Source organism: Dyella japonica DSM 16301 (assembly GCF_001010355.1).
In the GTDB taxonomy this organism is placed as follows: domain Bacteria; phylum Pseudomonadota; class Gammaproteobacteria; order Xanthomonadales; family Rhodanobacteraceae; genus Dyella; species Dyella japonica.
This window is the reverse complement of the sequence record NZ_JPLA01000004.1, coordinates 57,444-101,861: the sequence shown is the minus strand read 5'-3', so window position 1 is coordinate 101,861 and position 44,418 is coordinate 57,444. Positions and strand designations below refer to the sequence as shown.

Annotated in this window: 34 protein-coding genes (1 of these 34 cut by a window edge); 11 read left to right on the top strand and 23 right to left on the bottom strand. The window is 65.5% G+C overall.

Annotated elements, in window-relative coordinates; all coding sequences use genetic code 11:
- Positions 1-426 precede the first annotated feature (426 nt).
- Both Y882_RS02320 and Y882_RS02315 read right to left on the bottom strand, forming a co-directional pair.
- Positions 427-846 (bottom strand): hypothetical protein, encoded by a 420-nt coding sequence (locus Y882_RS02320; protein WP_046970252.1) that lies wholly within the window; start codon positions 844-846, stop codon positions 427-429.
- Between the two features lie 52 nt (positions 847-898).
- Positions 899-1,381 (bottom strand): YiiD C-terminal domain-containing protein, encoded by a 483-nt coding sequence (locus tag Y882_RS02315; protein WP_046970251.1) that lies wholly within the window; start codon positions 1,379-1,381, stop codon positions 899-901.
- Positions 1,382-1,485: 104 nt separating this feature from the next.
- Here Y882_RS02315 and Y882_RS02310 point away from each other — a divergent pair, with 104 nt between their 5' ends.
- The 3 genes from Y882_RS02310 (at position 1,486) to Y882_RS02300 (ending at position 4,686) form a co-directional block, all read left to right on the top strand.
- Positions 1,486-2,256 carry a uroporphyrinogen-III synthase gene (locus tag Y882_RS02310; RefSeq protein ID WP_046970250.1) on the top strand — a complete coding sequence of 257 codons (771 nt, stop codon included), beginning with the start codon at positions 1,486-1,488 and terminating at the stop codon, positions 2,254-2,256.
- A 76-nt stretch (positions 2,257-2,332) separates the two neighbouring features.
- Positions 2,333-3,433 (top strand): uroporphyrinogen-III C-methyltransferase, encoded by a 1,101-nt coding sequence (locus Y882_RS02305; RefSeq protein WP_046970269.1) that lies wholly within the window; start codon positions 2,333-2,335, stop codon positions 3,431-3,433.
- Positions 3,430-4,686, top strand: coding sequence for a heme biosynthesis HemY N-terminal domain-containing protein (locus tag Y882_RS02300; protein ID WP_046970249.1), 1,257 nt, complete (start codon positions 3,430-3,432; stop codon positions 4,684-4,686). The genes Y882_RS02305 and Y882_RS02300 overlap by 4 nt, the downstream gene beginning before the upstream one ends.
- A gap of 42 nt (positions 4,687-4,728) precedes the next feature.
- On the opposite strand, the gene Y882_RS02295 is transcribed toward Y882_RS02300, so the two are convergent.
- From Y882_RS02295 to Y882_RS02265, 7 genes are all read right to left on the bottom strand, one after another.
- Entirely contained in the window at positions 4,729-5,082 is a 354-nt protein-coding gene (locus Y882_RS02295) for a hypothetical protein (RefSeq protein ID WP_046970248.1), read from the bottom strand.
- A 100-nt stretch (positions 5,083-5,182) separates the two neighbouring features.
- A complete protein-coding gene (locus Y882_RS02290; RefSeq protein ID WP_046970247.1) occupies positions 5,183-5,752 on the bottom strand; it encodes an FUSC family protein in 570 nt (189 codons plus the stop codon).
- Positions 5,753-5,760: 8 nt separating this feature from the next.
- Positions 5,761-7,956 (bottom strand): DNA helicase II, encoded by a 2,196-nt coding sequence (gene uvrD, locus Y882_RS02285; protein ID WP_046970246.1) that lies wholly within the window; start codon positions 7,954-7,956, stop codon positions 5,761-5,763.
- A 173-nt stretch (positions 7,957-8,129) separates the two neighbouring features.
- On the bottom strand, positions 8,130-10,082 hold the full coding sequence (locus Y882_RS02280; RefSeq protein ID WP_052949603.1) for a serine hydrolase domain-containing protein: 1,953 nt from the start codon (positions 10,080-10,082) through the stop codon (positions 8,130-8,132).
- A gap of 118 nt (positions 10,083-10,200) precedes the next feature.
- Positions 10,201-11,373, bottom strand: a complete 1,173-nt coding sequence (locus Y882_RS02275) for an FAD-dependent oxidoreductase (RefSeq protein ID WP_046970245.1) — start codon at positions 11,371-11,373, stop codon at positions 10,201-10,203.
- 81 nt (positions 11,374-11,454) lie between these two features.
- Entirely contained in the window at positions 11,455-11,673 is a 219-nt protein-coding gene (locus Y882_RS02270) for a hypothetical protein (protein ID WP_046970244.1), read from the bottom strand.
- Between the two features lie 167 nt (positions 11,674-11,840).
- A complete protein-coding gene (locus Y882_RS02265) occupies positions 11,841-13,457 on the bottom strand; it encodes an alpha-glucosidase family protein (RefSeq protein ID WP_046970243.1) in 1,617 nt (538 codons plus the stop codon).
- A 512-nt stretch (positions 13,458-13,969) separates the two neighbouring features.
- Between Y882_RS02265 and Y882_RS02260 the strand changes: the two genes are divergently transcribed.
- From Y882_RS02260 to Y882_RS02240, 5 genes are all read left to right on the top strand, one after another.
- Positions 13,970-16,855 carry a TonB-dependent receptor gene (locus tag Y882_RS02260; protein ID WP_046970242.1) on the top strand — a complete coding sequence of 962 codons (2,886 nt, stop codon included), beginning with the start codon at positions 13,970-13,972 and terminating at the stop codon, positions 16,853-16,855.
- Positions 16,856-17,033: 178 nt separating this feature from the next.
- Entirely contained in the window at positions 17,034-18,611 is a 1,578-nt protein-coding gene (locus tag Y882_RS02255) for an alpha-amylase family glycosyl hydrolase (RefSeq protein WP_082120899.1), read from the top strand.
- Complete coding sequence (locus Y882_RS02250; protein WP_046970241.1) at positions 18,611-20,944, top strand: TIM-barrel domain-containing protein; 2,334 nt, start codon at positions 18,611-18,613, stop codon at positions 20,942-20,944. Before Y882_RS02255 ends, Y882_RS02250 begins: the two co-directional genes overlap by 1 nt.
- 11 nt (positions 20,945-20,955) lie before the next feature.
- Positions 20,956-23,160: an alpha-L-rhamnosidase-related protein gene (locus Y882_RS02245; protein ID WP_046970266.1), complete on the top strand. Its 2,205-nt coding sequence runs from the start codon at positions 20,956-20,958 to the stop codon at positions 23,158-23,160.
- Entirely contained in the window at positions 23,157-24,644 is a 1,488-nt protein-coding gene (locus Y882_RS02240; RefSeq protein WP_046970240.1) for an MFS transporter, read from the top strand. The genes Y882_RS02245 and Y882_RS02240 overlap by 4 nt, the downstream gene beginning before the upstream one ends.
- A 58-nt stretch (positions 24,645-24,702) precedes the next feature.
- Here the strand turns inward: Y882_RS02240 and Y882_RS02235 are convergent, their stop codons facing one another.
- Positions 24,703-25,728, bottom strand: coding sequence for a LacI family DNA-binding transcriptional regulator (locus Y882_RS02235; protein ID WP_046970265.1), 1,026 nt, complete (start codon positions 25,726-25,728; stop codon positions 24,703-24,705).
- Between the two features lie 458 nt (positions 25,729-26,186).
- A complete protein-coding gene (polA, locus tag Y882_RS02230) occupies positions 26,187-28,973 on the bottom strand; it encodes a DNA polymerase I (RefSeq protein WP_046970239.1) in 2,787 nt (928 codons plus the stop codon).
- A 131-nt stretch (positions 28,974-29,104) separates the two neighbouring features.
- Between polA and Y882_RS02225 the strand changes: the two genes are divergently transcribed.
- Together Y882_RS02225 and Y882_RS02220 are read left to right on the top strand one after the other, a co-directional pair.
- Positions 29,105-29,635 carry a DUF2782 domain-containing protein gene (locus Y882_RS02225; protein ID WP_046970264.1) on the top strand — a complete coding sequence of 177 codons (531 nt, stop codon included), beginning with the start codon at positions 29,105-29,107 and terminating at the stop codon, positions 29,633-29,635.
- Positions 29,636-29,665: 30 nt separating this feature from the next.
- Complete coding sequence (locus Y882_RS02220; RefSeq protein WP_046970238.1) at positions 29,666-30,097, top strand: EamA family transporter; 432 nt, start codon at positions 29,666-29,668, stop codon at positions 30,095-30,097.
- On the opposite strand, the gene Y882_RS02215 is transcribed toward Y882_RS02220, so the two are convergent.
- Together Y882_RS02215 and Y882_RS02210 are read right to left on the bottom strand one after the other, a co-directional pair.
- On the bottom strand, positions 30,094-30,804 hold the full coding sequence (locus Y882_RS02215) for a glutathione S-transferase (protein ID WP_046970237.1): 711 nt from the start codon (positions 30,802-30,804) through the stop codon (positions 30,094-30,096). The two genes, Y882_RS02220 and Y882_RS02215, sit on opposite strands and share 4 nt — an antisense overlap.
- A 207-nt stretch (positions 30,805-31,011) precedes the next feature.
- Positions 31,012-31,893: a LysR family transcriptional regulator gene (locus Y882_RS02210; RefSeq protein WP_046970236.1), complete on the bottom strand. Its 882-nt coding sequence runs from the start codon at positions 31,891-31,893 to the stop codon at positions 31,012-31,014.
- Positions 31,894-31,988: 95 nt separating this feature from the next.
- Between Y882_RS02210 and Y882_RS02205 the strand changes: the two genes are divergently transcribed.
- Complete coding sequence (locus Y882_RS02205) at positions 31,989-32,990, top strand: bile acid:sodium symporter family protein (RefSeq protein ID WP_046970235.1); 1,002 nt, start codon at positions 31,989-31,991, stop codon at positions 32,988-32,990.
- A gap of 85 nt (positions 32,991-33,075) precedes the next feature.
- Here the strand turns inward: Y882_RS02205 and Y882_RS20535 are convergent, their stop codons facing one another.
- The 10 genes from Y882_RS20535 to Y882_RS02155 all read right to left on the bottom strand — a co-directional run.
- The gene (locus Y882_RS20535; RefSeq protein WP_052949597.1) at positions 33,076-36,450 is read right to left on the bottom strand and encodes an ESPR-type extended signal peptide-containing protein; all 3,375 of its coding nucleotides are present in this window, start codon (positions 36,448-36,450) and stop codon (positions 33,076-33,078) included.
- Positions 36,451-36,663: 213 nt separating this feature from the next.
- Positions 36,664-38,274, bottom strand: coding sequence for a bifunctional phosphoribosylaminoimidazolecarboxamide formyltransferase/IMP cyclohydrolase (gene purH / locus Y882_RS02195; protein WP_046970234.1), 1,611 nt, complete (start codon positions 38,272-38,274; stop codon positions 36,664-36,666).
- Between the two features lie 136 nt (positions 38,275-38,410).
- A complete protein-coding gene (locus Y882_RS02190; RefSeq protein ID WP_046970233.1) occupies positions 38,411-38,698 on the bottom strand; it encodes a helix-turn-helix domain-containing protein in 288 nt (95 codons plus the stop codon).
- 291 nt (positions 38,699-38,989) lie between these two features.
- Positions 38,990-39,775, bottom strand: coding sequence for a zinc-ribbon and DUF3426 domain-containing protein (locus Y882_RS02185; RefSeq protein ID WP_046970232.1), 786 nt, complete (start codon positions 39,773-39,775; stop codon positions 38,990-38,992).
- A gap of 103 nt (positions 39,776-39,878) precedes the next feature.
- Positions 39,879-40,784, bottom strand: a complete 906-nt coding sequence (gene prmA / locus Y882_RS02180; protein WP_046970231.1) for a 50S ribosomal protein L11 methyltransferase — start codon at positions 40,782-40,784, stop codon at positions 39,879-39,881.
- Positions 40,785-40,994: 210 nt separating this feature from the next.
- On the bottom strand, positions 40,995-41,351 hold the full coding sequence (locus tag Y882_RS02175; protein WP_156171302.1) for a DUF7716 domain-containing protein: 357 nt from the start codon (positions 41,349-41,351) through the stop codon (positions 40,995-40,997).
- A gap of 49 nt (positions 41,352-41,400) precedes the next feature.
- Complete coding sequence (gene accC / locus Y882_RS02170) at positions 41,401-42,768, bottom strand: acetyl-CoA carboxylase biotin carboxylase subunit (protein ID WP_046970229.1); 1,368 nt, start codon at positions 42,766-42,768, stop codon at positions 41,401-41,403.
- Positions 42,769-42,789: 21 nt separating this feature from the next.
- On the bottom strand, positions 42,790-43,242 hold the full coding sequence (gene accB / locus Y882_RS02165) for an acetyl-CoA carboxylase biotin carboxyl carrier protein (protein WP_046970228.1): 453 nt from the start codon (positions 43,240-43,242) through the stop codon (positions 42,790-42,792).
- 69 nt (positions 43,243-43,311) lie between these two features.
- Complete coding sequence (aroQ, locus tag Y882_RS02160; RefSeq protein ID WP_046970227.1) at positions 43,312-43,770, bottom strand: type II 3-dehydroquinate dehydratase; 459 nt, start codon at positions 43,768-43,770, stop codon at positions 43,312-43,314.
- A 150-nt stretch (positions 43,771-43,920) separates the two neighbouring features.
- Positions 43,921-44,418, bottom strand: the 3' portion of a protein-coding gene (locus Y882_RS02155) for a TlpA family protein disulfide reductase (RefSeq protein WP_046970226.1). The gene runs 45 nt beyond the window's last position; the window shows 498 of its 543 coding nt (coding positions 46-543); its start codon lies beyond the right edge, outside the window — the gene reads right to left on this strand; the stop codon is at positions 43,921-43,923.

Sequence of the window (44,418 nt, the reverse complement as noted above, 5' to 3'; positions counted from 1 at the left end):
TGTCCTGTCGAAAAACTGGCCGCATCCATGCGGCCACCCTGCGGGCTTTCCTCCACCCGCCCGCCGCGTCATACGGGGACCCCGGGGGTAGAGCCACATCAAGAGCCCAAAGCCCGTTGCGCCGGGCCGCTACTTGTAGGAGCGCACCCTGTGCGCGAACGCCGCCCGCAGGGCGGCCTGTTAGGCCGCGGTCGCGCACAAGGTGCGCTCCTACAAGGGAGGACGCAGGCGTGTGGTGGCGCATCAACGCTGCCGATCGGCTCTTTGTGGGAGCGCACCCTGTGCGCGACAAACCTACGGAGCGATACACCCATGCGTGGCGTCGCGCACAGGGTGCGCTCCCACAGACAGGCGGCTGGATGTTGAACTCAGTGCGCGGGTGGATTGAGGGTCAAGGCCAAAGCGAAGCGAAGCCCCAAACCAAAACTACAACTGCTTCCCACTGATATCCGGCAACCCCGTCTCCAGATACCAGTGCTTGCTCTCGGCGTCATAACTCCACGTCTGGTGATCCGTCACCGTGCGCTCGGCCTGGGTATTCACGTTGACCAGGTTGATCTTCACCGTCTGCTTCACTTCGAGCTGGCCATTGGGCACGACGCCGTTGCCATCGTCGTAACCGCTGACCTTGTATTGCTGGTAGCGGGACATCTCCAGCGGCGAGATCGGATGGGCCTCGCGCACCTTCGGGTCCACGAATACCAGGGCCGCGTTGAAGTCGCCCCAGCGCACCGCGCTGGCGTAGGCGTTGAGCGTGGTGGTGAGGTCATCGTTGCGCTTGTTGGTGGCACAGCCACCGAGCGCAAGCATGGACAGGGTGACGAGCGGGATCAGGACGCGGCGCATCTGGCATTCCCCTTGGACTAGGGCTGCATTGTGCCCAAGGCGGATGACTTTTTCATACGGCGTCGGGGGAGCGCCGCTTGGCCACGAAACGGGCCTCCAGCGTGGCGGCGGGCTTGCTGCCGATGCCCGGGACCTGGCAGGTCACCTCGATGCGGGCGCGGCCACGCGAGGCCAGCGTGTCGAAAAAGGTGACCCAGTCCGCACCTTCGGCCAGGCGCGCCTCGCTGACGAAGCCCTCCCACACCGGTTCGAGGTAGCGCACGGTGGATTCGCCGACGAAAAGGTCGCATTCGAGTCCGCGCATGCGCAGTTCCAGTTCGACCAGGCCCCAGCCATTGAGCGTCATCACGCTGACCAGGCTGCCGCCGAACGCGCAGCCCTTGTCGTTGATGTTCGGCCCGAGCGGGGCGGCGAGGGAGAATTGCTGCTCGTCGCAGCCGTGCAGGTTGACGTCCATGGTCTGCGCGAGGGGAATTTCATCGCGCATGAAGCTGACCAGCTTGCGTGCAAGTGTGTGTCGTTCGGTGCTGCTCATCGTCGCGGGGTAGGCGTGGGGGAACGCGTAGTTTACGCACCCTGAGGAGTCAGCACCGCTACTGCCCGGGGCCGCTACACTCGCGGGCAACCCCGGAGAGGCCCATGAGCACGCGATCCCTGACCCCTGCCGAGCCCTCGCTGGACGGACGCACCGTGGTCATCACGCGGCCGGCCGGGACGGGCTCGCCGTTGGCGCGACGGGTGCGCCGGATGGGTGGGGTGCCGCTGCTGTTGCCGGGCTTGTCGCTGCGTGCGGTCGATGGCGCGGCGGCGGTGGCCGTCGATCTGCGTGCCGCACTGAACGATCAGCTGCTGATCTTCACCAGCCCGGCCGCCGTCCGCTTCGCTGCCCACCTGGCGCCGTTGCGCACCGACGCTACGGTGCTTGCGGTGGGCCAGGGCACGGCTCGGGCCTTGGCGCGTCATGGTGTCGACGCGCTTGCTCCGCTGGTGCGCCAGGACAGCGAGGGGCTGCTGGAGCAACCGGCGCTTGCTCACGTGCAGGGCCGTCGGGTGGCGCTCATTGGTGCGCCGGGCGGCCGTGGCGTGCTGCGCGCGGAGCTGCTGGCGCGTGGCGCCCAGCTGCGCGAGGTGCACGTCTATCGTCGCGGCACGCCGCGCTGGCAGCGTCGTCAGCTCGATGCCGTCCGGCAGTTGCCGGCCGATGCGCGCGTGCTGCTGTCCAGCGCCGAGGCGTTGGACAACCTGCAGCAGGGCTTGCCTGCCGATGCGTTCGCGCAACTGATCCAGGCTGTCGCCATCGCCAGCAGCGAGCGGCTGGCCGAGGCCGCGCATGCCGCCGGCTTCGAGCGCGTCGCGGTGGCGGCCTCGGCGCTTTCGGACAACCTGCTCACGGCTGCAGCCCGTCCCTAGCTGTTTTGCCGCGAGCCCCAGGCCTTCACGCCCGTTTGATGCGAGCCCCCCGGCGTGGGCTGTTAGCATGTCGCGCATGAGCCAAGACGACTCCTTCCTCGATCGCGGTGCGCCTGCGGGCGCACGTTCAGACACTTCCCCTCGCGCAGCGCGCGCGACGCCGCCGGCCAAACGCGGCAGCGGCACGCTGGCGGTGGCGCTGCTGATTTCCCTGCTTGCCCTGGGCGGCGCCGGCTATGTGGGCTGGCGGCAGTGGCGGCAGGAGCAGGGCAATGCCGCCGGCAATGCGGCGCTGAGCGGACTCAAACAGCGCGTCGATACGCTGGAGAGTGCCTTCGGCGCCAGCGACAGCGAGCGCAACCTGCTGCGCCAGCGCCTGGGCGACGCCGATCAGGTGAACCGCTCGCTGCGCGAGGAACTGCTGAGCCAGTCCGAGCGCACGCGCAATCTCGAAGACGCCGTGACCAAGCTGTCCGAAAAGACCTTGTCCGGTCACGACGCCATGCTGCTGGATGAAACCGAATCGCTGCTGCGCATGGCCAAGGAGCGTTACGACCTGTTCCATGACGCGCAGGGCGCACTGGCCGCCTATGCGCTCGCCGATCAGGCCCTCGCCGCGGTCAACGACGGCGCCTTCTCCGGTCTGCGGCAGAGTGTGGGCGCGGAACGCGAAGCGCTGAGCAAGACGCAGACGGTGAACGTGGACACCGCGCTGACCACGCTGAGCAATCTGCGTGCGGCGACCATGGAGCTGCCCCTCAAGCCACTGGACAGCGCCGCGACCGACACCGCCCCGGGCGGCTGGTCGCGCATCATGGGCGCCCTCGATCAAGTGGTGAAGGTGCAGCGCACGAATGGCGCGCCGCTGTCGGTGGCCGATGCGCGTTTCGCACGCGAGCTCGCTTCGATCGATCTGGCGCAGGCGCAGGCTGCCTTGCTGGCGTCCGATCGTGACGCCTATATCGCGGCGCTCAAGCGTGCCGATGCCGGCATCGTGGCGCAGTTCGACACCCACGCCGCGCCGGTACAGCAAGCGCGCACGCAGCTGGCCAGCCTGCTGGCCCAGCCGCCCGGTGCGGCGGTGCAACTGGGTGCGGCGCTGGGCGAGCTGCGCAATCTGCGCGCCGTGCATGCACTCAAGCCCGCGGCCAGCAGCTCGGCCGGAGCCAAGTCATGACGTTGTGGCGCTGGATCCTGCTGCTGGTGATCGTGGCGGCACTGACTGCGTTCGGCTGGCACTGGGTGGCGGAAGACCCGGGTTACGTGCTGGTGCAGCTGCGCGGCTGGCAGGCGGAGACCACCGCAGTGGCCGCCATCGTCATCCTGTTGCTGGCGTGGGCCGTGCTGAGCGCACTTTGGTTTGCCGTGCGCTGGCCGTTTGGTGCGTTCACGCGCCGCCATCGCCGGCTCAGCCGCCGCAAGATGAGCGACGGCCTGCTTGCGCTGATGGAAGGTCGCCATGGCGACGCCGAGCGCGATCTGCATCGTGCCTCGCGTCTGGATGTGCTGCGCGGTCCTGCCTTGCTGGCGGCCGCCGAGGCCGCATCGCGTCGCGGCGAGAACAGTCGTGCGCTCACCACGCTGGATGACGCCGCGCAGGTCGCGCCGCGTGGCGCCCGCGTGCTGCGCGCCCGCGTGCTGCGCCGCGAGGGGCGTCCTGCGGAAGCTGTGAATCTGCTCGCTGCTGATGCGGATGCCGGCAGCCTCACGCCCGGCGGCTGGCGCGAACTTGCGCTGGCCGCACTCGCCAGCGGCGATACGCGGCGGGCGCGCCAGGCCTTGGAGCCGCTGCAGAAGAGCGGCTCGCTGAGCACCAAGACCTTCGCCGTATTGGAAGGCCAGGTGCTGGCCGCATCGTTGCGCGGCGCCTCCGACGCGGCCGCGCTCAACACGCTGTGGTCGCAACTGCCCAAGACGCAGCGTCGCGTACCGGCGGCGGTGGACGCTTATGCGCGCCAGGCGGCCTCGTTCGGCATGGTGTTGCCGGCGATGGACGAAGTCGAATCGGCGCTGCGCCGCGAGTGGTCGCCGCTGTTGATCGAAACCTATGGCGCGCTGGGCGGCGAAGATATCGAAGCGCGCCTGCGCCGCGCCGAATCCTGGCTCGATGCGCATCCCAATGATGCCGCGCTGCTGCTCACGCTGGGCCGCATGTGCGTGCGCCAGGGCCTGTGGGGCAAGGCGGCGCAGTATCTGGAACGATCACTGGCTCTCACGCCCAGCAGCGGTGCGTGGGAATCGCTGGGCGACGTCTACGCGGGCCAGGACGATGCCGCCCTGGCCCAGCGTTGTTACCGCAATGCGCTGGCGCTGGCGCGGGGCGAAGCGATCGCTCCGTTGCCACAGAGTGTGCGTGCGTCGCGTCTGGACACGCGCCCGATCGCGGTGGAAGAACGCAGCGAACACGGCGTGCCGCGCCTGCCTGAGTGATCCCGTTTGCCGCCTGCGCCTTCCAGGGCGCAAGGCGGCGCATCAACTTGCCGAAATGGCCCAGGTGATGAAGCCGGCATTGATCGCCGTGAACACCAGCGCCACCAGGAAAATGCTATCGGCCAGGCGTTCCAGGCGATGGTTGCGGCCCAGGCTGCGCGTGCGCAACGCCCAGTACGAAAGCAGGCACGAAGAAAGATAGAGCATCGAGTTGAAGGCCAGCAGGTCGTCGCCGAGCAGATCCTCTTTGCGCAGTGAAATCACCACGCGAAGAATGCCGATCACGGTGAGGCAGACGCCGACCATCGCGGCCGAAGCGGTGAAGATATGCACGCAGATATCGTGATCCAGGCGCGCGCGCTGGCTTTCGGAGCTGCTGTCGGAGATGTCGGTCATGGCCTGGCCTGGGTCGAATGCTTCGAAAGAGGGAGCCCCAGCGCCGGCCAGCGGTTCCCGTCGAACCTTCCTGCGTTCATCGGCCAGATCATAAGGCGACTCAGCCGCCCGGGCGCACCCACCAGCGCTGCACGCGCTCGGCCAGCATCACCACGGCCAGCGAACAGACGATGCCCAGCGCCACTTCACCCACGCGCGTGAGCGCGATCAGCCAGAACGAACCGGTGTGCGGCACCAGCATGATGATGGTGGTGGTGGTGCCGCTCAGCCGGCCCGCGCTGCCCACGCCCAGCAGCCAGCAGGCGGTGATGGCGACTACGATCGCCACGGCATAGGCGCTGAACTGTTCGCCCAGCAAGAGCGTGGCGCTGAAACCTACGATGCCGCCCACCAGCGCGCCGATCAGCTGGTCGCGCGAGGAGGAGCGGGTGTCCAGGTAGGTCTGCTGGGTCACCGCGATGGCGGTGATGGCCGCCCAGAAGGCCTGCTGGGTATGCAGCAGCAAGCCCAGGCCATAGGCACTGCTGGCAGCCAGCAGTGCCTGCAGGGCGAACCAGAGGCCCTGCACCAGCCGATGCGTCCATGGCTGGTGCCGGTACACATAAGCCAGTCCTTGCTGGACGTCGACCAGGCGTCGCAGGTTGTCGCGCAGGGAAGGCTGGTCGCTCATGGTCGTGGCTACAGCGGTGTCAGGTTGGCATAGGCGTAGACCAGCCACTTGCTGCCGCTGTTGGCGAAGTTGACCTGGATGCGCATATGCGCGCCGCTGCCCTCGGCCGTCACCACGATGCCTTCGCCGAAGCTGGGGTGGCTCACGCGCTGCCCCAGGGTGAGCGGCATGCTTTCTTCCAGCGACTTCGAGCCGCTGTTCGGGCGCGCGCCGTAGAGCGGACGGCTCACCTGCACGCGCGGACGCACTTCATCGATCAGTTCGGGCGGAATTTCCGCCAGGAAGCGTGACGGGCGCGCGAGCATTTCCACGCCGTGCATGCGGCGCGATTCGGCGTAGGTGATGAACAGGCGTTCGCGTGCACGGGTGATGCCCACGTAGGCGAGGCGGCGTTCTTCTTCCAGGCGGCCTTCGTCTTCCACCGAACGTTGGCTGGGGAACAGGCCTTCTTCCATGCCGACCAGGAATACCACCGGGAATTCCAGGCCCTTGGCCGAATGCAGCGTCATCAGCTGCACGCAGTCGTCCCAGGCTTCTCCCTGACCTTCGCCGGCTTCCAGCGCGGCGTGCGAGAGGAAGGCCGACAATTCGCTCAGGCCGGCTTCTTCGTCATCGGGCGTCAGCTCGAAACGGCTCGCCACGTTGACCAGTTCGTCCAGGTTTTCCACGCGCGATTCGGCGTTGCCGCGGCTGTCTTTCTCGTAGAAGTCGCGCAGGCCGGTGTGGGTGATGGCGTGGTCGATCTGTTCGGCCAGTGCGAGCGCGTCGCCCACGCCTGCGCCCGCGAACGCCCGCGCCATATCCTCGATCATGGTGAGGAAAGCCTTCACCGCGTTCTTGGCGCGGCCGGCGAGTTCGCTGCCGCCGCTGAGTTCGCTGAGCGCGGCTTCCCACATGGAGCTGCGTTCGGAGCGCGCTCGGCGGCGCAGCACGTCCAGCGTGCGGTCGCCGATGCCGCGTGGCGGCGTGTTCACCGCGCGTTCGAACGCGGCGTCATCCTGCCGGTTGGACGAGAGGCGCAGATAAGCCAAGGCATCCTTGATTTCCGCGCGATCGAAGAAGCGCTGCCCGCCGTAGACGCGGAAGCGGATATCCCGCTGCATCAGCTGTTCTTCGAAGTTGCGCGACTGCGCATTGGAGCGATAGAGGATCGCGCAATCGCGCGCTTCGCCATGCTCGCTGACGTATTCGCGGATGCGCTCGATCACGAAGCGCGCTTCGTCCTGCTCGTTGTACGCGGCGTACAGCGCGATGCGCTCGCCTTCGCCGCCATCCGTCCACAGCTGCTTGCCCAGGCGGCCGCCGTTGCGCGCGATCACGCTGTTGGCGGCCTTGAGGATGGTCGAGGTGGAGCGGTAGTTCTGTTCGAGCTTGATGGTCTTGGCGCCGGGGAAATCGCGCAGGAACTGCTGCACGTTCTCGACCTTCGCACCGCGCCAGCCGTAGATGGCCTGGTCGTCGTCACCCACCACGAACACCTGGCCAGTCGGACCGGCGAGCACGCGGATCCACGCGTACTGCAGCGTGTTGGTGTCCTGGAATTCGTCGATCAGCAGGTGGCGCCAGCGATCGCGGTAGTGATCGAGGATGGCCGGATTGTGCAGCCACAACTCGTGCGCGCGCAGCAGCAGTTCGGCGAAGTCCACCAGGCCGGCGCGGCGGCAGGCTTCCTCATACGCCTGATAGATCTGCACCAGGGTGCGCGTCATCGGATGGTCGCGATGCTCGATGGTGTCCGCGCGCTTGCCTTCGTCCTTCCACTGGTTGATCTGCCAGGTCGCCTGACGCGGCGGGAAGCGCGCCTCGTCCAGGCCCAGACCGGCGATCACCCGCTTGATGATGCGCTGCTGGTCATCCGCGTCGAGGATCTGGAAACCTTCTGGCAGGCCCGCCTCGCGCCAGTGACGGCGCAGCAGCCGGTGCGCGATGCCGTGGAAGGTGCCCACGGTCAGGCCTTGCGTGCCGCCCGGGATCAGCTGATCCAAGCGCGCGCGCATCTCGCCCGCGGCCTTGTTGGTGAAGGTGACGGCCAGTACCGACCACGGCGACACGCCCACCACCTGGGTGAGCCAGCCGATCCGGTGGGTGAGCACGCGCGTCTTGCCGGAGCCGGCGCCCGCGAGCACGAGATAGTGGCCGGGAGGCGCGCAAACGGCTTCGCGCTGCGCGTCGTTGAGCTTGTCGATCAGGTGGGAGACATCCATCCTGCCTATTGTACCGGGCAGGGCAACATCGGTCCCCCTCACCGTCATTCCCGCGAAAGCGGGAATCCAGTGCCTTTCTTACGTCACCTAAAGGCGCTGGATTCCCGCTTTCGCGGGAATGACGGTGAGGGGAATGAACCTCGACGGCGTGTTTTGAACTGAAGCTCAGGGCCTCAATAGTTGAGCCCCGGGCTCAGAAGGTGCCAGCAGGCCGCGAAGGCGATGGCGGCGATGCAGGCCAGCAGCAGGAGGAGGCCCGAAATGCGCCGCCACCAAGCGCCCCCATGCCACGCGCGCACATTTTCCACGACCACCGACACGCTGGTCAGCAAGGTGAGTACGCAGATGACGAACAGGAGAAGCAGGCGCAGCTCAAGGTGGGGTGAGCCGAGCCTCGGCAGCATTAGGTACCAGCCACCGGCGCAAAGCAGGTAGAGCACGGCCGTGAATCGGCTGAGGCGATACCAGGACCCTTCATTCTGCGGGAGGGCAAGCGAGGTGTGGCGCTGGCTCGCCCACGCCATGACTGGCCAGGACAATGCAATCAGTGCAAAGCACCCAAGGATGAGCAAAATCACCCCTCTGACGGTCTCCGGCGATGCACCCGTGGCAGGCAAATAGACCTGTGCCGGCGAAAGCGTATCAGTCGACAGCATGCGTACATTGCCATCGCGGACGACAGCGCCAAGGTGAAGGCCCGAGGCGTCATCCACCCAAAGATACGGTTTCACCTCGCGCCAATGCGCTGCTGCGAACATCGGCGTATTGAGCGATCCATCGGCGCCGATACTGATGGTGTTTTGTTGGAACAGGTCGCGCAGTGCGAGCACGTTGCTGTGCGATGAGATGCTGGATTCGTAGCGACCTGCCAGCTGCGCGGCGTGGGCTTTGTCTGTACCGATCGTGGCTGGTCTCAGTTCTGGAAGCGGTGGGAAATAGCGCGTCACGAAGCGTGACAGCAGTGGTCGCAGCAGCCGTGCCGCATCTCCCCCGGCAGTTGCAATGAAGATGCCCGTGTGATGTTCGGGTACCAGCGCCAGCAGGCTATGTGAGTCATCGAAATCGCCCTGGTGACCGAGTATGGTCGGTTCGCCGGTATCTAGTTGGGCGAATCCAATCGCCATGCCCGGCAGACCTGGAATGGCTGCTCGACGATAAGCCTGCATCTGCTGCACGCTCGCCTGTTCAAGCAGTTGTGCGTTGTCTGCTCGGCCATACTGCAAGTGCGCGATCATCAGCTTTGCGGCGTCCTCGCCGCTGATGGCCAAGCCTAGCGCAGGGGTTGGTACGACCAGCTTCACAGTGGATGTCGGCTCTCCCGCCACTCCTCCATCTGCGTTACCGGACCACAATGACCTCGACTGCCGAAACGTGCTGCGCCGCATTCCCAGCGGTTCGAACACGTGTCGCTCAGCATATTCATCGAAGCGCTGGCCCGATACACGCTGGACGATGTAGCCAGTCAGAGCCATGCCGTAGACGGAGTACGCAGGTACCTTGCCTGCAGGATAGACCCGAGCTGGGAGCCACCCGCCGTGATGGATGCCTAGCTCATCCCTGTCAACTCTCTTTGGGTCTGTGATGTAGAGCCCTTTGCGCATTTCTTCGAAGCCAGCTGTGTTCGTCAGCAGGTCGCGCAGTGTCACCGGCTTTCCGTCGAGTGCTGGGATGGTGAAGTCCAGGTAGCGGTTGACATCGGCATCGAGGTCGAGCTTATGTCGTTCGACTAATTGCATGACGGCGGTGGACGTAACGATGCCTGACACTGCGCCCACGCGGAACATCGTCGTGGCCGGATCGACCGGCTTCTTCGCCTCCGCATCCGCCTCACCGTAGCCCTTGGCATAAAGGATCTCGCCGTCCTTCACCACCACCGCCACGGCGCCGGTCACCGCGCCCTGCTGCATCACGTGGTTCATTTCGCCATCGAGCCAGGGCTGCAGGCTGCGGGCATCGAGTTCGGAGGCACCCAGTTGGGTGACGGTGGCGTGCTTGGCTTCCGGCAGCGGCGTGATCTGGATCGGCGCCTGCGCCCACGCACTCGCGGGAAGCAGCATCAGGACGAGCGCTGCAGCGTATGTCCGCGAACGGAGACGGCTCATCACGGTGGACGCGATGGCGGGCATGCGGGACTCCTTGAAGCGGACGCGGCGGGGACGATGGGCAAGTATGCACCGCCCCTTGTGGCGTGGCGTCTGCGCGGCGTCAACGCGCGTCAGGTGGTTTTCAGCTGGAAGCGTGCGCTCAGTCGCGTTTCATCTGGGCGACGAGATCGGCCAGTTCGCGCACCGCCGCTTCGGACACCTCGCGCTGCGGCGTGATATCCGGGTTGTTGTAGTTGCCCGCATCGCCGATCACCTGGACCATGATGCCGTCCGTGCGTGGCACCACGCTGAGATTTTGCGTACGCAATCCGTACGTGACTTCGGGCTGCGGGATCAGCCTTGCCGTCTGACCGCGCACGGGGATCACCGTATCGTCGTTGAACAGCGCGCGCGCACCGTAACCGGTGGCATTGACCAGGGTGTGCTCGGGCAGCTGTTGCAGCTGCTCGGCGTGTTCGAATTCGCGGATCTCGATCTTGCCGCCGGCCGCAAGATATTCGCTCATCAGATAGTTCGCATAGCTGCTGATGTTGAACATCAGCGTGGTGTAGCGGCGCACGTGGGGCTCGGGGAAGGGATGCTGGCCCGGCGACAACGCCACGGGGCGCGGGGTGAGATCGCGCACGCGGTCGGCGAACTCGCCGTACTCCGGTTCGTCCGCCACCTCGCCGTGAAACTTGCCGAACGGCGCGTCCGCCAGCGAATAGCCGTCGATCCATTCGATCGGCTGGCCCGGCAGGCCTAGCAGGCTCTGGTAACGCGCGTAGGAGAGCCGCGTCATCATTTCCCAGCGATCAGCCAGGGCCGGCGCATGTGCGGCGTCGCAGATGCGCGAGTCGGGTGTCCACAGGCCGGAGGCGCGCATGGAAAACACATCCGGCGGCAAGGCCTTCGCGTAGATGCGCGTGGCCAGGCCGGCGCGCTGGGCGAGCAGGGCAGTGGTCAGTCCAATCGCGCCGCAGCCGATCACACCCAGTTCGCGCGCGCCGCTCGCCTGCACCATCTGCAAGGCCAGCGTGCCCGAGCCCCACGACAACGACCAGCCGCTGCCGCCGTGGCCGTAGTTGTGCACCACCGTTTTCTTGCCGAACTTTTCCAGCTCGATGCGCGGACCGGCTGCGCGGAACGGACGCGTGCAGACATAGACGCCGGTGATGCGGTCGGTGCTGGCGCGGATGGGGGCCAGTGAAGGCGAGCACGCCGTGCTGCCCGGACGCGATTTCACCGCGGGCGTGGTGCACGCAGCCAGTCCTGCCGTCGAGGCCACGGCGAGCGTGGCGCTGGCCTGGCGCAGGAATTGGCGTCGTTCCATGGGCGTTCTCAGCCGGGGAGTAAAGGGCGAATGCTACATGGTCGTCATTCCGGCCTGCGCCGGAATGACGGGCAAAAGGCATCAGCCCTTCTTCATGAATCCGCCTAGCGCCAGCAGCGCACCTACCACGATGCCAGCCACACCCACCCACTGCGGCAGCGCCTTGTCATGCGTGGCGCTGACCTTGGCCGAGCCGATCTGTACGAGGGTGTCGGTGGTCTGATAGCTGCCATGGCCCATCAGGACATAGATGCCGCCGGCCAGCAGAAGAACGCCGAGAATGATCAGCACTGCACGCATGGAAAACTCCTAGCAAAGGTGGACGGGGCGAAGAATCGCTAGAGCGCGTCACGCCACTGTGAAACCGCGCCAAGTCATTGACGCACCACCATAGGAGCAGAGGAAAAGGGAAAAGTCGACGGCGGCGTGAAGACGTATTGCCGCCGTCGAGAGGGGTAAGCGGATCTTTATTCCACGCGGGCGAACAGCGCACCGTGGCCAGGCAGGCTCAGACCATCGACGGTCGCCGTGCCCTGGCTCAGCCCGTGGCCGTTGACGGCCGTGAGCTTGCCCAGGCCGGCCAGCGGCAGTGCCACCGCCGTCTTGGACAAGTTGAACGCGACCAGCAGCGTCTCCTCGCCGTGCTTGCGGGTGAAGGCGAGCACCGGTTCGGGTGTGTCGATGAACTCGATCTTGCCCCAGCGCAGCGCCGGCTGCGTCTTGCGCCAGGCCATGAAGTGGCGAAAGCCGTTGAGCGTGGAATCGGGCGTGGCGTCCTGCAGGGTCACCGCCAGCGCGCGATGCTCGGCCGGCACCGGCAGCCACGGGTCGCCGACGCTGAAGCCGGCGTTGATGCCGCCATTCCACGGCATCGGCGTGCGGCAGCCGTCGCGGCCCTTGAAGGTCGGCCAGAAGGTGATGCCGTAGGGATCCTGCAGCGATTCGAACGGCACCTCGGCCTCGGTCAGGCCCAGTTCCTCACCCTGATACACGCACACCGATCCGCGCAGCGAACACACCATCGCGCTCAGCAGGTTGGCCAGCTTCGGCGACGCGTTGCCATTGCCCCAACGGCTGAGCACGCGCGACACGTCGTGATTGGAGATGGCCCAGCACGGCCAGCCTTCCAGCATCTGCGCCTCGAGGTTGCGCACCGTGTCGCGGATGTAGCCTGCGCTGAAATCATCGGTAAGCAGCTCGAAGCTGTAACCCATGTGCAGGCGGTTGCCGCTGGTGTATTCGGCGGTGGTGGCGAGCGAGTCTTCCGAGGAGATTTCGCCGATCGCGGCGACGTCCTCGTACTGATCCATCAACGCGCGCAGTTCTTCCAGGAACGCGATGTTCTCCGGCTGCGTGTTGTTGTAGTAGTGGTATTGGAACGCGTACGGGTTGTCCGGGCTGAAGCCGCGGCCCACGCGTTTGTCCTCGGGCTTGGGCGGGTTGTCGCGCAGCTCGCGGTCGTGGAAGCAGAAGTTGATCGCATCCAGGCGCAGGCCGTTGACGCCCTTGTCCAGCCAGTACTTCACCTCCCCGAGCACGGCGCGGCGCACGTCGGGGTTGTGATAGTTGAGATCGGGCTGCGAGGTCAGGAAGTTGTGCAGGTAGTACTGGCCGCGGCGCGGTTCCCACTGCCAGGCGCAACCGCCGAACAGCGAGAGCCAGTTGTTCGGCGGCGTGCCGTCGGCCTTCGCATCGGCCCACACGTACCAGTCGGCCTTGGGATTGTCGCGGCTTTCGCGGCTTTCCTTGAACCAGGCATGCTCCATCGACGTGTGGCTGAGCACCTGGTCGATCATCACCTTCAGGCCGAGCTTGTGTGCCTTGGCCAGCAGGCGGTCGAAATCCTCATTGCTGCCGAACAGCGGATCGACTTCGCGATAGTCCGCGATGTCGTAGCCGAAGTCGGCCATGGGCGAACGGAAGAACGGCGAGATCCAGATCGCGTCCACGCCAAGGCTCGCGACATAGTCGAGCTTGTCGACGATGCCGGGCAGGTCACCGACGCCATCGCCGTTGGTGTCCATGAAACTGCGTGGATAGATCTGATAGGTGACGGCTCCTCGCCACCAGGGTGCTTCACTCATTCGCTTGTCCCGTTCCCGCCCAAAGCCTGCGTCGCGCGCAGATCGCGCCCCGATAGCGAAGCGCGGGGGGCAGCTTAAAGGCAGAGTGCGAAGCGGACGCTTCGACTGCATACGTATTCAGAAAATCGTGATATTGCGATGCAGCAGGTGGCAAAAAGATGCGTTGGCGAGCAGGAAAACTTGCGCCGGGCGATCCGCGCTGATGCACGAAAACCCGCGCCATCATCGACTTTCCGAGTGCCGAGACGGCTGGTGGCGCACCGTACGCAGACGACGGGCGTGAGACGCGCACCCCTTAGAATTTTGTCAAAGGTGCACAAAAAAACCGGGTCATGAATACGTATGCATAGGCCTGTTCGGGGTTTTTTGCAGCCCTACCATGGCCGCCACGCGACGGGGCCCTCCGAAGATTTCTCGGCTTGCACTGGCGCGTAGCCCGCGGCGGTCTGTGGGGATCGCTGCGGCAACTACAAAACCAAAGATGAAGTGCAAACCCGTGGGAGGGGAAGACGGTGGAACTGAAACGTAATGTGCTGGCCCTGGCGCTGGCGTCCGGTCTTTGTTTGACGGCGAGTATTCAAGCAGCGCCGGCGGATGCGGGCGCAAACGCGACCGGCACTGCCGCCGCCAACAATCCGCAAGACGCAGGCCCGCAGACGGCTCCGTCCACCAAGAAGGACGATCAGGGCAAGCCGACGCAGGACGAGCAGCTGGCCAAGAGCCTGTCCACCATCACGGTGACGGGTTACAACCAGGGCATGGAAAAGGCGATCGACTATCAGCGTTACGCCGATACGATCCAGAACGTCATCACCCCGGCCGACATCGGCGGCCTGCCTGACCAGTCCATTGCCGACGCACTGACCCGCCTGCCGGGCGTGTCCGCCGAGCGCATCGCCGGCCAGGCCTCGCAGATCAATATCCGCGGCCTCTCGGGCAACTTCATCCAGACCACGCTCAATGGCCGCGAGCAGCCGTCCACCAGCGGCAGCAACTACATCCAGTTCGACCAGTACCCGTCCGAGCTGATCAACATGGCCACGGTGTACAAGTCCTCGCAGGCTTCGCTGATCACCGGCGGCGTCGGCGGCACCATCGGCATGGAGACGGCCAACCCGCTCAATGCGCCGAAGGAACAGAACCTCAACATCGACGCGCGCGGCAGCTACAACAGCCAGGCGGGCGATGTGGCTGGGGCCAACTCCACCGGCTATCGCGTCAGCGCGGCCTGGCAGGGCAAGTTCCTCAACGACACCCTGGGCGTGGGCCTGGGCGTGGCGCAGATGTACCAGCCGCATGTGGCCGAGCAGTTTGTCGGCGAAGCGTCCGATGGCAACAAGGTCACGCTGCCCAGCGGTCAGCAGGCGTACCTGACCCAGGGTCTGCAGCTGCAGCAGAACGGCGGCACCGAGCGTCGCACCGGCGAAGTGGCCACCATCGTGTGGAAGGCCACCGACGAACTGCAGTTCGGCGCGGATGCGTTCTACTCCAAGTACAAGAACACCTCGTTCGGCTACGGTTTCCGTTCGCAGAACATGTACGGCAACCAGGCGCTGATCTCCAACGCGGTGCTCGGCCCCTACGGCACGATGACCGGCGGCACGATCACCAGCACCGGTGGCGGCAACTTCTCCAACGAGACCACGGCCGACAACTACTCCACCGACACCAGCGTGTTCTCTGGTGGCCTGAACATGAAGTGGAACCACGACCGCTGGCACGTCAACACCGACCTGTCGCTGTCGCGTGCCAGCAGCAACGAGATCAACGTGGACACCACGGCCGATCCGTACACCGGTCTGGGCACCGCCAACCCGCAGCTGATGGGGCAGTCCACCACCTACCAGCTGGCTGGTCGCAGCCTCGGCACGGTGTCGTTCGCCAATCCGGGCGCGTACACCAACCTCAACGACCTGGCGTTGTCGCGTTACGGCGTGTACCCCTACATCTATCACGACAAGATGAAGGCGTTCCGCACCGACGTGAAGTACGACCTGCCCAACAGCGGCTGGTTCTCCGCGCTGGAAGCGGGCGTGTACGTCAACAACCACACCTACAACGCGGACCGCGAGGTCTACGTGTATGGCAATGAGTGGGGCGGTTCCGGCACCACGCCGCTGACCATTCCGTCCAGCGCCGCCAAGGTCACCTGCTGGAGCGGCAAGTTCTCGGGCTACCCGTGCTTCATGCAGCTCAACGGCCCGGCGATCCTCGCCGCGCACGGCATCGTCGCCAACCCGGTGAAGAACATCACCGACCAGAGCTGGTCGGAGATCCAGAGCGGCTCGGTCGACGAGAAGACCCGCGACGTCTACTTCATGGCGGACATCGATGCGCAGGACGTGTTCGGCCACGAGCTGACCGGTAACGTCGGCTTCCGTTACTCGCACCAGTCGCAGTACAGCAATGGCCTGCAGCAGGTCGGCAATGGCGCCGGCGTGCCGATCACCGACGGCAACGGCAACACCAGCCTCGACTACGCGCCGCTCACGGTCGGCAAGACCTATTCCGATTGGCTGCCGTCGCTGAACCTGATCTACCACTTCACCGACGAAGACCAGATGCGCTTCGCTGCCGCCAAGGTGCTCGCGCGTCCGCCGATCAACCAGATGCTGGCCGGCTCGGGTTCGTGGGTGTCGACCGCCGGTGGCCAGAACTATTACAACGTCTGGGGCGGCACCAGCCCGCTGCTCGATCCGCTGCGCGCCACGCAGTATGACCTGACCTACGAGCACTACTTCCAGGATTCCAGCGGTCTGGTCAGCGCCGGCGTGTTCTACAAGGACATCAAGTCCTTCGTGCAGGCCGTGACGTACAACAACTTCGACTTCGCTTCGGCAGGCATCCCGGTGCCGACCGATCCGACCACGGGCAAGCCGTACCTCAACGGCGAGTACCAGACGGCGTTCAACGCGAAGGGTGGCGAAGTCACCGGCCTGGAAATGTCGTTTGCCAAGAACCACATCTTCCCGGGCATCTGGGAAGGTCTGGGCGTGCAGGCCAACCTCGCGCTGACCCATAGCACGGTGAGCAACCCGACCACGCTGGGCGGCCCGACCTCGTATATCGGTCTGCCGGGTCTGTCCAAGCGCGTGGCCAGTGCGGCGGTGTTCTACGACTACGGTCCGTTCTCGGCCCGACTGTCCGGCAACTACCGCTCGAAGTTCGCCTCCGACACGCAGATGTCGGTGACCAACCAGATGGTCACCTTCGCCGCCGAAACGGTGTACGACTTCCAGGCCTCGTACAACATCACCGACCAGTGGAGCGTGGTCTACCAGATGCTGAACATCAGCAATCAGCCGACCCGCACCTACTTCGGTTCCGACCCGTCGCAGACCGGCACGATCCAGTACTTCGGTCGTACCAGCTACCTCGGCGTCAACTTCAAGCTGTAAGCCACGCTCGCGCCGGCCTCCGCAAGGAGTGCCGGCGCGATGCTATCCGGAGCCGTGTGTTCTGCACGGCATCCACCCACCGCGAGGCCCGGCGTAGCGGTCACCGGCCCGAAGCGAAGTCTGCGTTCCGGTGTACTGTCTCCCGTCGAAGGCCAGCGGCCTTTGCATGGAGATCGGCATGTCGCGGAACCGCACTTTCAAGCCCCTGGCCTTGTTCACCGCACTCGCGCTCGGCGCGGGTTTCCTTTCCGGCGCACACGCGGTTGACGCGACGCCGCCGTCTGTTTCGAACACGCAGCCATCGTCGGGCGTCTACTACGAAATCTTCGTGCGCGCCTGGTACGACACCAACGGCGACGGCATCGGCGATCTCAACGGCGTCACCGCCAAGCTCGACTACCTCAAGTCGTTGGGCATCAGCGGCATCTGGCTGATGCCAATCAACAACTCGCCCAGCTACCACGGCTACGACATCACCGATTACTACGGCATCAATCCGCAGTACGGCACCACCGCCGACATGGAGCATCTCGTTGCCGAAGCGCACAAGCGCGGCATCGCAGTGACCATGGACATGGTGATCAACCACAGCGCCAAGGAACACCCGTGGTTCGTCGATGCGCAGAAGCCCGATGGCGCGCACCGCGACTGGTACAGCTGGACGTCCAAACAGCCCGACCTCAAGGCCATCAGCGCCACCGATACGCCGATCTGGCATGCGGGCAACGACGGCTGGTACATCGGCGTGTTCGGCGGTCATATGCCCGACCTCAACTACGACAATCCGGCCGTGCGCGCCGAGATGATCAAGGTCGGCCAGTACTGGCTGGGCAAGGGCGTGGACGGTTTCCGCCTCGATGCGGCCAAGCACATCTACGTCGACTTCAAGTCGGACGTGCACAGCGCCAAGGCGCTGGAGAAGAACGTAGCCTGGTGGACCGAATACCACGACGCACTCGCCAAGACGCATCCCAATGTGACCTTGGTGGGCGAAGTCAGTGCCACCTCGCCGAAGGAACTCGCGCCCTACCTCAAGCCGCTGGGTTCGATCTTCGACTTCCCGCTGGCCGAGCAGTTGATCGTCAGCGCGAAGAGTGAGCATGCGGGCCAACTCGGAAGCCTGCTGAAGGCCACCTACGACGCATACAAAGTGGCGGGTGACACCCCGCACATCGACTCCACCTTCCTGTCCAACCACGACCAGGAACGTGTGATGAGCCGCCTCAACGGCAACGTCGACCACATGCGCATGGCCGCGGCCATGCTGCTGACCCTGCCGGGCCGGCCGTACATCTACTACGGCGAAGAGCTGGGCATGGAAGGCAAGAAGCCCGACGAGAACCTGCGCGAGCCGATGCGCTGGACGCGTGAAGCGGGTCCGGGCGAATCGCGCTGGAAGCCTTCCAGCGTGAGCCAGGGGCAGGCGGTGTCCGTGCAGGCGGAGCAGGATGATGCGACCTCGCTGTACAACACCTATCGCACCCTGATCGGCTGGCGCGCCCAGAACGGCGCGCTGCGCGACGGCGACCTGACCGTGGTCGCCACCGGCCTGCCCAACGTGGTCGCCTACTGGCGCAACGACGGCAAGCAGAAGCTGCTGGTGGTACATAACCTTTCCGGCAAGAGCGCAGTGTGGAAACCTAAGGGGGATCTCCTGCCCAAGGATGCCGCCGTGCAACTGACCACCCAAGCCCACGCCACACTGGACCATGGCCATCTCCAGCTCCCCGCCTACAGCACCGTCGTGGTGCGCTGATGCGGCCGCGCCTGCTTGCACTGGCGCTGTTGGGCGCCATGGCCATCACGCCGCCGGCCATGGCCGTGCGTAACGACGCCAGCGCCGACCGGCTGGAACTGAGCCTGCCCCAGGGCAAGCTGGAACTGCGCCTGCTGGCGCCGGGCATCGTGCAGTTGCGCGTGGACGGCACGCGCGAACCGGCCACGCCGGTAATCGATCAGCAGGCCAGCTTCGACCCGGTCGAGGTGACGCGCGAGACGCAGGGCGACAAGCATATCCTGCGCTCGGCGCAACTGGCCTTGCGCTGGAATCCGCGCCATTCGCAACTTCAGGTGGAAGACCCCAAGGGCCGCGTGCTGCTCAGCGCCGATCTCTCGCACGCGATGGACGGCCGCTGGTCGCTGACGCATGCCAAGGGCGATCCGCAGTACGGCATCGGCGGCCTCAACGCCTTCGATGCACAAACCGGCAACTTGCTGCGCAACGGCAAGCAGATCGCCACCGCCGGCAGGCAGGGTCATACCGGCGCCCCGTTCGTATGGAGCACCGCCGGTTACGGCGTGCTTGCCGATGCGGAGCCGGCCCAGTTCGACCTGTCGGCCACCCGCATCGGCATCCAGGCCCCGCACACGGCGGTGCACACCATCTACCTGCTGGTGGGTGCGCCCGATGCGCTGTTCGCCCAGCTGCGCCAGATCAGCGGCGCCGCACCGATGTTCCCCAAATGGGCGATGGGCTTCACCAACAGCCAGTGGGGCATCGACCAGAAGGAAGCGCTGAGCCTGGTGGATACCTACCGCGCTAAGCACATCCCCATCGACAACTTCACCTTCGACTTCGACTGGAAGGCCTGGGGCGAAGACATGGGCGAATTCCGCTGGAACACCGACAAATTCCCGGACGGGCCGGACGGCAAGCTCAAGCAGCAGATGGACCAGCGCGGCATGCGCATGACCGGCATCATGAAGCCGCGCGTGCATGTGGATACTGTGGAAGGGCGCGAGGCCACCGAGCGCGGCTACTGGCTGGCGCAGTCGAAGCTTGCCCCGGACTACTTCTCGCACAAACCCGTGCGCGACGTGGATTTCGACAAGCCGGAAGTGCGCACGTGGTTCTTCAACGACGCGCTCAAGCATTCCTTCGAGACCGGCATCGTGGGCTGGTGGAACGACGAAGCCGACGACAGCGGCGTCGACACGCAGTTCCTCAACATGCAGCGCGCCTTGTACGACGGCCAGCGCGGCATCAGCAACCAGCGCGTGTGGTCGATCAACCGCAACTACTATCTCGGCTCGCAGCGCTATGCGTATGGCGTGTGGTCCGGCGATATTCAGAGCGGTTTCGCCAGCATGGCGGCGCAGCGCCAGCGCATGCTCGCCGCGTTCGACGTGGGCGCGATGCACTGGGGCATGGACGGCGGCGGCTTCAAGGCGCCGATGCCCGTACCTGAGAACTACGCCCGCTGGATCCAGTTCGGCGCGTTCACGCCGGTGTTCCGCGTGCACGCCGACTTCGGCCAGAAGCGCCAGCCGTGGGTGTACGGGCCGATCGCCGAAAAGGCCGCGGCCGAAGCGATCCGCCTGCGCTACTCGCTGATTCCCTATATCTACAGCTACGAGTACCACGCGCATGCCGACGGCGTGGGCCTGGTGCGGCCGCTGCAGTTCGTGTATCCGAACGATCCGGCCCAGCGCGATCGCATCGACGCGTGGATGTTCGGCGATTACCTGCTGGTCTCGCCGGTGGTGGAGCAGGGTCAGACGGTCAAGCATCTTCAGCTGCCGCACGGACGCTGGATCAACTGGTTCGATGGCAAGGCGTACGACGGAGATCGCGAGATCACGCTCAGCGTCGATGCCGCCCACTGGAGCGATATCCCGTTGTTCGTGCGCGAGGGCGCCATCATTCCGCAGCAGCCGGTGATGGACCATGTCGGCCAGCAGCCGGTGACGTCGCTGGACGTGCAGGTGTTCCCGTCCGATCGCGAAACGGCTTTCAACGTCTACGAAGACGACGGCGAAACCTATGGCTACGAGCAGGGGGCTTACTTTCTGCAGGCGCTGTCCGTGCGTCGCGAGGGTAGCGTGGTGAACTTCCAGGCAGCGGCGGCGAGCGGCAAATTCAAGCCGGCGTTGCAGGATTACGTGCTGGCCATCCATGGGGCTCCGGCCCATGCCGTGAGCAGTGATGGCAAACCGCTGCCGGTGCTCGGCAGTCTCGATGCCTTGCGCGCATCCACCAGCGAAGGCTGGGCGCAGGGCCGTGATCGTTTTGGCGAGGTGACGTACGTGAAAGTGCAGGCAGGCAAGGCGAAGAACATCCAGCTCACCACGTCGGCGGTGCAGCCGTGACGGGTGCGTCCATGCGTCGTGCGCGCCTCGCGCTTGCCTGTGCAGCGTCGCTGCTTGCCGGCGTCGCGCACGCCCAGGCAGTCAATGCACAAGGCGAGGTGAGCTGGCTCGGCAAGACCGCCAGCATGAGCAGCGAAGCCCATGGAAGCTTCGTGCTCCACGCGCCGGCAGGCGATCGCAGCATTGCCGCGCAGAAGTTGTCCGTGCACACGGCCAGCCCGCTGTTCGACGGCCTGTTTGCCATGGCGCAGGACGACCTCAGCCACGACGCCGTGGCCGCCATCAAGGACGGGGCCTACGACCATGGCAAGGAAATCCCCTGCCATTGCTACGCCACCGGCGAAAAGTGGCCGTACGTATGGACGCGCGATCTGTCGTATTCGATCGATCTGGCGTTGTGGCGCCTCGACGCCGATCGCGCGCGCGAATCGCTGCGCTTCAAGTTGTCCGATGTGCGCGAGCCCTCGGCCACGCCAGGCCTGTACGTGATGCAGGACACCGGCTCCGGTGGCAGCTGGCCAATCAGCACCGATCGAGTGGTGTGGTTCCTTGGCGCCAAACATCTGTTGGGTGACAAGGCGTTTGCCGACGACACCTGGCATGCGCTGAAGGACACGCTGGCGCAGGATCGCCTCTACGTCTTCGACAGCACACTCGGCCTTTATCGCGGCGAGACCTCGTTCCTCGACTGGCGCGAGCAGACCTATCCCGCGTGGACCGAGAAGGACGTGCGCTATATCGGCGAGTCGTTCGCGCTGTCCACCAATGTGCTGCACTACCAGGCCTTGCAGCTGGCCGCGCAACTGGCAGATCAGCAGCGCGATGCCTCGGCGAAGGACTATCGCGCACAGGCCGCTGCCTTGAAGCAGGCGATCAACGCGCACTTCTGGCGCGCCGATCGCGGCATGTACATGAGCTATCTCGGCCCCGAAGCCATGCCGGTCGACAGCTACGATCTGCTCGGCATCGCACTGGCGGTGACCAGCGGCGTGGCTGATACCACCAAGGCCAAACAGTCGCTGGCCAACTATCCGACCTGGCAGGCGGGCAGCCCGGTGATATGGCCGGAGCGCAAGGATCAGCCGATCTATCACAACCGCGCGATCTGGCCGTTCGTGAGCGCCTATGCGCTGCGTGCCGCGCGCACGGTGAACGACGCGCCGCGCATCGCGCACGAGATGGATTCGATCCTGCGCGGCGCCGCGCTCGCCTCGTCCAACATGGAGAACTATGAGCTGGTCTCGCAGGCCGTGCATGTCGACGAAGGCAAGCTCAGCGGTCCGGTGGTCAACTCGCCGCGCCAGCTGTGGTCGGTGGCGGGTTATCTCGACATGGTGGTCAGCGGCGTATTCGGCCTGGGTGACGATGGGCGCATCGAACCGAAACTGCCAGCGTCGTGGGTGGCGCCGTTGTTTGGCGACAAGCAGAAGATCACGCTGGATCTGGCCGGCCAGCGGATTACCCTGGTGCGCCCGGCCAAGCTCGACGGCGATCTGCTGGTGGCCCAGTCGCAGCATCGCGATGGCGACGAAACCACGGTGCAGCTGAAGGCGATCCACAGCGATGCCAAACCGCTGCGCACCGATGCACCGCTGTTTGCTGCGGACATGCCCGATGCACCCGCGGTTACCGAAAACGGCAATCGCTGGCAGGTCGGCTTCCAGGGCAAGGGCATGTTGTATCTGGACGGCCACCGCGTGGGCCCGATCGACGGCAGCCTCACGTTGCCCAAGGGTGACACGCGCCAGTGCTTCCAGGTCACGCGTGTCGGAGACGGCGGTCTGGAATCCTTGCCCAGCATGGCGACCTGCAAGGGCGAGGAGTCGCGTCTTGCCGGCCCAGGTCCGTGGCAATGGAAAGCGCCGAAGGACGGCAGCTACAGCGTCTCGTTCGACTATGCGAATGACCATGGGCCGATCAACACCGGCATTACCGCCGCAGTGAAACTGCTCGACGTCTCCTGCGATGGTGCAGCGCCACAGCGCGTACCGGTGGTGATGCCGCATAGTGTGGGCACGCAGCGCTCCAGCACGGCCACGTTCACGGCACGGGCGGGTGCGCTGTGCCGTTACCGACTGGACCAGGGATTCAACATGAGTGACTTGCGCCACAACGCGCACTACACCGGTGAGCAGGGCGGGGCAACCGGCCCGGTCAACGATACCAAGGTCGAGGCCATGCTGGTGTCGCCGTCGCCGGTGATAGCCAAGCCATGACACGCAAGCCCGAGCTGTCGTTCTGGCAGATCTGGAACATGTGCTTCGGTTTCCTGGGCATCCAGTTTGGTTTTGCCTTGCAGAACGCGAACGTCAGCCGCATCTTCCAGACGCTCGGCGCGGACGTCGGCGATATCCCGGCGCTGTGGATCGCCGCGCCGTTCTCGGGCCTGCTGGTGCAGCCGATCATCGGTTACCTGTCCGACCGCACCTGGACGCGGCTGGGCCGGCGTCGCCCGTATTTCCTGATCGGCGCGGTACTGACCACGCTGGCGCTGCTGTGCATGCCCAATTCGCCGGTGCTGTGGGTGGCGGCGGGGCTGCTGTGGATCATGGACGCCTCGATCAATATTTCGATGGAGCCGTTCCGCGCTTTCGTGGGCGACCAGCTGCCGCCGCGCCAGCGCCCGGTGGGCTACGCGATGCAGAGCTTCTTCATCGGCGTGGGTTCGGTGGTGGCCTCGCTGTTGCCCTGGCTGCTGGCCAAGCTGGGCGTGAGCAATGTGGCCGGCGAGGGCGCCATTCCCGATACGGTGAAATACGCGTTCTATCTCGGCGGCGTGGTGTTGCTGGGTTCGGTGCTGTGGACCGTGCTGACCACGCGCGAATATCCGCCGGGCGAGCTGGAAGCGTTCACCGACAATCCGGTGGAGACCACTGCGAGCAACGCGTCGGGAGCGTGGCGTTTCGGTGTGCTGCTCATCATCGCCGGCGCCGCCTTGCTGGTGGCGATCCGCCACTATGCGCTGGAAAAAGAGCTGTACTTGCTGGCAGGCGGGCTGGCGCTGTTCGGCACGCTTTTTTCGTGGCTCTCCATCACGCGCAGCCGCGGCATGCTCAGCCAGGTGATGGGCGATCTCTACAGCATGCCCGAATCCATGCGCCGGCTCGCCGTGGTGCAGTTCTTCTCCTGGTTCGCGCTGTTCGCCCTGTGGATCTACACGACCGCCGCGGTGACCTCCGTGCATTACGGCACCACCGATGTGCATTCGGCCGCCTATAACGAAGGCGCCAACTGGGTGGGCGTGCTGTTTGCGGCATACAACGCGTTTGCCGCCGTGGCGGCCGCGGCGATCCCGTGGATGGTGCGTCGTTGGGGCCTGCGCATCAGTCATCTGCTCAACTGCGCGCTGGGCGGGGCGGGCCTGCTGTCGATCCTGGTGATCCGCGATCCGCAGTGGCTGCTGTTGTCGATGGTCGGCGTGGGTTTTGCGTGGGCCTCGATCCTGTCGCTGCCGTACGCGCTGCTGTCGGACAACCTGCCGGCGTCGAAGATGGGCGTCTATATGGGCATCTTCAATTTCTTCATCGTGATCCCGCAGCTGATGGCGGCCAGTGTGCTGGGCCTGCTGCTGCGGCTGTTCTTCCACGGCCAGCCGATCTGGGCGCTGGCGATGGGCGGCGCGAGCCTGCTGGTGGCCGGGTTGTGTACGTTGCGGGTGGCGGAGCCGTCGACGCGGTTGGACGCAGTAGAAGCGCATTGATCTCCCATTGTAGGAGCGCACTTGTGCNNCACAAGTGCGCTCCTACAGTGGGGTTTCTTCAGCGTTTGACGCTGGATTTGCGCACGATCAGCTTCGCCGGCAGCATCCCGCTCTGCGCGGGCTCGCCGCGAATCAGCGCTAGCAAATTGTCGACCAGGATCTCGCCGGCGAGCTTGGTGTCCTGCAGCACCGTGGTGAGCGGCGGATTGACGAAGCTCGCCATCGGGATATCGTCAAAGCCGGCCAGCGCCACATCGTCCGGCACGCGCAATCCGTGGTCGGCGAGCGCGCGCATCGCGCCGAAGGCAATCAGGTCGCTGGCGGCGAACACCGCATCGAAACTCACGCCGCGCGCCAGCAGCGTTTCCAGCGCGTCGTAACCGGAACGCTCGGTGCTCTCGGCGTTCACCTGCAGCAGGGCTTCCGCATGCAGTCCGGCGTCGCTAAGAGCGCGCGAATATCCGCGGTAGCGATCGAAGAATTCGGGATAGTGGCTGGAGGCGTCGCCCAGGAAGGCGATGCGCCGGCAGCCTTGCTCGAGCAGGTGGGCGGTGACCTCGCGGCCGCCGCTGAGGTTGTCGCAGCCCACCGAGACGTCCGGCTGATCGGGCAGCACCGCGCCCCAGCGCACGCAGCGGGTGCCCTGGTCCACCAGCTTCTGCAGCTTGTCGCGCGTGGCCAGGTAATCGCCGTAGCCAAGCAGGATGATGCCGTCGGCCTTCATGCTGTCCGCATAGTCGGCATGCCAGTCGCGCGAAAACTGCTGGAAGGAGATCAGCAGGTCGTAGCCGCGCTGCGCGCTGGCGCGGGTGATCGAGCCCAGCATCGAAAGAAAGAACGGATTGATGTGGGACTCGTCGGCGGTCGGGTCCTCGAACAGCAGCAGGGCCAGCGTGCCGGTGTGCTTGGCGCGCAGGCCCGAGGCGTTCTTGTCGACCTTGTAGTTCAGCTCATCGACCGCGGCCTGGATGCGCCGGCGCGTCTCCTCGTTGACCAGCGGACTGCCGCGCAAGGCGCGCGACACCGTGGACTGGGAGACCCCGGCCAGGTGGGCGATATCGAATGAAGTGACTTTTCCCTTGATCTGCACGCAGCGGTGACTCTTGAGTCAGTGCGCAGATCCTAGCGGCTTGTGTGCTCGCTGTCCTTTCATGCGTCCGGTCTGGACGCCAGGCAAGAAAAAGCCCCGAGGATTAGGGGGGAATCCTCGGGGCCGGGGTGGAAAGCGAAACCCAGGGGAGAGGTTCGCTTTACCGTTTGGGCTCGTCCAGGGAGGTGGCGAGCCCGCGGATGCCGTTGCGTGCATCCGAGTATTAAGAACGCGCCAGACGGCGAAAGTTGCACTGCGTCATCGGGTTTTGGTTAGGAGGCGTTCATTTGACGAAAATCGAACAATTCGGAGCGCCAAAGGAAACCTTTGTAGGAGCGCACCCTGTGCGCGACAAGCCAACGGAGCGGTGCACCCGAGCGTGGCGGTCGCGCACAGGGTGCGCTCCTACAAGGAGGGGCCGGCGCGACGGATGCGCGCCCCCAATCTCACCCTCAATGCGCCTCATCCCAGTTCTTGCCCACCCCCGCCTCGACCAGCAGCGGCACGGACAGCTCCGCCGCCCCCGACATGCGTGCGACCACGCCGGCGCGCACCTCCTCGACCACATCCTGGCGCACCTCGAACACCAGTTCATCGTGCACCTGCATCAGCATGTGCGCGTCGTCGCGGGGTTGCAGCCAGTCGTGCACGGCGAGCATGGCGCGCTTGATGATGTCTGCCGCCGTGCCCTGCATCGGCGCATTCACCGCCGCGCGTTCGGCGCCGGCGCGCAGCGCCTGGTTGCGCGACTGCAGGTTTTCCAGATACAGGCGGCGGCCGAACAGCGTTTCCACATAGCCATCGCGATGCGCCTGCTGGCGCGTCGCCTCCATGAAGGCATGCACGCCCGGATAGCGCGCGAAGTAGCGCGCCATATAGTCGCTGGCTTCACCGCGATCCACGCCCAGCTGACGGGCGAGGCCAAACGCACTCATGCCGTACATCAGGCCGAAGTTGATCGCCTTGGCTGCGCGGCGCTGGTTGGCGCTCACGTCTTCCGGCTTGAGCCCGAACACTTCGGCGGCCGTGGCGCGGTGCACATCGCCACCTTCCTTGAACGCCTTGACCAGGCCCTCGTCGCCGGACAGGTGCGCCATGATGCGCAACTCGATCTGCGAGTAGTCGGCCGCCAGCACCACCCAGCCCTGCGGCGCCACGAAGGCCTGGCGGATTCGGCGGCCTTCCTCGGTGCGAATGGGGATGTTCTGCAGGTTGGGATCGGACGAGGACACGCGCCCCGTCGCCACCGAACCCTGGTGATAACTGGTGTGCACGCGCCCGGTGCGCGGATTGACCATCTCGGCCAGCTTGTCCGTATACGTCGAACGCAGCTTGGCCAGTCCGCGATAGTCGAGGATCAGGCGCGGCAGAGCGTGATCGTCCGCAATCGCCGCGAGCGCTTCCTCGTTGGTGGACGGCTGGCCGGTCGGGGTCTTCACCTTCGCGGACAATCCCAGCTCGTCGAACAACACGGCCTGCAATTGCTTGGGCGAATCGAGATTGAACTCGTGCCCCGCGCCTTTCCACGCTTCCTGCTGCAGTTCCAGCATGCGCTTGCCCAGCTGCTGGCTCTGCATGCGCAGCTCGCTGACGTCGATCAGCACGCCGCGCTGTTCCATCGAGGCGAGTACGGGAATCAGCGGTATTTCGATGTTTTCGTACACCGAGCGCAGCGACGGCTCGCTCTCCAGCTTCGGCCACAGCGCGTGGTGCAGGCGCAGCGTGATGTCGGCATCTTCGGCGGCGTACCGACAAGCCGTATCCAGATCCACCTGCGAGAACGGGATCTGCTTGGCGCCCTTGCCGGCGACCTGCTCGTACTTGATCGTTTCCACGCCCAGGTATTTGCGCGCCAGCGAGTCCATGTCGTGGCGCGTGGCCGTGGCGTTCCAGATATACGACTCCAGCATGGAATCGTGCTTGAGGCCGCGCAGATGGATGCCGTAGTTGGACAGGATATTGATGTCGTACTTGGCGTGCTGGCCCATCTTGGGACGCGTCGCGTCCTCGAAGAAGGGCTTGAGCGTGGCGAGCACCTGCTCGCGCGACAGCTGCGCCGGCGCGCCGGGATAGTCGTGCGCCAGCGGCACATAGCAGGCGTGGCCCGGTTCCACCGACAGGCTCAGGCCCACGATATCGGCCTGCATCGAATCGATCGAGGTGGTTTCGGTATCGAACGACACCAGTGGCGCGGTGGCGATCTTCGCCAGCCAGCTTTCGAACTGGGGCTGGGTGGTGACCAGTTCGTATTGGCCGGCCATGGCAAGATTCGCCGCGTGCTCGGGCTCCTGTGGGAGCGCACCCTGTGCGCGACTGGCCGTGCCGGTAGCGTTGCCGGAAACCGCTCCGCCCGCGTCGCGCACAGGGTGCGCTCCCACAGGAGGTGTTGCGCCGGCTTCGGCATCCATATCCTTCAACGCCGCCTTGAACTCATAGCGCGTGTACAGCTCGCGCAAGGCCTCGTCATGCCGCTCGCGGAACGTCAGCTGCGACACCGACTCCTCCAGCGGCACATCCAGCTTGATCGTCACCAGGTCGCGCGACAGCGGCAGCTGCGGCAGCGCGGCGCGCAGGCTCTCGCCGATCTTGCCGCCGACCTTGTCGGCGTTGGCGATCAGATTATCGAGCGTGCCGTATTCGGCCAGCCATTTCGCCGCGGTCTTGGGGCCGCATTTGGGCACGCCCGGCACGTTGTCGACGGTATCGCCGGTGAGCGAGAGAAAGTCCACGATCTGCGAGGGCTGGACGCCGAACTTGTCCATCACCCCGGCGCTGTCGGTGGTCGTGTTGGTCATGGTGTTGACCAGGGTGACGCCGGGGCGCACCAGCTGCGCGAGGTCCTTGTCGCCGGTGGAGATCTCCACCTCGATGCCTTGCGCGTGCGCCTGCTCGGTGAGCGTGCCGATCACGTCGTCGGCTTCCACGCCGGCCACGCGCAGGATGGGAAAACCCAGCGCGCCGACGATGGCGAGCATGGGGTCCACCTGCGCGCGCAGATCGTCCGGCATCGGCGGGCGATTGGTCTTGTACTGGTCGTAGAGCTGGTTGCGGAAGGTGGGTCCCGGCGCGTCGCTGACAAAGGCCACGTAATCGGGCTTGGCCTTGAGCGTAGCGCGCAACATGTTCACCACGCCAAACAGCGCGCCGGTGGGCTCGCCCTGCGAATTGGTGAGCGGTGGGAGCGCATGGAAGGCGCGATAGAGGTAGGAGGAACCGTCGATCAGGATGAGCTTGGCCATGCCGCAATTGTCGCACGCGTGCACCGGACTGCACGGTGCTGCGTTCAGGCGTGGCGCAGCGCCCCAGGGACGCTTCACGAGCCGTGCGGTTCTGCGCTGATATGCTCCACATCCCACAGGAGGCCATCATCATGAAACCCGTCGCTTTGCTTGCCGTTCTTGGTGTGGCCATCGCGTCTAATGCGTTTGCCCAGTCGTCCGCCAGCCAGTTTCCGCCGGCCCCGCCGCCGCCGGGCATGAACGATCCGGGTGTGAAGGCCACGCCTCCGCCGCCGGCGCCCAAGGCCGCGGCGCCCAAGTCCGCCGCCACCAAGAAATCGGCATCGGGCAATGTCTCCGCGGACACCGAAGCCACCCTGAGCGCACCGGCGACTTCGACCCCGGCCACCTCCGATGCCCAGCCGCGCGACGCGAACGGCAATGCGCCGCCGCAGGTGCGGGTGCACACCGAAGGCGACCAGACCATCCAGGAATACAGCCGCAGCGGCCAGGTCTACATGGTGGTGGTGACGCCCAAGAGCGGCATCCCGCAGACCTATATGGTCGACCAGAAGGGCGCCTGGACCAACCAGGCCGGCGAGCCGGTGAAGCCGGTGATGTACAAGGTCATGGAGTGGGGCAAGAGCAAGTCGGCGGAAGACCAGGACAACGGCGGCCAGTAAGTCCGTGCGGCTGCCATCGGTGAGGTCGGTATGAACCTGCGCGAGAGCTGGCTGCTGTTCGCGCTGGGCTCGGCGTTCTTCGCCGCGCTGACGGCCTTGTTCGGTAAGCTGGGCGTGGCGGGGATCAACTCCAACCTCGCCACCTTCATCCGCACCATCGTGATCCTGCTGGTCACGGCCGGCATCCTCAGCCTGCGCAACGAATGGGCGCGCCCCACGGGGCTGCCCACCAGCAGCTGGGTCTTCCTGGTGCTGTCGGGCATCGCTACGGGGCTGTCGTGGCTTTGCTATTACCGCGCGCTGCAGCTGGGCCCGGTGAGCCGTGTCGCGCCGATCGACAAACTGAGCGTGGCCATTGCCATCGTGCTCGGCGTGTTGTTGCTGGGCGAACAGCTGAGCTGGTCGCTGGCGATCGGCGGCGGGCTGATCGTGCTGGGCGCAATCATCATCGCGGTGTTCTAGCGCTCGTCCAGTTCCGGGTAGTGGCGGAAGATGCCGTCCTCGTTGAATGGGATGCGCCGCTCGGAGGCGAGATAGGCCGCGATATTCGGCCGCTCGGCCACACGGTCCTGCAGCGCACGCAGTTTCGTGGTGCGGCGGCGGATGGCCTTCATCGCGTTGGGAAACGCATAGTCCAGCCCTGACATCAGCTGGAACAGCGACAGATCCACATACGAATGGCGCCGTCCGATCGCGTGGTGCCCATCGCCGCGGTCGAGCACCTGCTCGAAATAACCGAGGAATTTCGGGATGCGTGCCGCGCAGAACGCGTTGGCACGCTGGCGTGCTTCGCCGCGTTGCTGCTCGTAGTACAGGTCGCCGGAAATCGGGTGATGCGTGTCGTGCGCCTCGGCGACGATATCGGTGACGGTCTGCTGCAGTTGCATCGCGTACCGCTGAGCTGCTTCGGAAGCGGGCGCCAGGCCATGGCGCGGCCCCAGGTACGCGAGGATGTTCGCGGCCTGCGCTATCACCTCCTTGCCCGCGCGCAGGAAAGGTGGAGCAAACGGCAACGCGCCGGGCTGTTTGCCCTGGAGAAACGGCATCATGGCGTGGTCGCCTTGCTCGCGCGCGACATCGTCGTAATCGGCACCGGCATCTTCCAGCGCGAGGCGGACGAATTCGCCGCGTCCCTGGATGCCGCGCCAGTAGTAGAGCTTGTAGCGCATGGCGAGAGTCCTCGGGAGAAGGTCGCGAGGCTAGGCAGTGGGCGTTCAACGAAGCGTGATTGCGGCATCGCCTCGATCATCACTGTTCGATCCACCCCCAACTGTGGGAGCGCACCCTGTGCGCGACAGGCCCTCATGATGCTGGAACGATTGGTTTTCACCGAGGCGCCAGTCGCGCACAGGGTGCGCTCCCATAAGGAGGGGCGGTTACATCGTGCCGGTCAGCTCGCGCAACTGCTCCCACACCAGCGTCGCCAATGGCGACAGCGACCGCTGCCTGCGTTTGATCAACACCACCTCGCGGCTTTCCTGCGGCGTCAGTGGTCGCGTCACCAGCGTGGCAGGCGGCGGTGCCAGCGCGGGACTCACGCTGATGCCGAGCCCGGCCTCGACCATGCGGAAGGTGGTGAACGTATGCCCGGTCTGCTGCACGATATTGGCCTCGATGCCGCGGCTGGCCAGCGCGTGATCGATCAGGCGGCGGCTGCCGGACGAATAGTCGAGCAGGATCAGTGGCTGCCCCTGCAACTTGCGCCACGGCACGCGCTCCAGTTGCGCCAGCGGATGATCGGGCCGGCATACCAGCACAAATGGATCGCGCAGCAGGCGTTCGCTGTCGAACTCGCCAGTGAGCGGCGGATCGATGGCCACCCCGAAATCCACTTCACCGCCGCGCACGCTGTCCAGCACCATGGTCTGCGCCTGGTCGTGCAACTGGATGGTGAGCTCGGGATAGCGCGCGGCGCAGTCGGCGATGCACCGGGGCATCAAGCCCGCGGACAAGGTCGGCACCGAGGCCACGTGTACCTTGCCGCGCTTTCGTTCGCTCTCCGAGTGCAGGTGCGAGAGCACGCCCTCCAGTTCGTCCAGCACGCGCCCGATCGCGCTTTCCAGATAGCGGCCGGCCTCGGTGGGCAGCACTTCGCGGGTGGTGCGGTCGAACAGGCGGATGCCGAGCTCCGCTTCCAGATCCGCGATGTGGCGGCTCACCGCCGGCTGACTCAGGTGCAGGCTCTCCGCCGCCCGCCGGAAATGCTGCTGGCGGGCCACGGCAAGAAAGGCACGGAGCTGGCGCAGGCTGATATTCATGCCAATACTGTATCAGTAGATCAGATAAAACGATTTGATTAATCAATGGGCTGGCGGTCCAATAAGCCCATTCCCCGATTGCGCGTGCCACGGCCATGTCCCTGAGTCGCTTCCTGCCCGACCGCTTTACCTGCGCCCTGATCGTCACCGTGGCACTGGCCAGCCTGCTGCCCTGCCGCGGCACCACCGCCAGCGTGTTCAACGTGCTGACGGACCTGGCCATCGCGCTGCTGTTCTTCCTGCACGGCGCCAAGCTCTCCCGCGAGGCCGTGGTGGCCGGCATGACGCACTGGCGATTGCACCTCACCGTGCTGGCCAGCACCTTCGTGCTGTTTCCGGTGCTCGGGCTGCTGCTGCGCCCGGTGCTGTCGCCGCTGGTGACGCCCTCGCTCTACCTAGGCGTGTTGTTCCTGTGCACGCTGCCGTCGACCGTGCAGTCCTCCATCGCGTTCACCTCGATGGCGCGCGGCAATGTGCCGGCGGCGATCTGTTCCGCCTCCGCCTCCAGCATGCTTGGCATCTTCATCACGCCGCTGCTGGTGGGCGCGATGCTGGAATCGCACGGGCAGGGCGGCATGAACTGGGATGCCATCGGCGCCATCGTGCTGCAGCTGCTGGTGCCGTTCGTGGCGGGGCAGATCGCGCAGCGCTGGATCGGCCGCTGGGTGGAGCGCAACCGCTCGCTGCTGTCCTTCGTCGACCAGGGCTCGATCTTGCTGGTGGTCTATACGGCCTTCAGTGCAGCGGTGCTGCAGGGCTTGTGGAAGCAGATTCCGCTACCGGTGCTCGGCGGCCTGCTGATCGTCAACGCCGTGCTGCTGGCCATTGCACTCATCGTCACCCGCTACGGTGCGCGTGCGCTGGGTTTCAAGCGCGAGGATGAAATCACCATCGTGTTCTGCGGTTCCAAGAAGAGCCTCGCCAGCGGCGTGCCGATGGCCAAGGTGCTGTTTGCCGGTCATCCGCTGGGCACCATCGTGCTGCCGATCATGCTGTTTCACCAGATCCAGTTGATGACGTGTGCGGTGCTGGCGAAGAAGTATGCGGAGCGGATGGAGACCCATCGCCGCAAGATCGGTGTCGCCACGGAAAGCTGAAACGCGAACGGGCACTGCAAGATCCGCGCTTAAAAAAAGGGCGTCCTTCCTGGACGCCCTTTGCTTCTACCCGATGATTTCCTGATTACCAGCCCATGCCCACGCCCACGCCGACCGAGCTGTCGCCCCCGGTGACCGAGGCACCGACGGTGATGTTGGCGCGCTTGCTGATGGCGCGCTGGTAGCCGACCGAAATGGCCTTGGCACCGTTGGAGAAGCCCGTGCCGGCGCCGAAGCGGTTCTGCGTCTCGATGCCGCCGAGGCTGGCCGCCATCGTCATCATCGAGGTGCTCATGGCGTTGCCGCCGCTGATGCGCTTGTTGACGTTGCGGAACTGGTCGTCCATCTGCTGCTGCATGCCGGCGACCTGATTGGCGACGTTGCCCACCTGCTGGTCCGTATAGCTGTTGGCGCTGCTGGTGGCCGAGCTGCTGGCCTGGTTCATCTGGGCGACGTTCACCGCATCGGTATCGACCGTGCCGGCCTTGACGTTGGTGAGCTGACGCTCGTTGCCCTGCGAACCCACCGACACGGTGTCGTCACGATCGGCCACCGATCCGCCGCCGATCGCGGTCGAGTGCTTGCCGGTCGCCTTCGCCGCTGGCGCACCGGCATCGTTGGAGGCGATCGCCTTCGACGTGCTGGTTGCCTGGGACACGACCGCATTGAGCTGCCCCACGTTCACCGCATCCGTCTCACCGACGCCGGCCGCCACGTTGTGGATGGCCGTGCCGCTGGCGGCCTGGCCGTTGCCCAGCGTGACGCTGCCGTGGTTGGCCGAGCCGTCCGCGTTGCGGTCGTAGGTCACGGCGGCATTGGCCGTGCCGTCGCCATTGATCACGCCGGCGGCCTTCAGCTGTGCCACGTTCACCGCATCCGTGTCGGCGGTGCCGGCCTTGACGTGGGTGATCTGGCGCTCGTTGCCCTGCGAACCGACCGACACCGAGTTGTCGCGGTCAGCCACCGAACCCGAACCCAGTGCCACCGACTGCTTCGCCGTCGCCTGCGCACCGCCACCCATGGCCACCGACTCCTGGCCCGAGGCCACCGAATCGGCGGCCGCCGAGCTGGCGTGGAAGAACTTCACGCCGTTGCCGCCGGTGGTGATGTTGCTGATCGACTGGCTCAGGTTGGCGATGGACGCCGCGTGGTTGGCAATGTCGGCAGTGTTCTGCGCCACCCGCTGGTTGGTGGCGAACAGCTGGCTGCCAGTGACGGCCTCCTTGCTGGAGGCGCTGACCTCACCCTCGGCCACGCCCGCCAGCTTGCGCTCGCCGTCCGTGCCGGACACGTCGACCAGCTTGCCGCCAGTGTCCTTGGCCACGCTGACGACCTTGCTGCCGGCGTCCTGCTTGACCAGACCCAGCTCGCCGTTGGCGATCTGGTTGGTGATGCTGCTGACGCTGCCTTCCACATTGGTCACGCGGCCGCCCAGCGAGGCGATGTCCGTGGTGTTCTGGGTGACGCGGCCGTCGATGTTGCTGACGTTGGTGGTGAGCGTGCCGATGTCGCCTTCGTTGGTGGTGACGCGGTGGTCCAGTGAAGAGATATCCGTGGTGTTCTGGGTGACGCGGCCGTCGATGTTGCTGACGCTGGTGTTGATCGTGCTGATGTCGCCTTCGTTGGTGGTGACACGCTGGTCCAGCGAGGAGATGCTCGTCGTGTTCTGGGTCACGGCCGCATTGGTCGCGTTGAGCTGTGACATGTTGACGGCGTCGTTGCCGTTCACGCCGGCCTTCACGTTCTTCAGCGTACGAGCGTTGCCGCCCTGGTCGGCAAAGTCCACCGCTGCGCCATCGGTGGCCTTGCCCACCGTCAGGTCCGCGCCGGCCGAGGCCTGTTGCACCATGCCCACCGAGCCGCTGTTGATCTGGTTGGTGAAGTTGCCGATGCTGCCTTCCACGTTCGTCACGCGGCCGTCGAGCGAGGAGATGCTGTTGGTGTTCTGGGTGACACGGCCGTCGATGTTGCTCACGTTGGTGTTGATCGTGCTGATGTCGCCCTCGTTGGTGGTGACGCGGTGATCCAGCGAGGCGATGTCCGTGGTGTTCTGGGTGACGCGGCCATCGATCTTGCTGACGTTGGTATTGATCGTGCTGATGTCGCCTTCGTTGGTGGTGACGCGGTGATCCAGCGAAGAGATATCCGTGGTGTTCTGGGTGACGCGGGCGTCGATCTTGCCCACGTTGGTGTTGAGTGCGCCGATATCGCCTTCGTTGGTGGTGACGCGCTGGTCCAGCGAGGCAATGTTCGTCGTGTTCTGGGCCACGGCCGCATTGGTCGCATTGAGCTGCGACATGTTGACGGCGTCGTTGGCGTTCACGCCGGCCTTCACGTTCTTCAGCGTGCGGGCATTGCCGCCCTGGTCGGCGAAATTCACCGCTGCGCCATCGGTAGCCTTGCCCACGGTCAGGTCCGCACCGGCCGAGGCCTGCTGCACCATGCCCACCGAGCCCTTGTTGATCTGGTTGGTAAGGGTGCTGACGCTGCCTTCCACATTCGTCACGCGGCCATCCAGCGAGGAGATGCTGTTGGTGTTCTGGGTCGTACGGGCATCGATGTTGCTGATGTTGCCCTCGTTGGTGGTGACGCGGTTGCCGAGCGAAGTGATGTTCGTGGTGTTCTGGGTCACGGCCGCATTGGTCGCGTTGAGCTGCGACATGTTGACGGCGTCGTTGACGTTCACGCCGGCCTTGACGTTCTTCAGCGTACGGGCGTTGCCGTTCTTGTCGGCGAAGTTCACCGCAGCACCATCGGTAACATTGCCCACGGTCAGGTCGGCACCAGCGGAAGCCTGCTGTACCAGGCCCGCCTTGCCGTTGTTGATATTGGTGATGCTGGTGTCGAGCGCACCCAGGGCGCCATCCACCTTGCTGAAGCCAGTGCCCACGTCCGCCGCCGCGCCGCTGGTGCCGCCAATGCGGTTGGCATTGGTCAACGCGTAGCTCGGCGCGGTCACGGCGCCAGTCGCGCCGTTGAACGCTGCGCCGCCGCCCAGCGCGTTCACCACCGGGGTGAGCTGCGAGACGTTCACAGCGTCCTTGGCAGCCGTGCCGGCACCGATATTCTTGATCTGGCCCGCGTTATTGATATTGACGATCTGACCGGTCAGTCCGGCGCGGAACCCGATCATCTGGTTGGTGCCGTCGGCGTAGATCAACGTGCCGGCGGCTTCGATCTCACCAAGATCCGACGCCCCGGTCGGCACATACGTGCCGCTGTAGCAGGTGGAGACGACACCCGTGGTGGACAAGGCCTGCTGGGCCCCCGCCGGGTCCTTCGTGCAGAACTGAGCAGCCGAGGCATCGCTTGCGGCAAACAGGCCGGCAAGGCCCAGGCCAACCAAGGCGACGGCGAGCTTGGCTGCCTTGGCGCCCTTCTTGCGGCCCTTGGCCAGCTCCGAAGCAACGACCCAGCGGCCGGTAACAGCGTTCCAAACGATGCGGTAGATGGTGTTCATGGCAAGACCCGAGCGAGGAGAGGAAAGTGATGGCCACTTCCGTTTGGCTTGCCGGACGTCCTTGCCGTCCACGAAGCACATGGTCCGCTCGAGGGGTCAGCCGAAACATAAGAACTGTCTGATCTGCGCCGATATCAGATTTGTCTCAGGTGGGTCTCTTCCAAGAAAAAAAAGGCGCCCGGAGGCGCCTTTTTCTATCGCTGACGTTGGGAATCAGTGCCTGAAATGGCGGATCCCGGTAAACACCATCGCCATGCCGTGCTCGTCCGCTGCCGCGATCACTTCCGCATCGCGCATCGAACCACCCGGTTGGATCACCGCCTGGATGCCAGCCGCCGCCGCCGCATCGATGCCGTCGCGGAACGGGAAGAACGCATCGGAGGCCATCACCGAGCCGCGCACTTCGAGCTGCTCGTCCGCGGCCTTGATGCCGGCGATCTTGGCGCTGTACACGCGGCTCATCTGGCCCGCGCCCACGCCGATGGTCTGGCGGTTTTTGGCGTAGACGATGGCGTTGCTCTTGACGTACTTGGCCACCTTCCACGCGAAGATCAGATCATCGATTTCGGTGGGCGTGGGCGCGCGCTTGGTGACGATCTTCAGATCCTCGGCCTTGACCATGGCGCGGTCGGCGGTCTGGATCAGCAGACCCGAGCCCACGCGGCGGCAATCGTTGCCCGGATGCGCCTTGCTCAGGTCGCCGTCGGCCGGCGGCGGGATCTCCAGCACGCGCACATTGGTCTTCTTGGCGAAGGCCTTGAGCGCGGCGTCCTCGTAGCCGGGCGCGAGCACCACTTCCACGAACTGGCGATCCACGATGGCCTTGGCCGTGGCCGCATCCACCACGCGGTTGAAGGCGATGATGCCGCCGAAGGCCGAGGTGGGGTCGGTCTGGTAGGCCAGGTCGTAGGCACGGCCAATGCCATCCAGGCTCACCGCCACGCCGCAGGGGTTGGCGTGCTTGACGATCACGCACGCCGGCTTGGTGAAACTACGTACGCATTCCCACGCGGCATCGGAGTCGGCGATGTTGTTGAACGACAGCTCCTTGCCCTGCAGCTGGCGGAACGTCGCCAGCGTGCCCGGCGCCGGATACAGGTCGCGGTAGAACGCGGCCTGCTGGTGCGGGTTTTCGCCGTAGCGCAGGTCCATCATCTTCACGAAGCGACCGTTGGCCTGCGCGGGGAACGCGTCATGACCGGCGATGGCGTCGTAGCCGTCGTTGAGCTTGAGCGCGGACAGATAGTCGCTGATCGCGCCGTCGTAATTGGCCACGCCATTGAACGCGGCGACCGCGAGCTTGAACCGCGTGGCGCGGCTGAGGCCGCCATGTGCTTCGATTTCCGCGAGCGCCTCGTCGTACTGGTCCGGCGAGGTGAGCACGCCCACGTCGTTCCAGTTCTTGGCAGCCGAACGGAGCATCGCCGGACCGCCGATGTCGATGTTCTCGATGGCTTCTTCCAGCGTGCAATCGGCCCGCGCCACGGTCTGCTCGAACGGATAGAGATTGAGCACCAGCAGGTCGATCGGCGCGATGCCCAGTTCGGCCATCACCGCATCGTCGGTGCCGCGGCGACCGAGCAGGCCGCCATGCACCTTGGGGTGCAGCGTCTTGACGCGCCCATCCATGATCTCGGGGAAGCCGGTGACGTCGCTGACGTCCTTGACCGGGATGCCCGCCTCGCGCAACGCCTTGGCGCTGCCGCCGGTGGAAAGCAGCTCCACGCCGGCCTGGTGCAGGCGCTGGCCCAGCGCGATCAGTCCGGTCTTATCGGACACGCTCAGCAGCGCGCGACGAATGGGGGATACGGCAGAGGCAGGCATGACGGCTTCCAGGACGGGGAAGCCAGACATTATAGCCGCCTGGAGCCGCTATCGCCCGAAAGCGCCCGATGCGCCAGTTGGATGGCCAAATGCATGGAAGATGCGCGCCCGCGGCGGCGCGCATGGTGCAGCAGTGTTACAGCAGGCCGTGCGCGGCGAGCTTCTTGCGCAAGGTGGCGCGATTGATGCCGAGCACGGCAGCCGCGCGACTCTGGTTGCCGTCGTGCCAGGCCAGCACTTCGCGCAGGAGGGGGCCTTCGACCTCGCGGATGACTAGCGCGTGCAGACCCTCGTCGCATTCCGTATCGCCGATATCGGCGAGATAGCGGCGCACGGTGCGGCTGACGCATTCGCTCAAGGCGCTCTGCGACGACGTCTCTTTCGGAGACTCGCTGGCAGGCAGTCGTACGGCGTTCACGGGCATTTCCCCTCACGTTCTAACGCAGCGACTACGTGGGCCACTGCAGTGTTTATTGCAAATACCGCTGGCGGCGGCTCGCATGGAACGCCGGGTGCAGCACAAGACGAAGGAGCGAGTGTACCCTCGCGTGCCGAGAATTTTAAGTACCCGTTCGGCAGGACGGCTCTGGATCACGCTCCCAAAATGTCCTATGGACAATCGCTTGCATTGGTGGCACGAGATGTGCCTGCGATGGATCCATCGAGCCGCCCGCGGCGACGGCGGGCGTCGCGTCGCGCGACATCAAATAGACGTCTATTCGAAATCGAACTCGAACGCCACGGCCTTGCCGCTGGGATCTTCCACTTCAAGCATCAAGGCCGCGCTGCCGTCCGGCGGTATGCCTTTCTGCAAGGTGGCGTTGTCGCCGAGATACTCCGCCGGCCGCAGCCGCCGCATGGCGAGCTTGCTGCCATTTGCGTCGGAAAGCGTGATCGACACCACCGGATAAGGCTGTGCGAACGATGCGTCGTTGTGCACGTTGGCGGTGATCAGCAGCGCGCCCGGCACGGAGGGATGGGCCTGCACGTCGCGGGCGACCAGGCTCAGCCGCGCCAGGTCCTGCACCAGCGGCAGCTGGCAGCCCATGGCGCCGCAGGCCTGCTGCAGCAGCGGGCCCACCGTGTCGTCGCTGATCAATGCATCGCGCTTGGCCCAGGCCAGCTGCGCGCCCAGCGCCAGCAGCAGCACGGTGCTGGCGCTGATCCAGGGCCAGCGGCGCTTCTTCTCCGGTTTGCGCGCGAAACGCGGCGCCACCACCAGGTGGGCGAACTCGTCGAACACATCGTGGGGCGCGGGCGCCTCGGCCACGGCCGCCGGCTCGGCCGCCGGGCGATAGACCGCCAGATCCAGCCGCGGCGGCGCCTCGGGCATGCGCGGGGTGAGATGCTCGAACGGCTCCGGCGGCAGCTGGTCGCTCAGGCTGGCCAGGGCGTCGAAGACGGTGTCGCAATGTCCGCACACGACCTCGCCGCGCGCCTGCGCAAGCGTTTCCGTATTCAACGAGAACACGGTGAGGCATTCAGGACATTGAGCGTACATGCGGACCGTGCTGACCGGATTGCAACAAGCCTAGTGCACCGCGCGAGACAAATCACCCGCAGGCATGCCGGTATCGTGAACGGTCACTCAGTGGCTCGACGTACTAGCGCGTCGTCGCACGTCGGCCGCTGATGCGCACCCAGTCCTCCTGGGTGTCGACACGCAGCTCATCGAACCACTGGGCATAGCGCGCCAGCAGTTCCTCTTCCTGGCCCTGCAGGATGCCGGAGATGGCGAACGGTGCGCCCGGCTTGGCGGCGGCGGCAAAGGTCGGCGCCAGATCGCCCAGCGGGCCGGCGAGGATATTGGCGATGAAGACGTCGGCGGGCTCGGCGATCAGATCCTCGGGCAGGTACACCGCGAGGCGATCGGCCACTTCGTTGCGCTCGGCGTTGTCCGCCGAGGCGATCAGCGCCTGGGGGTCATTGTCCACGCCCACCGCGCTGGCGGCGCCGAGCTTGAGCGCGGCAATGGCCAGGATGCCCGAGCCGCAGCCGAAATCCATCACGCTCTTGCCCTGCAGATCCAGGCTGTCCAGCCACGCCAGGCACAGCGCCGTGGTGGGATGCGTGCCGCTGCCGAACGCGAGGCCTGGATCCAGCCGCACGACCACGATCTCCTGATCGGCGGGCGGCTCGATGTTCCACGGATAGATCCACAGGCGCCGTCCGAACGGCATCGGCTTGAACTGGTCCATCCACGCGCGCTCCCAGTCCTCGTCCGCCACGTCGCGGAACAGCATCTGCTCCGGCTCCAGCCACGGCAGCAGGTCCCCCAGGGCTTCGCCCAGGCCGCGTCGATCCGTGTCGGCCTCGAACAGCGCATTGAGCGTGATGGTCGGCCACAACGGCAGCTCGCCCACGCCGGGTTCGAAGATGGCCTGCTCATCCGGCGTCTCCGCATCGGCATCCTGCAGCGTGATCGACAGCGCGCCCAGATCATCGAGCGCCTCTTCGACACGAGGCTGCTGTTCGGCACGGACGGTGAGGGAGAGTTCAAGCCAGGGCATGGGGCGATCCTGCGATATCAGGCGTGCATTGTCGCCGAAGTGAGGGCGATGGTGCCTCTCTCTTTGTGGGAGCCCACCTTGTGGGAGCGCACCCTGTGCGCGACGGCGGTCGGTGGTCGCCATGCGGATCGGGAGATTCGGCAGCCCAGAGGTACACCCTTGCTCCGCGGTCGCGCACAGGGTGCGCTCCCACAGGGGATTCGATCGTCTCTACGGTGCCGCGCCCAGAAAGCTCTCGTGCTTGCGGTAATACTCAAGCGCACGCGCGAAATCCTCAAGCGCAGGCGACGGCTGCTGCCGCCGCAGCACCAACAACACCTCAGCGAAATCCGCCGCTTCCAGAAAATGCCGCAGCTCGTGCTGCGCAGCGAACTCAGGCAGCGCGGCGCCGTGATCGGCGATCAGCGCATCATCCTCATCGCCAACATGCGAGAGATACAGCCGGCACGAAGGCTCGGTGATGTTGCCGCGGATATAGACCCAGGCGTAGCGGTCCCAGCCATCGCCTTCGTCGAAGGCCTCGGTGATGGCGTCGATCGCTTCGCGCAGTGTGAGCAGGGCAGACATCGTGGTCAGGCAAACCGGCGAGTCGGCTAGGCGACTCGCCGGCCACACATCAGCCGCCGTGGGCGGCCTTTTCCTTCTGCTCGGCCATGCGCTTTTCCAGGTAGTGGATGTTCTGTCCACCATGCTGGAAACCGGCGTCGGCCATGATGCGCTGCTGCAGCGGGATATTGCACTTCACGCCTTCGATCACCGTCTCGGCCAGCGCCAGGCGCATGCGCGCGATGGCGGTTTCGCGATCCGGGCCATGCACGATCAGCTTGCCGATCATCGAGTCGTAGTTCGGCGGGATGCGGTAGCCGTCGTACAGGTGTGTATCCACGCGCACGCCCGGGCCACCCGGAGCCTCGAAACGCTTCACCGTGCCCGGCGAGGGCAGGAACGAATCGGGATCTTCCGCGTTGATGCGGCATTCGATCGCGTGGCCGTGGATCTGGATGTCCGACTGCTTGATCGAGAGCTTCTCGCCGCCGGCGATCAGTAGCTGCTCGCGCACCAGGTCGATGCCGGTGATCAGCTCGGTCACCGGATGCTCCACCTGGATACGGGTGTTCATCTCGATGAAGTAGAAGCGGCCGTCTTCGAACAGGAATTCGAAGGTGCCGGCGCCGCGATAGCCGATGCGGATACACGCATCCACACAGACCTTGCCGATCTGCTCGCGCAGTTCCGGCGTGATGCCCGGCGCGGGTGCTTCTTCCACCACCTTCTGGTGGCGACGCTGCATGGAGCAGTCGCGCTCGCCCAGGTGGATGGCGTTGCCCTGGCCGTCGGCCAGTACCTGGATTTCCACGTGACGCGGATTTTCCAGGAACTTCTCCATGTACACCTGATCGTTGCCGAAAGCGGCCTTCGCTTCCTGCTTGGTCATGGTGACGGCATTGCCCAGGTGGGCCTCGGTGCGCACCACGCGCATGCCGCGGCCACCGCCGCCACCGGCGGCCTTGATGATCACCGGGTAGCCGATCTCGCGCGCAATGCGGATGTTCTCTTCCACGTTGTCGCCGAGCGGACCGCCCGAGCCCGGCACGCACGGCACGCCGGCGGCCTTCATGGCGCGGATCGCTTCCACCTTGTCGCCCATCAAACGGATCACGTCCGCGGTGGGGCCGATGAAGATGAAGCCCGACTGTTCCACCTGTTCGGCGAAGTCGGCGCGCTCGGACAGGAAGCCGTAACCCGGGTGGATGGCCTGGGCGTCGGTGATTTCCGCCGCGGCGATGATGCGCGGGATATTGAGATAGCTGTCGACCGACGGCGCCGGGCCGATGCAGATCGACTCGTCGGCCAGGCCTACGTGCTTGAGGTTACGGTCTGCGGTGGAGTGCACCGCCACGGTCTTGATGCCAAGACTGTGGCAGGCGCGCAGCACGCGCAGGGCGATTTCGCCGCGGTTGGCGATGACGACTTTTTCGAGCATGGGCATGATCGGTCAGCCGGCTCAGGCGATCACGAACATCGGCTGGTCGAATTCCACCGACTGGCCGTTTTCGAGCAGGATGGCGGTCACGGTGCCGGCCACGTCAGCCTCGATCTGGTTGAACATCTTCATGGCTTCGATGATGCCCAGCGTCTCGCCGGCCTTGACCTGCTGGCCGACCTTCACGAACGCGGCGGCGCCCGGGCTGGAGGAAGCGTAGAAGGTGCCGACCATCGGCGCCTTCACTACATGCCCGGCGGGCAGCGCGGCCTCGGCCGGCGCGACTTCCACCGGCGCGGCGACGGCGACGGGCGCGGCAGCCACCGGTGCGGCCTGCATCACCGGGGCGGCGGTCACGGTGCCCTTGGGCACGCGCGACAGGCGGACCACTTCTTCGCCTTCCTTGATCTCAAGTTCCGCGAGGTTGGATTCCTCGAGCAGGTCGATGAGCTTCTTGATCTTGCGCAGGTCCATGGTTCAAACCTTTTCGTTGAGGCCGCCGCAGCGGCCGGAATGGGAATATGTGGGCGACAGGCCCGGGATTCAGGAGGCGGACGCGCCAGCGCGGTCCAGCCGGTTCAGGGCGGCATCCAATGCCAGCCGGTAGCTGTCTGCGCCAAAGCCGCAGATCACCCCCACGGCGATGTCCGAGAGGTAGGAATGCCGGCGGAACGCTTCGCGGGCATGCACGTTGGACAGATGCAGCTCGATGAACGGGATCGCCACGCCCGCCAGCGCGTCGCGCAGGGCGATGCTGGTGTGGGTGAAGGCGCCCGGATTGATCAGGATGATCGCCGTACCGTCCAGGCGGGCCTGGTGGATGCGCTCGATCAGGGCGTGCTCGGCGTTCGTCTGGAACGCTTCCAGCCCGTGCCCGGCGCTCTGGGCGCGCTGCACCAGCGAGGCGTCGATATCGGCCAGCGTGTCGCGTCCGTAAACCTCCGGCTCGCGAGTGCCCAGCAGATTGAGATTGGGTCCGTGCAGGACCAGGATCTTCGCCACGCCCTTACCTTGGGTTGTGCCGGCAGGGCCGGCGTCCGGCGCGGAGTGTGCGCGTCACGGCCGATGTTGTCCAGTTCGGCGCAGTTCGGCGATGTTTGAAGGAGAAGTTAACGTTAAACCGTGCGGCGACGTATGGCCGCCGAAACCGCATCAGGGCGCGGCTGGGGCGGCCCAGGCCTTCAGGTCGTCGGCGTCCAGGATGCCCCGGCGGCTGAACAGCATGTGGCCGTTCTCGTCCAGAAGCACGCTGTACGGCAGCACTTGGCCGACGTTCCCCAGTCTTACCGAGGTACTGGGGATGTCCAGGCTGCCCAGCAGGATCGGATAGTTCACCGGATGGGCGGCCAGGAAGGCGCGCACATTGGTCGGATCGTCCATCGCGATGCCGACGATGATCGGCCCCTTTTCGCCGACGTTGGCCTGTGCCTGAACCAGCGACGGGATTTCCTTCAGGCAGGGCCCGCACCAGCTCGCCCAGAAGTTGATCAGCACGCGGCGGCCGCGGTACTCGGACAGGCGATGTTCCTTGCCGTCCAGGTCGCGCAGGGCGACATCGGGCGCCATCTCGCCGGTCTGGGCGACCTGCACGCCCGCCGGCACGCGGGCGCGCTGGCTGGCGTGCTGCAGCCAGCCGCCCACGCCGGCGAC

Excerpts from the sequence above, each read along its gene's own strand:
- Y882_RS02320 (WP_046970252.1), bottom strand. The coding sequence starts at position 846 with ATGCGCCGCGTCCTGATCCCGCTCGTCACCCTGTCCATGCTTGCGCTC.
- Y882_RS02315 (WP_046970251.1), bottom strand. The coding sequence starts at position 1,381 with ATGAGCAGCACCGAACGACACACACTTGCACGCAAGCTGGTCAGCTTC.
- Y882_RS02310 (WP_046970250.1), top strand. The coding sequence starts at position 1,486 with ATGAGCACGCGATCCCTGACCCCTGCCGAGCCCTCGCTGGACGGACGC.
- Y882_RS02305 (WP_046970269.1), top strand. The coding sequence starts at position 2,333 with ATGAGCCAAGACGACTCCTTCCTCGATCGCGGTGCGCCTGCGGGCGCA.
- Y882_RS02300 (WP_046970249.1), top strand. The coding sequence starts at position 3,430 with ATGACGTTGTGGCGCTGGATCCTGCTGCTGGTGATCGTGGCGGCACTG.
- Y882_RS02295 (WP_046970248.1), bottom strand. The coding sequence starts at position 5,082 with ATGACCGACATCTCCGACAGCAGCTCCGAAAGCCAGCGCGCGCGCCTG.
- Y882_RS02290 (WP_046970247.1), bottom strand. The coding sequence starts at position 5,752 with ATGAGCGACCAGCCTTCCCTGCGCGACAACCTGCGACGCCTGGTCGAC.
- uvrD (WP_046970246.1), bottom strand. The coding sequence starts at position 7,956 with ATGGATGTCTCCCACCTGATCGACAAGCTCAACGACGCGCAGCGCGAA.
- Y882_RS02280 (WP_052949603.1), bottom strand. The coding sequence starts at position 10,082 with ATGCCCGCCATCGCGTCCACCGTGATGAGCCGTCTCCGTTCGCGGACA.
- Y882_RS02275 (WP_046970245.1), bottom strand. The coding sequence starts at position 11,373 with ATGGAACGACGCCAATTCCTGCGCCAGGCCAGCGCCACGCTCGCCGTG.
- Y882_RS02270 (WP_046970244.1), bottom strand. The coding sequence starts at position 11,673 with ATGCGTGCAGTGCTGATCATTCTCGGCGTTCTTCTGCTGGCCGGCGGC.
- Y882_RS02265 (WP_046970243.1), bottom strand. The coding sequence starts at position 13,457 with ATGAGTGAAGCACCCTGGTGGCGAGGAGCCGTCACCTATCAGATCTAT.
- Y882_RS02255 (WP_082120899.1), top strand. The coding sequence starts at position 17,034 with ATGTCGCGGAACCGCACTTTCAAGCCCCTGGCCTTGTTCACCGCACTC.
- Y882_RS02250 (WP_046970241.1), top strand. The coding sequence starts at position 18,611 with ATGCGGCCGCGCCTGCTTGCACTGGCGCTGTTGGGCGCCATGGCCATC.
- Y882_RS02245 (WP_046970266.1), top strand. The coding sequence starts at position 20,956 with ATGCGTCGTGCGCGCCTCGCGCTTGCCTGTGCAGCGTCGCTGCTTGCC.
- Y882_RS02240 (WP_046970240.1), top strand. The coding sequence starts at position 23,157 with ATGACACGCAAGCCCGAGCTGTCGTTCTGGCAGATCTGGAACATGTGC.
- polA (WP_046970239.1), bottom strand. The coding sequence starts at position 28,973 with ATGGCCAAGCTCATCCTGATCGACGGTTCCTCCTACCTCTATCGCGCC.
- Y882_RS02225 (WP_046970264.1), top strand. The coding sequence starts at position 29,105 with ATGAAACCCGTCGCTTTGCTTGCCGTTCTTGGTGTGGCCATCGCGTCT.
- Y882_RS02220 (WP_046970238.1), top strand. The coding sequence starts at position 29,666 with ATGAACCTGCGCGAGAGCTGGCTGCTGTTCGCGCTGGGCTCGGCGTTC.
- Y882_RS02215 (WP_046970237.1), bottom strand. The coding sequence starts at position 30,804 with ATGCGCTACAAGCTCTACTACTGGCGCGGCATCCAGGGACGCGGCGAA.
- Y882_RS02210 (WP_046970236.1), bottom strand. The coding sequence starts at position 31,893 with ATGAATATCAGCCTGCGCCAGCTCCGTGCCTTTCTTGCCGTGGCCCGC.
- Y882_RS02205 (WP_046970235.1), top strand. The coding sequence starts at position 31,989 with ATGTCCCTGAGTCGCTTCCTGCCCGACCGCTTTACCTGCGCCCTGATC.
- Y882_RS20535 (WP_052949597.1), bottom strand. The coding sequence starts at position 36,450 with ATGAACACCATCTACCGCATCGTTTGGAACGCTGTTACCGGCCGCTGG.
- purH (WP_046970234.1), bottom strand. The coding sequence starts at position 38,274 with ATGCCTGCCTCTGCCGTATCCCCCATTCGTCGCGCGCTGCTGAGCGTG.
- Y882_RS02190 (WP_046970233.1), bottom strand. The coding sequence starts at position 38,698 with ATGCCCGTGAACGCCGTACGACTGCCTGCCAGCGAGTCTCCGAAAGAG.
- Y882_RS02185 (WP_046970232.1), bottom strand. The coding sequence starts at position 39,775 with ATGTACGCTCAATGTCCTGAATGCCTCACCGTGTTCTCGTTGAATACG.
- prmA (WP_046970231.1), bottom strand. The coding sequence starts at position 40,784 with ATGCCCTGGCTTGAACTCTCCCTCACCGTCCGTGCCGAACAGCAGCCT.
- Y882_RS02175 (WP_156171302.1), bottom strand. The coding sequence starts at position 41,351 with ATGTCTGCCCTGCTCACACTGCGCGAAGCGATCGACGCCATCACCGAG.
- accC (WP_046970229.1), bottom strand. The coding sequence starts at position 42,768 with ATGCTCGAAAAAGTCGTCATCGCCAACCGCGGCGAAATCGCCCTGCGC.
- accB (WP_046970228.1), bottom strand. The coding sequence starts at position 43,242 with ATGGACCTGCGCAAGATCAAGAAGCTCATCGACCTGCTCGAGGAATCC.